At 59.9% G+C, this 55,549-nt stretch carries 58 protein-coding genes, 1 tRNA gene and 2 pseudogenes (1 of these 61 cut by a window edge); 11 read left to right on the top strand and 50 right to left on the bottom strand.

Going from position 1 to position 55,549, the window contains the following annotated elements; genetic code table 11:
• A protein-coding gene (locus EIY72_RS15645) for a GMC family oxidoreductase (protein ID WP_093219871.1) crosses the window boundary here: on the top strand, positions 1 to 1,179 show its 3' portion. Its footprint begins 468 nt before the window's first position; only the last 1,179 of its 1,647 coding nucleotides appear in the window; its start codon lies off the left edge, out of view; it ends in the stop codon at positions 1,177 to 1,179.
• Positions 1,180 to 1,193: 14 nt separating this feature from the next.
• Here EIY72_RS15645 and EIY72_RS30135 read toward each other — a convergent pair.
• A pseudogene (locus EIY72_RS30135) lies at positions 1,194 to 1,271 on the bottom strand (outer membrane lipoprotein carrier protein LolA); the annotation flags it as partial.
• 122 nt (positions 1,272 to 1,393) lie between these two features.
• Between EIY72_RS30135 and EIY72_RS15640 the strand changes: the two are divergent.
• The gene (locus EIY72_RS15640; RefSeq protein WP_093219866.1) at positions 1,394 to 3,016 is read left to right on the top strand and encodes an MFS transporter; all 1,623 of its coding nucleotides are present in this window, start codon (positions 1,394 to 1,396) and stop codon (positions 3,014 to 3,016) included.
• A 63-nt stretch (positions 3,017 to 3,079) separates the two neighbouring features.
• Here the strand turns inward: EIY72_RS15640 and EIY72_RS15635 are convergent, their stop codons facing one another.
• The 3 genes from EIY72_RS15635 to EIY72_RS15625 all read right to left on the bottom strand — a co-directional run bounded on the left by EIY72_RS15635 (position 3,080) and on the right by EIY72_RS15625 (position 7,140).
• The gene (locus tag EIY72_RS15635) at positions 3,080 to 5,560 is read right to left on the bottom strand and encodes a TonB-dependent siderophore receptor (protein WP_093219861.1); all 2,481 of its coding nucleotides are present in this window, start codon (positions 5,558 to 5,560) and stop codon (positions 3,080 to 3,082) included.
• Positions 5,561 to 5,674: 114 nt separating this feature from the next.
• Positions 5,675 to 6,622 (bottom strand): FecR domain-containing protein, encoded by a 948-nt coding sequence (locus EIY72_RS15630; RefSeq protein WP_093219858.1) that lies wholly within the window; start codon positions 6,620 to 6,622, stop codon positions 5,675 to 5,677.
• Complete coding sequence (locus EIY72_RS15625) at positions 6,619 to 7,140, bottom strand: sigma-70 family RNA polymerase sigma factor (protein ID WP_093219854.1); 522 nt, start codon at positions 7,138 to 7,140, stop codon at positions 6,619 to 6,621. The genes EIY72_RS15630 and EIY72_RS15625 overlap by 4 nt, the downstream gene beginning before the upstream one ends.
• Positions 7,141 to 7,293: 153 nt before the next feature.
• Between EIY72_RS15625 and EIY72_RS30130 the strand changes: the two are divergent.
• Positions 7,294 to 7,884, top strand: a pseudogene (locus EIY72_RS30130) (GMC oxidoreductase); the annotation flags it as partial.
• Positions 7,885 to 8,061: 177 nt separating this feature from the next.
• On the opposite strand, the gene EIY72_RS15615 reads toward EIY72_RS30130, so the two are convergent.
• The 12 genes from EIY72_RS15615 to EIY72_RS15555 all read right to left on the bottom strand — a co-directional run bounded on the left by EIY72_RS15615 (position 8,062) and on the right by EIY72_RS15555 (position 18,776).
• Positions 8,062 to 8,454 carry a hypothetical protein gene (locus EIY72_RS15615; protein WP_093219850.1) on the bottom strand — a complete coding sequence of 131 codons (393 nt, stop codon included), beginning with the start codon at positions 8,452 to 8,454 and terminating at the stop codon, positions 8,062 to 8,064.
• A 326-nt stretch (positions 8,455 to 8,780) separates the two neighbouring features.
• The gene (locus tag EIY72_RS15610) at positions 8,781 to 9,149 is read right to left on the bottom strand and encodes a DUF427 domain-containing protein (RefSeq protein WP_093219845.1); all 369 of its coding nucleotides are present in this window, start codon (positions 9,147 to 9,149) and stop codon (positions 8,781 to 8,783) included.
• 155 nt (positions 9,150 to 9,304) lie between these two features.
• Positions 9,305 to 9,583, bottom strand: a complete 279-nt coding sequence (locus EIY72_RS15605) for a DUF971 domain-containing protein (protein ID WP_093219841.1) — start codon at positions 9,581 to 9,583, stop codon at positions 9,305 to 9,307.
• Positions 9,580 to 10,542: a HEAT repeat domain-containing protein gene (locus EIY72_RS15600; protein ID WP_093219835.1), complete on the bottom strand. Its 963-nt coding sequence runs from the start codon at positions 10,540 to 10,542 to the stop codon at positions 9,580 to 9,582. The genes EIY72_RS15605 and EIY72_RS15600 overlap by 4 nt, the downstream gene beginning before the upstream one ends.
• Complete coding sequence (locus tag EIY72_RS15595) at positions 10,539 to 11,387, bottom strand: ABC transporter ATP-binding protein (RefSeq protein ID WP_093219830.1); 849 nt, start codon at positions 11,385 to 11,387, stop codon at positions 10,539 to 10,541. Before EIY72_RS15595 ends, EIY72_RS15600 begins: the two co-directional genes overlap by 4 nt.
• Positions 11,387 to 12,169 (bottom strand): ABC transporter permease, encoded by a 783-nt coding sequence (locus EIY72_RS15590; RefSeq protein WP_093219825.1) that lies wholly within the window; start codon positions 12,167 to 12,169, stop codon positions 11,387 to 11,389. The genes EIY72_RS15595 and EIY72_RS15590 overlap by 1 nt, the downstream gene beginning before the upstream one ends.
• 206 nt (positions 12,170 to 12,375) lie before the next feature.
• The gene (locus EIY72_RS15585; protein ID WP_093219819.1) at positions 12,376 to 13,779 is read right to left on the bottom strand and encodes an ABC transporter substrate-binding protein; all 1,404 of its coding nucleotides are present in this window, start codon (positions 13,777 to 13,779) and stop codon (positions 12,376 to 12,378) included.
• A 242-nt stretch (positions 13,780 to 14,021) separates the two neighbouring features.
• On the bottom strand, positions 14,022 to 14,267 hold the full coding sequence (locus EIY72_RS15575) for a 4Fe-4S dicluster domain-containing protein (protein WP_093219814.1): 246 nt from the start codon (positions 14,265 to 14,267) through the stop codon (positions 14,022 to 14,024).
• A 25-nt stretch (positions 14,268 to 14,292) separates the two neighbouring features.
• Positions 14,293 to 16,023, bottom strand: coding sequence for a fumarate reductase/succinate dehydrogenase flavoprotein subunit (locus EIY72_RS15570; protein WP_093219810.1), 1,731 nt, complete (start codon positions 16,021 to 16,023; stop codon positions 14,293 to 14,295).
• The gene (locus EIY72_RS15565; protein WP_093219807.1) at positions 16,020 to 16,772 is read right to left on the bottom strand and encodes a GntR family transcriptional regulator; all 753 of its coding nucleotides are present in this window, start codon (positions 16,770 to 16,772) and stop codon (positions 16,020 to 16,022) included. The genes EIY72_RS15570 and EIY72_RS15565 overlap by 4 nt, the downstream gene beginning before the upstream one ends.
• A 131-nt stretch (positions 16,773 to 16,903) precedes the next feature.
• Positions 16,904 to 17,872, bottom strand: coding sequence for a Gfo/Idh/MocA family protein (locus EIY72_RS15560; protein ID WP_093219803.1), 969 nt, complete (start codon positions 17,870 to 17,872; stop codon positions 16,904 to 16,906).
• Positions 17,873 to 17,888: 16 nt separating this feature from the next.
• Positions 17,889 to 18,776, bottom strand: a complete 888-nt coding sequence (locus EIY72_RS15555; protein WP_093219800.1) for a Dyp-type peroxidase — start codon at positions 18,774 to 18,776, stop codon at positions 17,889 to 17,891.
• 262 nt (positions 18,777 to 19,038) lie between these two features.
• Between EIY72_RS15555 and EIY72_RS15550 the strand changes: the two genes are divergently transcribed.
• Positions 19,039 to 20,664, top strand: a complete 1,626-nt coding sequence (locus EIY72_RS15550; protein WP_093219797.1) for an NADP-dependent glyceraldehyde-3-phosphate dehydrogenase — start codon at positions 19,039 to 19,041, stop codon at positions 20,662 to 20,664.
• 44 nt (positions 20,665 to 20,708) lie between these two features.
• Complete coding sequence (locus EIY72_RS15545) at positions 20,709 to 21,749, top strand: FUSC family protein (protein ID WP_093219794.1); 1,041 nt, start codon at positions 20,709 to 20,711, stop codon at positions 21,747 to 21,749.
• Between the two features lie 4 nt (positions 21,750 to 21,753).
• Here the strand turns inward: EIY72_RS15545 and EIY72_RS15540 are convergent, their stop codons facing one another.
• A complete protein-coding gene (locus EIY72_RS15540; protein WP_093219790.1) occupies positions 21,754 to 22,647 on the bottom strand; it encodes a DMT family transporter in 894 nt (297 codons plus the stop codon).
• 136 nt (positions 22,648 to 22,783) lie between these two features.
• On the opposite strand from EIY72_RS15540, the gene EIY72_RS15535 reads away from it, so the two are divergent.
• Complete coding sequence (locus tag EIY72_RS15535; RefSeq protein ID WP_093219786.1) at positions 22,784 to 23,221, top strand: Lrp/AsnC family transcriptional regulator; 438 nt, start codon at positions 22,784 to 22,786, stop codon at positions 23,219 to 23,221.
• Positions 23,222 to 23,287: 66 nt separating this feature from the next.
• Here EIY72_RS15535 and EIY72_RS15530 read toward each other — a convergent pair whose 3' ends face one another.
• The gene (locus EIY72_RS15530) at positions 23,288 to 23,959 is read right to left on the bottom strand and encodes a Bax inhibitor-1/YccA family protein (RefSeq protein ID WP_093219782.1); all 672 of its coding nucleotides are present in this window, start codon (positions 23,957 to 23,959) and stop codon (positions 23,288 to 23,290) included.
• A 123-nt stretch (positions 23,960 to 24,082) separates the two neighbouring features.
• Here EIY72_RS15530 and EIY72_RS15525 point away from each other — a divergent pair.
• From EIY72_RS15525 to EIY72_RS15515, 3 genes are all read left to right on the top strand, one after another.
• Positions 24,083 to 24,170: transfer RNA gene (locus tag EIY72_RS15525), tRNA-Ser, on the top strand.
• 215 nt (positions 24,171 to 24,385) lie between these two features.
• Positions 24,386 to 24,595, top strand: coding sequence for a hypothetical protein (locus EIY72_RS15520; protein ID WP_093219779.1), 210 nt, complete (start codon positions 24,386 to 24,388; stop codon positions 24,593 to 24,595).
• Between the two features lie 182 nt (positions 24,596 to 24,777).
• Entirely contained in the window at positions 24,778 to 25,629 is an 852-nt protein-coding gene (locus EIY72_RS15515; RefSeq protein WP_093219775.1) for a hypothetical protein, read from the top strand.
• A 751-nt stretch (positions 25,630 to 26,380) separates the two neighbouring features.
• Here EIY72_RS15515 and EIY72_RS15510 read toward each other — a convergent pair.
• Entirely contained in the window at positions 26,381 to 27,184 is an 804-nt protein-coding gene (locus EIY72_RS15510; protein ID WP_093230481.1) for a helix-turn-helix transcriptional regulator, read from the bottom strand.
• A gap of 191 nt (positions 27,185 to 27,375) precedes the next feature.
• Between EIY72_RS15510 and EIY72_RS15505 the strand changes: the two genes are divergently transcribed.
• Both EIY72_RS15505 and EIY72_RS15500 read left to right on the top strand, forming a co-directional pair.
• Entirely contained in the window at positions 27,376 to 28,740 is a 1,365-nt protein-coding gene (locus EIY72_RS15505; RefSeq protein WP_093219771.1) for an APC family permease, read from the top strand.
• A 15-nt stretch (positions 28,741 to 28,755) separates the two neighbouring features.
• Complete coding sequence (locus EIY72_RS15500) at positions 28,756 to 29,853, top strand: DmpA family aminopeptidase (RefSeq protein WP_093219767.1); 1,098 nt, start codon at positions 28,756 to 28,758, stop codon at positions 29,851 to 29,853.
• A gap of 233 nt (positions 29,854 to 30,086) precedes the next feature.
• Here EIY72_RS15500 and EIY72_RS15495 read toward each other — a convergent pair whose 3' ends face one another.
• The 31 genes from EIY72_RS15495 to EIY72_RS15340 form a co-directional block, all read right to left on the bottom strand.
• Positions 30,087 to 30,626, bottom strand: a complete 540-nt coding sequence (locus EIY72_RS15495; protein WP_093219764.1) for a lysis system i-spanin subunit Rz — start codon at positions 30,624 to 30,626, stop codon at positions 30,087 to 30,089.
• Positions 30,608 to 31,267: a glycoside hydrolase family 19 protein gene (locus EIY72_RS15490; protein ID WP_093219760.1), complete on the bottom strand. Its 660-nt coding sequence runs from the start codon at positions 31,265 to 31,267 to the stop codon at positions 30,608 to 30,610. The genes EIY72_RS15495 and EIY72_RS15490 overlap by 19 nt, the downstream gene beginning before the upstream one ends.
• A 58-nt stretch (positions 31,268 to 31,325) precedes the next feature.
• A complete protein-coding gene (locus tag EIY72_RS15485) occupies positions 31,326 to 32,369 on the bottom strand; it encodes a phage late control D family protein (RefSeq protein ID WP_093219757.1) in 1,044 nt (347 codons plus the stop codon).
• 67 nt (positions 32,370 to 32,436) lie between these two features.
• Entirely contained in the window at positions 32,437 to 32,643 is a 207-nt protein-coding gene (locus tag EIY72_RS15480; RefSeq protein ID WP_093219753.1) for a tail protein X, read from the bottom strand.
• Positions 32,618 to 33,463: a phage tail protein gene (locus EIY72_RS15475; protein ID WP_093219749.1), complete on the bottom strand. Its 846-nt coding sequence runs from the start codon at positions 33,461 to 33,463 to the stop codon at positions 32,618 to 32,620. Before EIY72_RS15475 ends, EIY72_RS15480 begins: the two co-directional genes overlap by 26 nt.
• A 12-nt stretch (positions 33,464 to 33,475) precedes the next feature.
• Positions 33,476 to 36,103, bottom strand: a complete 2,628-nt coding sequence (locus EIY72_RS15470) for a phage tail tape measure protein (RefSeq protein ID WP_093219742.1) — start codon at positions 36,101 to 36,103, stop codon at positions 33,476 to 33,478.
• 155 nt (positions 36,104 to 36,258) lie between these two features.
• The gene (locus tag EIY72_RS15465; protein WP_093219737.1) at positions 36,259 to 36,558 is read right to left on the bottom strand and encodes a phage tail assembly protein; all 300 of its coding nucleotides are present in this window, start codon (positions 36,556 to 36,558) and stop codon (positions 36,259 to 36,261) included.
• A gap of 13 nt (positions 36,559 to 36,571) precedes the next feature.
• Positions 36,572 to 37,075, bottom strand: coding sequence for a phage major tail tube protein (locus EIY72_RS15460; RefSeq protein WP_093219727.1), 504 nt, complete (start codon positions 37,073 to 37,075; stop codon positions 36,572 to 36,574).
• A gap of 12 nt (positions 37,076 to 37,087) precedes the next feature.
• Positions 37,088 to 38,251, bottom strand: coding sequence for a phage tail sheath subtilisin-like domain-containing protein (locus EIY72_RS15455; RefSeq protein ID WP_093219722.1), 1,164 nt, complete (start codon positions 38,249 to 38,251; stop codon positions 37,088 to 37,090).
• Between the two features lie 67 nt (positions 38,252 to 38,318).
• Positions 38,319 to 39,428 (bottom strand): hypothetical protein, encoded by a 1,110-nt coding sequence (locus EIY72_RS15450; RefSeq protein WP_093219718.1) that lies wholly within the window; start codon positions 39,426 to 39,428, stop codon positions 38,319 to 38,321.
• A 24-nt stretch (positions 39,429 to 39,452) separates the two neighbouring features.
• Positions 39,453 to 39,767 carry a hypothetical protein gene (locus EIY72_RS15445; protein WP_093219713.1) on the bottom strand — a complete coding sequence of 105 codons (315 nt, stop codon included), beginning with the start codon at positions 39,765 to 39,767 and terminating at the stop codon, positions 39,453 to 39,455.
• A gap of 14 nt (positions 39,768 to 39,781) precedes the next feature.
• The gene (locus EIY72_RS15440; protein WP_093219708.1) at positions 39,782 to 40,711 is read right to left on the bottom strand and encodes a hypothetical protein; all 930 of its coding nucleotides are present in this window, start codon (positions 40,709 to 40,711) and stop codon (positions 39,782 to 39,784) included.
• 17 nt (positions 40,712 to 40,728) lie between these two features.
• Entirely contained in the window at positions 40,729 to 41,088 is a 360-nt protein-coding gene (locus EIY72_RS15435) for a hypothetical protein (protein WP_093219704.1), read from the bottom strand.
• The gene (locus tag EIY72_RS15430) at positions 41,085 to 42,176 is read right to left on the bottom strand and encodes a phage tail protein I (protein ID WP_093219700.1); all 1,092 of its coding nucleotides are present in this window, start codon (positions 42,174 to 42,176) and stop codon (positions 41,085 to 41,087) included. The genes EIY72_RS15435 and EIY72_RS15430 overlap by 4 nt, the downstream gene beginning before the upstream one ends.
• Entirely contained in the window at positions 42,169 to 43,011 is an 843-nt protein-coding gene (locus EIY72_RS15425) for a baseplate assembly protein (protein WP_093219696.1), read from the bottom strand. Before EIY72_RS15425 ends, EIY72_RS15430 begins: the two co-directional genes overlap by 8 nt.
• Positions 43,008 to 43,334 carry a GPW/gp25 family protein gene (locus EIY72_RS15420; protein WP_093219693.1) on the bottom strand — a complete coding sequence of 109 codons (327 nt, stop codon included), beginning with the start codon at positions 43,332 to 43,334 and terminating at the stop codon, positions 43,008 to 43,010. Before EIY72_RS15420 ends, EIY72_RS15425 begins: the two co-directional genes overlap by 4 nt.
• A gap of 5 nt (positions 43,335 to 43,339) precedes the next feature.
• The gene (locus EIY72_RS15415) at positions 43,340 to 43,564 is read right to left on the bottom strand and encodes a hypothetical protein (protein ID WP_231985554.1); all 225 of its coding nucleotides are present in this window, start codon (positions 43,562 to 43,564) and stop codon (positions 43,340 to 43,342) included.
• Between the two features lie 55 nt (positions 43,565 to 43,619).
• On the bottom strand, positions 43,620 to 44,213 hold the full coding sequence (locus tag EIY72_RS15410) for a phage baseplate assembly protein V (RefSeq protein WP_093219690.1): 594 nt from the start codon (positions 44,211 to 44,213) through the stop codon (positions 43,620 to 43,622).
• Complete coding sequence (locus EIY72_RS15405; RefSeq protein ID WP_197678832.1) at positions 44,210 to 44,734, bottom strand: hypothetical protein; 525 nt, start codon at positions 44,732 to 44,734, stop codon at positions 44,210 to 44,212. The genes EIY72_RS15410 and EIY72_RS15405 overlap by 4 nt, the downstream gene beginning before the upstream one ends.
• Positions 44,709 to 45,092, bottom strand: coding sequence for a head-tail joining protein (locus EIY72_RS15400; protein ID WP_093219687.1), 384 nt, complete (start codon positions 45,090 to 45,092; stop codon positions 44,709 to 44,711). Before EIY72_RS15400 ends, EIY72_RS15405 begins: the two co-directional genes overlap by 26 nt.
• Positions 45,092 to 45,406 (bottom strand): DUF2190 family protein, encoded by a 315-nt coding sequence (locus tag EIY72_RS15395; protein ID WP_093219683.1) that lies wholly within the window; start codon positions 45,404 to 45,406, stop codon positions 45,092 to 45,094. The genes EIY72_RS15400 and EIY72_RS15395 overlap by 1 nt, the downstream gene beginning before the upstream one ends.
• 66 nt (positions 45,407 to 45,472) lie before the next feature.
• On the bottom strand, positions 45,473 to 47,542 hold the full coding sequence (locus tag EIY72_RS15390) for a ClpP-like prohead protease/major capsid protein fusion protein (RefSeq protein WP_093219681.1): 2,070 nt from the start codon (positions 47,540 to 47,542) through the stop codon (positions 45,473 to 45,475).
• Positions 47,481 to 49,013, bottom strand: a complete 1,533-nt coding sequence (locus EIY72_RS15385) for a phage portal protein (protein WP_093219678.1) — start codon at positions 49,011 to 49,013, stop codon at positions 47,481 to 47,483. Before EIY72_RS15385 ends, EIY72_RS15390 begins: the two co-directional genes overlap by 62 nt.
• A complete protein-coding gene (locus EIY72_RS15380; RefSeq protein ID WP_093219675.1) occupies positions 49,010 to 49,228 on the bottom strand; it encodes a primosomal replication protein PriB/PriC domain protein in 219 nt (72 codons plus the stop codon). Before EIY72_RS15380 ends, EIY72_RS15385 begins: the two co-directional genes overlap by 4 nt.
• Positions 49,216 to 51,264, bottom strand: a complete 2,049-nt coding sequence (locus EIY72_RS15375) for a phage terminase large subunit family protein (protein WP_093219670.1) — start codon at positions 51,262 to 51,264, stop codon at positions 49,216 to 49,218. Before EIY72_RS15375 ends, EIY72_RS15380 begins: the two co-directional genes overlap by 13 nt.
• A complete protein-coding gene (locus tag EIY72_RS15370; RefSeq protein WP_093219665.1) occupies positions 51,227 to 51,778 on the bottom strand; it encodes a terminase small subunit in 552 nt (183 codons plus the stop codon). Before EIY72_RS15370 ends, EIY72_RS15375 begins: the two co-directional genes overlap by 38 nt.
• A gap of 182 nt (positions 51,779 to 51,960) precedes the next feature.
• Positions 51,961 to 52,701 (bottom strand): hypothetical protein, encoded by a 741-nt coding sequence (locus EIY72_RS15365; protein ID WP_093219659.1) that lies wholly within the window; start codon positions 52,699 to 52,701, stop codon positions 51,961 to 51,963.
• A gap of 39 nt (positions 52,702 to 52,740) precedes the next feature.
• Positions 52,741 to 53,070 (bottom strand): phage holin family protein, encoded by a 330-nt coding sequence (locus EIY72_RS15360; protein ID WP_093219654.1) that lies wholly within the window; start codon positions 53,068 to 53,070, stop codon positions 52,741 to 52,743.
• Positions 53,071 to 53,356: 286 nt separating this feature from the next.
• Positions 53,357 to 54,253: a hypothetical protein gene (locus tag EIY72_RS15355; RefSeq protein ID WP_132680149.1), complete on the bottom strand. Its 897-nt coding sequence runs from the start codon at positions 54,251 to 54,253 to the stop codon at positions 53,357 to 53,359.
• A gap of 176 nt (positions 54,254 to 54,429) precedes the next feature.
• The gene (locus EIY72_RS15350) at positions 54,430 to 54,819 is read right to left on the bottom strand and encodes an antiterminator Q family protein (protein ID WP_197678831.1); all 390 of its coding nucleotides are present in this window, start codon (positions 54,817 to 54,819) and stop codon (positions 54,430 to 54,432) included.
• Between the two features lie 296 nt (positions 54,820 to 55,115).
• Positions 55,116 to 55,549 (bottom strand): tyrosine-type recombinase/integrase (locus tag EIY72_RS15340; protein ID WP_341800071.1); only part of this gene is annotated, 434 nt, incomplete at its 5' end.

The raw sequence follows: 55,549 nt of genomic DNA, 5'->3' as shown, positions 1-55,549 counted from the left end.
CCGATTCTCGACGCGTTCAGAAGCGCCGCCGAACAATCCGGCATCGCCAGCATTGATGACTTCAACCAGGGTGACAACGAAGGTTGCGGTTATTTCCAGGTCAATCAGAAGGCCGGCGTTCGCTGGAACGCGGCCAAGGCCTTTCTCAAACCCGTGCGCCAACGCGCCAATCTGACCGTGTTGACCGGCGTTGAGGTCGATCGCTTGTTGCTGGACAACGGCCGAGCGTCGTCGGTCCTGACGCGCTGGCAGAACCAGGCAAAAGCCTTCAGGGCGCGCAAGGAAATCATCCTCTGTGCCGGCTCCGTCGGCTCGCCGAGCATCCTGCAGCGCTCTGGCATCGGCCCGCGTCCGCTGCTGGAGCGGCTGGGCATCGGCGTGGCTCACGAACTGTCAGGCGTCGGCGCTAACTTGCAGGACCACCTGCAGTTGCGGCTGATCTACAAACTGCAAAACGCGCGGACCTTGAACCAGATTGCCGGCAGCCTGTGGGGCAAGATGGGCATGGGCCTGCGTTACCTGTATGACCGCAGTGGCCCGCTGTCCATGGCGCCAAGCCAGTTGGGCGCCTTTGCGCGATCAGGGCCGGAGCAGACTTCGGCGAACCTCGAATATCACGTTCAACCGCTGTCGCTGGAGCGTTTTGGCGAACCGCTGCATGCCTTCCCGGCGTTCACCGCGTCGGTCTGCGACCTGCGCCCGCAAAGTCGTGGCCGCATCGAAATCCGTTCCGCCGACCCGCAGCAAGCGCCGCTGATCCAACCCAATTACCTCAGCCACCCGGAAGATCTGCGGGTCGCCGCCGACGCCATTCGCCTGACCCGGCGCATCGTTGCCGCACCGGCGTTGCGTGCATTCAACCCGGTCGAATACCTGCCCGGCGACAGCCTGCAAAGCGAAGAGCAACTGCACGAAGCCGCGGCACGCATCGGTACCACCATTTTCCACCCGGTGGGTACCTGTCGCATGGGCAACGACGCCACAGCGGTGGTCGATGCACAACTGAAGGTCCATGGCATCGCCGGCCTGCGCATCGCCGATGCCTCGATCATGCCGCGCATCACCTCGGGCAATACCTGCTCGCCAACCCTGATGATCGCCGAGAAGGCGGCACAGATGATCCTCAATTCCGCCACAAGGAGCATCACTGAGACCAAGGAACTGGCCACACATCTCTAAACAAAGTGCAGATCTGTAGGAGCGAGCTCGCTCGCAATGAATCTGAGAGCACCACGGGGTGTCAGGATCCCCGCGTTATCGTTGACGACCATCGCGAGCGTGCTCGCTCCTACACTGAAAACGAGCAACCCGATACATCGCAGTAGCGGCGCCCGCCCACAAGGCCGGCGCCGACAGTGGAACAACAAAAACAATCACTGTGAGGGATACCGCTATGTCAGAACAGGTTCAGCCCCTGGAGGCCGTGCGCAGCGCCGGCACCAGCAAGGACACGCAGAAAGTCATCTTCGCCTCGTCACTCGGGACAGTCTTCGAGTGGTACGACTTCTTCCTCTACGGCGCCTTGGCGGCGGTGATCAGCAAGCAGTTCTTTGCCGGCGTCAACGACACCACCGCGTTCATTTTCGCGCTGATGGCGTTTGCCGCAGGTTTCATCGTCAGACCTTTCGGTGCGCTGGTGTTCGGTCGGTTGGGGGACATGATCGGGCGCAAGTACACCTTCCTCGCCACCATCATCCTGATGGGCCTGGCGACCTTCTGCGTCGGTTTGCTGCCGACCTATGCCAGCATCGGCATTGCCGCGCCGATCATCCTGGTTGTGCTGCGCATGCTCCAGGGCCTGGCCTTGGGCGGTGAATACGGCGGCGCTGCGACCTATGTCGCCGAGCACGCGCCAATTGGCAAACGCGGCTTCCATACCAGCTGGATTCAATCCACGGCGACCCTGGGATTGCTGCTGTCGCTGCTGGTGGTGCTGGGCTGCCGCTATTTCACCGGTGATCAGTTCGAAGTCTGGGGCTGGCGTATTCCGTTCCTGTTTTCCATCGTGCTGCTGGGCATTTCCACCTGGATTCGCATGAGCCTGCACGAGTCCCCTGCCTTCGTGAAAATGAAGGAGGAAGGCAAGCTGTGCAAACAGCCGATCCGCGATTCCTTCGGCAAATGGGAAAACCTCAAGGTGGTGCTGATCGCCCTGTTCAGCATCAACGCCGGGCAAGCGGTGACCTTCTACGCCGCGCAATTCTACGTGCTGTTCTTCCTCACCCAGTTCCTGAAAATGGACCCGGCCGTGGCCAACGGTTTGCTGATCGTCAGCGTGACCATTGGTGCGCCGTTCTTCATTTTCTTTGGCTGGCTGTCGGACAAGGTCGGGCGCAAACCGGTGCTGATGCTCGGCCTGCTGCTCGCCACTGCGCTGTACTTCCCGATCTTCAAATCCCTGGCGCACTACGCCAACCCGGCGATTGACCAGGCCAGTCGTCAGGCCCCGATCACCGTGCTCGCCGATCCGGCCACCTGTACCTTCCAGTTCGACCCGGTGGGCAAGGCCAAATTCGACAGCCCGTGCGACAAGGTCAAGACCTTCCTGGTCAAACAGGGCCTGCCGTACCACAGCGCCGAAGCGCCGGCCGGCAGCGCGGTACAGGTCAGTGTCGGTGACGTGAAGATCGACGGTTTCGACGAAGCGGCGCTGCGCGGCGCCATCACCCTGGCCGGCTATCCGTCACAGGCCGACATGCAGCAGATCAACAAACCGATGATCGTCGCCTTGATCGTCGCGCTGATCATCATTTCCGCCATGTGCTACGGCCCACTGGCAGCATTGATGGTCGAGTTGTTCCCGACCCGCATCCGCTACACCTCGATGTCCCTGCCCTACCACATCGGCAACGGCTGGTTCGGCGGCTTCCTGCCGACCGTGTCCTTTGCGCTGGTGGTGTACACCGGGGATATTTTCTACGGGCTGTGGTATCCGGTGCTGATCACCGGGGTGAGCCTGGTGGTGGGGATGTTGTGCCTGCGGGAGACGCGCAACGTGGATCTGGACAAGAACTGAAACCAGCCTGCAGGAGCGAGTCAACTCGCTCCTGCAGCGTTTGCGATCTCGGATCACTCGGGATCAAAAGCTCGCTTTGACAGAGACCATGAAGTTACGCGGATCGCCGTAATAGTTGCCGAAGGTCTCGGTGCCGATGGTCGCGTAGTAGCGCTTGTCGAACAGGTTGTTGCCATTGAGCGCCACCGACCAGGTGTCGTCGATGCGATAGCCGATGCGACCGTTCCAGACCGCATAACCGGACTGACTGATCTTCTCGCCACTGAGGGGAGACACGCGGAAGTTGTCGCTTTGCGCGTTCACACCGGCGCCGACCGTGAACCGCTCCAGCGCCCCGTCCAGTTGATAGTCGCCCCACAGGCGCAGCAGGTGCCGTGGCACATAACTGTTGAACGCCGCACCGTTGAGGGAGGTGTCCAGGTCGTCGAGCGTCTTGGTCTGGGTGTAGGTGTAGCCCGCCAGCAGTTGCAGGCGCTCGATCACCTCGCCACTGATTTCCGCTTCAAAACCCTGGGCGCGCACCTTGCCGGAGTTCACGTAGCAATAACCATCCGACGACGGGCAGGACGAGTTGTAGTCGGTTTGTGCCTGGTCTTTCTGGATAGTGCGGAACAGGTTGAACGAACTGTTCAGACGCCCGTTGAACCAGGCGCCCTTGATCCCCAGCTCGTAGCTCTGCCCCACCAGAGGCCTGAGGGCCGAACCGTCCTCAGATCGATAGTTGCCCTGGGGCGTGAAGATTTCCGAGTAGCTGGTGTAGGCCGTGAGGTTTTCATCAAGGTCCAGCAGCAGTCCGGCAAAGGGTGTGACCTGTCCGGTTTCCTTGGTACTGACGTGTTCCGAGGTACCCGAGTTGATGAAATCGTAGTCCGTGTCGGAGCTGTACCAGCTCACGCGGCTGCCAACCACGAAGGTCAAAGGATCCGCCAGTTTCAGGCGCAGGGTCGAATAGATCCCTTGCTGCTTGGTCACGCTGTCGACCGGGCCGCCACGGGACGAATTCTCGATGAAGTAACTGTCGTCCGGCTCCGGGATGTGCTTGTCGGGGTTGAACACATTCTGCCGTTGCGGCAGGAAGGCGACCGAGTAGAAGTCATTTTTGTTCGAGCGACTGGCATTGAAGCCCAGTACCAACTCATGTTGCTGACCGAAGGCGGCGAACTTGCCATCCACGTAGGCATCGAGGCCGTAATCGACCTGATCGTAGTCGTACAGGCTGCCAAGCACGCCCGTGGTGTCGATACCGGGTGTCACTGCCCCGGAGGCGAAGGCGTATTTGATGTCCTGGGTGTTTTTGGTGTAGACGCTGGCGACTTTCAAGGCCCAGTCATCGTTGAGCTGATGCTTGAGATCGGCAAACACCGTGGTGCGTTTGCTGCGCCAGGTATTCCACGACGGGTCGAGGCAGGTCGAGCGACCGAGTCGCAGGTCGCTGCCATCCCTGTAGCGCGGCATGCCGCCCCAGCATGGGTTGGCGTCGACGTCCTCATAGGCGACACCGAGGCCGAGGGTCGTGTCCGGGTTGAGGTCGACGTCGAGCGCACCGTAGTACACCTGATCCTTGCGATTGGCGTCATCGACGTAGTAGTGCCGGCTTTGCTCGGCGACCACGGCGCGTCCGCGTATCGTCCCCGAGTCATTCAACGGACCGCCCGTATCGACCTGCCCGCGATAGTTGTCCCAACTGCCACCTGACAACGTGACATCGGTTTGCGCGGTGGCCTGCCCGCGCTTGCGCACGAAGTTCACGCCGCCCGCGGTGCCTCCCGAGCCTTTCATCATGCCGGCCGCACCGCGCAGGACTTCAACCCGGTCGTAATACGCCATGTCGCTGCTGAAGCTGTCGGCCTGGACATAGAGGTTGCCCATGTCCAGCGGTACGCCGTCATATTGATATTGGCCCGACATGCGAAAACCCCTGGAGTAGAAGTATTTGCCACCCATGGTCGAGTCGTAGACGGTGATGCCCGGGGTCTTTTCCATCACCTGGTCGATGGTGTTGAGATTCTGGTCATCGAGCATCTTGCGGGTGATCACCGTCACCGACTGCGGGGTTTCCTTGAGCGAGTGCTCGCCCTTGCCGATGGTCACCGCGCCGGTGGTGTAGGAACCACTGTTCTCGGTGGTCGCACCCAATGCCTGCGCGTTGATGTTGGTGGCACCCAGCTCCAGTGCCGAACCAGCACCGGGTGCCGGCCGCAGCACGTAGGTGCCATTGGCCTGGGGTTGGGCCTGCAGGCCGCTGCCGCCGAGCACCCGCGCAAAACCTTCGCTGACGCCGAACGCGCCTTTGAGCCCCGGCGATTTGAAACCGTCGGTATGCCGCGCATCGAAGGAGATGGCCACGCCCGCCGCGCTGGCGAAACGGCTGAGGACTTCGGTCAGGCTGCCGGCGGCAATGTCGAACGACTGTACCGAGCTTTGTTGTGACGTGGCTGCGGTGGCGGCGAACGTTGCGCCCGACCATGCTGCAGTGGCAGTCGCCGCCAGCAATCCGAATTTTACTGCGGTTGCCAGACGACCAGGTTTGTAAAACCGAGACATGTTTACCCTCCCCCAAACGATCAATAAAAACTCATTGAGGGATGAGCCGAACGATACGAATGAAAAGTGCAAAGGAGCAGAAATTATTTTTGCGCTGCGCTCCGTCAGCGCATGTCACAGCTGTGAAACATTGACCCAGAAGCGGCTGTAACGCGTCACGCGCAAGGCAAAGCCGCTCTCCAGGGCAGCCAGTGCGCGATCGGTGTCATCAATCGGAAACGCACCGGAGACCTTCAGGTCGGCAATGCGCGAATCGCAACGCAACACGCCACTGCGATAGCGCGACAGGTCAGCCAGCAACTCACTTAACGGCCGGTTGATGGCAATGATGCTGCCCTGCTCCCACGCGGCGATCGATGCGTCATTCGGGCGTACCCGGCCCAGCAGCCCCGGGCTGAACAGCATGTGTTGGCCAGCCTCAAGTCGCACCCGTGCAGCCGTGCCCGACGTGCTGACTTCCACGGCTTTCTCCAGCACCGCCACTTCGCTGCCGCTCGCTTGCGAACGGACAACAAAGCGCGTCCCCAGCGCCAGCACCTCACCGTGGCGAGTGACGACCTTGAACGGACGCTGCTGTGCATCAACGGCTGTGGTTACGATGATTTCACCGGTCAACAACTCCACCACCCGCTGACGGTCATCGAAACGCAGGTTGACCGAAGTATCGGTATTGAGGAGCAAGCGGCTGCCGTCTGCCAGGCGGTATTCACGGCGCTCACCAACTGCCGTGCGGTAATCGGTGAACAGACTCTGTGCCGTCTCACTGCGCCAGCTCAACCAGCCCAATGAACCGGCGGAGGCCAACACCACTACGCTGCGCAGCACCTGACGCCGGGAGCGATCGACGCCCAGCAGTGCCGGTGCAGCCAGGGCACCCGGTACGCGGGCCATCTGCTCACCGACATCGGTCATGCGTTGCCACGCCCGATGGTGTGCAGGATCGGCCGTCAGCCAGGCATGCCACGCGGTGTGGTCGGCGTCCGTCGCGATACCGGAGTGCAGCCTGGCGTACCACTGCGCGGCGCTGCCAATCGCTTTGAGCTCAGCCGCTGACAGGCTCATGTCAGTTGCAACTTGATTTGCATCAGGCAGCAATGCTCCATGGCCTTGGCCATGTAGTTGTTCACGGTTCGCGCACTGATGCCCAGGCGCTCGGCAATCTGCGGATAGGTCAGGCCCTCGAACTGCGAGAGGATGAAGGCCTGCTTCACCCTGGGCCCGAGCCCTTGCAGCATGCGGTCGATCTCGATCAGGGCCTGCAACAGGATCGCCTGCTCTTCCAGCGACGGCTGCTCCCCTTCAGGGGTGGCAGCCAATGCTTCGAGGTAGGACTGCTCCAGCGAACGACGACGAAACAGGTCAATCAGCAGGCCCTTGGCGATCATTGAAAGATAGGGTCGGGGCTCGCGTATCTCCAGCGCGTTGCGCGCCTTGATCACCCGCACGAACGTATCCTGGGTCAAGTCCGCCGCATCGAAGGCATTGCCCAGGCGCTTGCGCAACCAGCGTTGCAGCCAGCTGTGATGGTCGCAATAGAGTTCATGGATGGCGCTGCGCAGGGATAAATCGTTGGCGGACATGATAGAAAACAATTCGCGAATGATAATAACTCGCATTGTCTTATCTAAAATGGCCGATTGGCAATAGCCGTGATGGCTGGATGAGATTGTGTTGATGCAAATTCAGAATGCCCTGCGCGTTGAAGGGCATTCCGGGAATGGTTTTTTTAAACCTCCGAATCCATTCGCCTGACCCGGCGCATCCTTGCCGCACCGGCGTTGCGTGCATTCAACCCGGTCGAATACCTGCCCGGCGATAGCCTGCAAAGCGAAGAACAGTTGCATGAAGCCGCGGCACGCATCGGCACCACCATTTTCCACCCGGTGGGCATCTGTCGCATGGGCAACGACGCCACAGCGGTGGTCGATGCACAACTGAAGGTCCATGGCATCGCCGGCCTGCGCATCGCCGATGCCTCGATCATGCCGCGCATTACCTCGGGCAATACCTGCTCGCCAACCCTGATGATCGCCGAGAAGGCGGCACAGATGATCCTCATTTCCGCCATGTGCTATGGCCCGCTGGCGGCGCTGATGGTCGAGCTGTTCCCGACCCGCATCCGCTACACCTCGATGTCCCTGCCCTACCACATCGGCAACGGCTGGTTCGGCGGCTTCCTGCCGACCGTGTCCTTTGCGCTGGTGGTGTACACCGGGGATATTTTCTAAGGGCTGTGGTACCCGGTGCTGATCACCGGGGTGAGCCTGGTGGTGGGGATGTTGTGCCTGCGGGAGACGCGCAACGTCGATCTGGACAAGAACTGATTGAGTAAGAACGAGTTTGCTGGCGAAAGAGCATCAATTGACATCGACAATGTCGTAGATAGAGCTTCGCTAGCAAACTCGGTTCCAAACGGGTGAAAGCAAGCATTATTAATCATGCATAAATGCACGAACATCATTATATAAGCACACCCCATCAACAATCATAAAAAACCAAAATCAGTTATTGTTTTTAGCCACCTTAGTAAAGGTAATATTTTTAAAACTGATTTGCTCCGGATTTACGCCTTGAATCAGCGTTAGTGCACAACCACTGCCCATCATCGCACCGTGCTCAGTGGGAAGGCCGAAAGTATATAGGGCAAACGACAGCACACCGAGATGATCTGTCATCGCTGTCAGACTCAGCAACTGAAGCCCCTCTTTACCTTCATTGGTAATATCACTCGCCTTGCCTTTCCCGGGGTAAGTATTTGCCCGCCAATGAAAGTCGATTGAAAACTCGCGACCAACTTGGTCGCTGGTAACCGTAAAACTAAGATCTTCGTTTTTTGCCTGACCTTTCGGATCATTGATATTTGTCTTAAACACATCACCTTTCTGAATCAGCATGTCTTATCTCCTTTAAATATCATTTATGCCGCAAAAAAATAGTAACTGGCATTCAGGTAATATATACCTATCAGATTTGATAGCTTTCAAGACACACTAGAGATAAAAACTGAAGGCACCTGCATTTTTCTCTTCTATACTGCCTCAATACAGAGCGCCCGCCTTCCTTCGAGTCAAATGATTCTTGGTCGAAGGATGGCGATTGTACCTAGCTGGAAAACACTTTTGGAACGAAGGTATTACGAACTCCAAAGTTCAAGAAGGCGAACAATGACCATGTAAAACGTTTACGCTGAGATGCACTAATTTTCATTTTCTTGGGCCCTTCAAACCTCCGAATCGAGCAATTCGAACTTCACCTGGTCCGGGTAGAAGGCCACATAGTTGCGGATCTGCTCGACCGAGACCTTGGGGTTTTCATAGCTCCACACCGCGTTGGTCCCTTCATGCCCCGGTACCTGCAAGCTGAAATAGCTGGCATCGCCCTTGTAGGGGCAATAGCTGGTGTGGTCAGTGCGGGCGTAGTACTTCTCGTCGATGTCTTCGCGCGGCACGTAATATACCGGCGGGTAATTGGCTTCCAGCAATACGAGTGCGCGTGCCGAGGCGGCGACTTGGATACCGTGAAACCTCACCAACAGGCAGCCGGGCTGCTCGGCGATGGTGATGACAGGGCTGGGACCGGAGCTTTTCATGGAACACTTTCCTCATGACGGTGACGGACCTGCAGGAGCAAGGTTTGCCCGCGACGGGGGATGCAGCGGCGCCGTTGTCCGGGACCGCTGACCTGTCAGGTATAACCCAAGATTGGCCATCGTGTCTGATTCACAGCCGAACGGAGACCCCTTGCTCAAGCGTCGAGCTGCGACAGATAAGCCCAGGGATAGATACCGCGCTCGTGCCCATCGCTGAACACCAGTTGCACGCCATAGCCCTGGGCATTGAGTTCGATCACCTGCACCCGCTCGTCGACCAGGGGGACAAGCCCGCGCAGGCGAAATGCCCGGCACTGCGAGCAAGGGCACTGTCGACGCAACTCGGCGTGATTCAAGCGTTGCACGCGGCCGTCCGGCCAGCTCAGGCGCAACTGCCGGGTACTTTGTGAATTACCCACCGATAACGGGCTCATTGCAGTTGGCTCAAGGCGATGCGCACGGCTTTGCGCACCTCCGGGTCGCCGTCGTCCTGCGCCGCCTGCAACGGTGCGATGGCCCGTGGATCATTCAGCTCACCCAGGGCCAACGCCGCTTCCTTGCGCAGGTTACTGATGCGATGACCAAGGGTGGCGATCAGCCCATCGAGGGCTGGTGCGTAGCGCAAGCGACCCAGGCTGCGGGTGGCGCGCAAACGCACTTGCCAGTAATCGTCGCTCAAGGCTTCGACCAGAGCCGGCCCGGCGTCGGGGTGACCGACTTTGCCCAAGGTGGTGGCGGCCTCTTCGCGTACCGACCAGGCCTCGTCCTGCAAGGCCTGACGCAGGGCCGGCAAGACTTGCGCGTCGGACGCCAGGCCCAGCGCTCCGGTGGCGGCGCGACGGACTCCGCTGTCCGGGTCGCAGCTGGCCAGTCGCGCCAATGCCGGCAAGGCCCCCAGTTGCTTGAGCCAGCCCAGCACACCCACCGCTTCACGGCGTACACCCGCGTCGGCATCGTCCAGCGCTAAGGCAGCCGCGCTCGCGGCCTCGGCAACACGTAATTCGCGCAGTGCCCGAATCGCGGCAACCCGTACGCGACTTTCCGCGTGCCCCGTCCACGGCAAAATCACCCGTCCCGCCTCTGCACTTTTCAACAGGCTGAGGCTTTGCGCCGCGGCGGCTTGCACGGACTCTGCCGGATCGATCAGCGCCTGGCACAGGGCGGCGACCACGGGCGCATCTTCCCATGCTTCCAGCAACCGCGCAGCTTCGGCGCGTACCTCGTCGGCGGGGTCCTGGCCAAGACGATCGACCAGCCACAACAGGCCATCGGGCTCCTCCAGGTCGGCCAGCTCAATCAGGGCAATGCGGCGCACAGCGGGGTCGTCATCGGTCAGGCGCGGTTGCAGGGCGAGAATCTCGTGGTGATCGGTTACATCGAATAGTGAGGTCATAGGGCAAATCGCGGCAGTTTGTTTTCGGGAGGCAATCCGAGCGGGTTCAGGCGAGGCAGTTGCCGGCCGTCTTCGTGACGCAGGAGTGCAAGGCAGTGACGTTTCAGGAGGGAGAATTCGTGGCTGGTCACCAGCTCATTGATGCGCGGCCGTGGGAAGTCCAGGCGCAGGTCCTCGATGATCCGCCCCGGTCGCGAGCTCATGACCAGCAAGCGGTCGGCGAGGAACAGCGCTTCGTCGATGTCATGGGTGACGAATACCACGGTGGTGCGGATCCGCGTCCAGATGTCCAGCAGCAGCTCCTGCATGTTCAACCGGGTCAGGGCATCAAGGGCGCCGAACGGCTCGTCCATCAGCAACAGCCGCGGGCGATTGACCAGCACCCGGGCGATCTCCACCCGTTGTTGCATGCCACCGGAGAGCTGATCGGGCCAGCGTTCGGCGAAGCCTTCGAGGCCAACCAGCGCGAGCATTTCTTCGGCAGCCTTGTGCCGCTCGACCTTGCCGATCCCGCGCATTTTCAAACCAAACGCCACGTTGTCGCGCACGTTGCGCCATGGGAACAAGGTGTGTTGCTGGAACACCATACCCCGTTGCGGCGACGGGCCATTGACCGGCGCGCCATCGACATTGAGGCTGCCGGTGCGCGGTTGCAGGTGACCGGCCAAGGCGCCGAGCAAGGTCGACTTGCCGCACCCGGAGGGCCCGAGAATGCACACGAACTGGCCGGGTTCGATCTGGCAGTCGAGGCCCTGCACCGCTTCAAATGCCGTACTGCCCTCTCCCAGGCTGATCGACAGGCCACGCATATCGATGCGTCCTTCGGGGTGTTGAAACACGCTCATCAGGCTTTTCCTCGTGGTCGATGCCAGGGCGTGAACAGACCGCCCAGGTGCTTGATCAACAGACTGCTACCCATCCCCAGGACACCGATCAGCAACATACCAACCACAATGTCGGCGTAGTTCTGGATGGTGTAGGACTCCCAGGTGTAATAGCCGATGCCGTACTGACCGGAGATCATTTCCGCGGTCACCAGGCAGAACCACGAAGTGCCCATGCCGATCGCCAGGCCAGTGATGATGCTCGGCGCCGCACCCGGCAGGATCACTTCCAGCAGGATCGCCCGGCGCCCTGCCCCGAGGCTCTTCGCCGAGGCGATCAAGCGCGGATCAACGCCTTCGACGCCGTGCACGGTGTTGAGCAGAATGGGGAACAACGCACCGGTGAAGGTGATGAACACCATCGACAGTTCCGACGAAGGAAACATCAGAATCGCCAAGGGAATCCACGCCACTGCGGGGATCGGGCGCAGCACTTCCAGCGGTGGCAGCAGTAAGTCTTCAGCACATTTCGAACGGCCGATGGCCAGGCCCAGGGCGATGCCGATAACCAACGCAGCGAGGAAACCGGCGAAGACTCGGCCGAGGCTGGCGGTCAGGTGCTGGATGAGTTTGCCGGAGTCGCCCAGGCCGAAGGCGGCTTCGATCACGGCCAACGGGGTTGGCACGTTGGCGAAGGTGACGAGGCCGAGGTTCCAGTGGTGGCTGGCGGCGAGTTGCCAGAAGAGCAGGCAACACAATAGGGAGGCGGCTCTGGGGAGCCCGCGGGCTTTCGGGATTTTCATGGTTCGCAATTCCGTGTGATGGCTGAGATCCCCCCTCACCCCAGCCCTCTCCCCCAGGGGGGCGAGGGGGAAAGGGAGCCGATCTTCAAGCCTTTCAAAATTTCAGTTCGACCCGATATATCGAGTCGGTGCATCTCTACCAAACACCGCAGTCAGTCCCCTCTCCCTCCGGGAGAGGGTTAGGGTGAGGGGCTTTTGATTTGCTCTTAGCATGTGGCCACGGCCTGGGTCGTCGCATCAGTGAAGTCGAAGACTTTCCCGCCCTGCGCCGAGGCAAATTGCTGGGCCTGGCCCTTGAGCAGAAATGCGCTCAACCGCCCTTTCGCATCACTGGCAAACCACGCTTGATCAGCAAGCAACTTGATCCCGCTGTCACTGGCCTGGGCGTACACCGCGCGGATGTTCTTGCCTTCCTGTTTGAGCGCGGCCAAGGCGGTAAATGCCGACTCGGCCGAGGCGTATTGACGAACTTTCGGTTCGCCGCGCACCCAGATCTCAGCAACATGGTTGAAATCGGTGATGGCTTTACCGGTCGATGCATCAACAGCCTTCAGCGACGTCTGGCCGTAGTTGGCCAGTTGCGCGCTGTAATCGAGCTTCGAAGCCTTGAATGCAGCACGAATGTACTGATCGTCAATGAAGGCGTTGAGGTCCAGACCGCGATCAGCCTTCTTCAGCAGCTTCAACGTGTCGATGGCGGTACCGACCGCTTGCCGGTATTCCGGCTTCCAGCTCAGGTCGCGGGTCTGCACGCCGAGTGGACCGTGGAACAAGTAATTGACCTCGGCATCGACACCCGTGACCTTGGCAATCAGCTCGCTGTACTTCTCCGGTTCTGCTGTCAGCAACTGATTGGCTTCGATACTGGCGCGCAGATAAGCCACGACAATTTCCGGGTACTTTTTCGCGTAGGCCTGATCGACCAGCGCGCCATGGAAGGTTGGCGAATCGGCTTGGGAGCCGTCATAAATCTTGCGGGCAAAACCACGGCTGGGGAACAACTCGGCGAACGGCACGAAGTCGGCGTGCGCATCGATCTTGCCGGCCTGCAACGCGGAACCGGCGACTTCCGGCGGCTGGGCGATGATGTTCACATCCTTGAGCGGGTCCCAGCCTTGCGCGGCCACGGCGCGCAGCAACATGCCATGGGCGGTGGAGGCGAACGGCACGGAGATGGTCTTGCCCTTGAGCTCGGCCAGCGACTGCACAGCCGACGCGCTCGGCACCACGATGCCGTTGCCACTGCCCTTGATGCTGCCCGACAGCACGCTGATGAACAGGCTGTGCTTGCCCGCCGTTTCGAAAGCGACGCCATTGAAGGCGCCGGGGAAATCGGCCATGGCGCCGAAGTCGAGCTTGCCGGCGACCATCTCGTTGGTCAGGGGTGCGCCGCTGGTGAAGTTTTTCCACTCCACCTGGTATTTGGCGTCCTTGTACTGGCCATCATGGGGCAGGTATTTGTCCAGCAGGCCGAGTTCACGAATCAGCAGACCGCCGGCGGCGCAGTTGATCGTGGTGTCCTGGGTGCCGATGGCAATGCGGATGGTCTCGGCTGACGCCGACAGGGTGAGTGAAGCCAGTACCAGACCGGCGATTGCTGCACGCAACATGGGTGTTTCCCCTCGAATCATTTATAGGAAATTCGTCTCCGCCACGATCAGGGCGTGGTGGGAAACGAGGGGTGTTTGAAGCTGGCGTCCGGGGGTGGCCGGATGGCGTTGAACGGTTTTTTTGAGCTTCCTCGATCCACTGTGGGAGTGAGCCTGCTCGCGATGGCATTCTTTCAGTCGGTGGAGATGTTGCCTGTGCTGGCGACATCGCGAGCAAGCTCGCTCCCACATTGATTTGTGTTTCAACGCAATAAATAGGGGATGTCCACTTTCACCGCCCCCGTCGGGCAGTCCTTTTCACAGGGCATGCAGTACCAGCATTCATCGAACGCCATATAGGCTTTCTGGGTTGCCGGGTTGATCGCCAGCAGGTCCATCGGGCAGACGTCGACACACACGGTGCAGCCCTTGTGGGCGATGCACAGGTCCTCGTCGACGGTCACCGGTGCGTTGGAGCGAAAGAAGATTTCCTGGGCTTGATAGGCCATTTCGCGGTCTCTCTTGTGGGTGTGCTCAGGCAGCGTCGGCGCCGACCCGCAGGCGATCGTAGGCCTGCATTTCTTCGGCATCGAGCGGGATGATGTAAGGCTCGACGGCTTTCTTGAAACTGCTCATCTCGCCGTTTTCGTCTTTCTTCAGGTGGCAATGGCAGAACCAGTCGCTGTCGTTACGTTGCGGGTGATCAACACGGTAGTGGTAAAGCCCCCAGCGGCTTTCGGCGCGAAACAGTGAAGCGCGGGCGGCCATTTCGGCGCAGTCGCGGATCATGCTGACTTCCATCGCGCGCATCAGTTCATGGGCGTTGTGGGCCTTGATCTGATCGAGATCGCGCTGGATATCGCTGAAGCGTTGCAGGCCGATCTGCATCTTCTTGGTCACTTTCGGCGGTTGCAGGTAGTCGTTGACGAAGCGCCGCAGCTTGTACTCGACCTGGGCCGGTGGCAGGCCGTGCTCACGGTCCAGAGGCGCGTAGACCCGTTGCTTCTCGACTTCGATTTGCTCGGCATCCAGCGCTGAAAACTCGCGGTCGGCAACGAAATCCGCCGCGTTCTGGCCGGCAAACCAACCATAGGTAAACGCACCAAGCATGTAGTTGTGCGGCACTGCCGCCATGTCGCCCGCCGAGTACAAGCCTTTTACCGAAGTCTCGGCCTTCTCGTTGACCCACACGCCGGACGCCGAATGCCCACTGCAGAAACCGATTTCGGAGATGTGCATTTCGACCATCTGCGTGCGGTAATCGGTGCCACGATTGGCGTGGAACTGGCCGCGGCTCGGACGCTCGTTGCTGTGCAGGATCTCCTCGATGTTCTGGATGGTTTCCTCGGCCAGGTGATCGAGTTTGAGAAACACCGGACCGTTACCGCTTTCCAGTTCCTGGTGGAATTCCCACATCATCTGACCGCTCCAGTAGTCGCACTCGATGAAGCGTTCACCCTTGTTGTTGGCGGTGTAACCACCCAGCGGACCGGTGACGTAGGCGCAAGCCGGACCGTTGTAATCCTTGATCAGCGGGTTGATCTGAAAGCATTCCAGGTTCGCCAACTCCGCACCGGCGTGATAGGCCATCGCATAGCCGTCGCCGGCGTTGGTCGGGTTCTCGTAGGTACCCATCAGGTAGCCCGAGGCCGGAAGACCCAGGCGTCCGGCAGCGCCGCAGGCTAGGATCACCGCCTTGGCCTTGATCACATGAAAGTCGGCGGTGCGGCAATCGAAGCCCATCACACCGTTGACCGTACCCTCCTCGTCTTTCAACAAGCGCGTGCACACCAGGCGATTGCTGATGCTGACCCGTGCCCGCTTCAACTGGCGATACAACACCTTCTTGATGTCGTGGCCTTCCGGCATCGGCAGCACGTACGCGCCCATGTGGTGGACCTTCTTCACCGCGTAGTCACCGGTCTCGTCCTTCTCGAACTTCACGCCCCAGCGATCCAGTTGCTCGATGGTTTCGAAACTGTGGGTTGCGTAGGCATACACCGCCGCCTGATTGACGATGCCGTCGTTGGCAATGGTGATTTCCTTGGTGTACTGCTCCGGTGTCGAATGGCCAGGGATGATCGCGTTGTTCAGGCCGTCCATGCCCATGCTGATCGCGCCGCTGCGCTTGACGTTGGCCTTGTCGATCAACAGCACGCGCAAATCGCGGTTACGCTCCTTGGCCTTGATCGCCGCCATGGGTCCTGCGGTGCCGCCGCCAATCACGACGATGTCGTATTCCTGTTCCAGTGTGTTGCGCGTCATGCCTGATCCCCTTTCTGGCGGTCGATCCGCAGGCGGTACTGGAAGGCATCACCGCGGTAGTAAAGGTGTTCGAAGTCCAACGGACGCCCTTGCGCATCGTGGGTCAGACGCTCGATGCGCATGATTGGCGAACCGGGCTCGACGTTCAGGGCCTGGGTCAGGTCGCTGTCGGCCAGCACCGCGTCAATGGCCAGATCGGCGTGACCGAGTGCCAGGCCACAGTCGTTTTCCAGGATCAGGAAGATGTCGCGGGTGACCAGATCGGCTTTCTCCAGGCGCTCGCCGACGGCTTTGGGCAAGTAGGTGATTTCCAGGGAGATCGGCTCACGATTGATCAGCCGCACCCGTTTGATCTGCGCGACGACCTCGCCTTCGGCGACCTGCAAACGCTCGGCGACCAGCTTGTCGGCGGCAATGAACCTGAAGCTGCGCAGGCGGTTGATGACCTCGTAGCCGCGCCCGGTCATGGACTCGGCGAGGCCTTGCAGGGTGCTGACGTTCTGGAAGGTTTTCGGCTTGGCAACGAAGGTGCCCTTGCCGTGGATCTTGAAGATCAGCCCTTCCTTTTGCAGATCACCCAAGGCCTGGCGCACGGTGATGCGGCTGACTTTGAACAGTGCACCCAGTTCACTTTCGGACGGCATCTGGCTGTCTTGCGGGTATTCGCCGTCGAGGATGCGTGCACGCAGCACATCGCGCAGTTGGGTGTGCAACGGAACGCTGCTGAGGGATAGAACGTTATCGGTCATGAAGATCACTTGTTATAACGAGTTATGACGTGATCTTAAAGACGTTATGACAAGCGTGGGAAATACCGAATGGGCATAAGGTTAGATGCGCAACGCAATCCAGAAAATGCAGGAGCCCGTGAACAGAAAAATCAGTGGCGCTTGAGAATCCGGTCCATCACGCTGTCGGTCTTCAGCGCCTGCTCAGCGACAGCAGGATGCTGAACCTCACCCCGAATATGCGCATTCATGCCCAGCACGTGGTGCCACTGAATGTGTTCGTGATGGGCGATCTCCAGACTGATTTGTTCGTCGCCGTGAAGCTGTACCGGGTACTCATCGAACACCGAAAAACTGATCCGCCCGGCACTGCCAATGATCTCGACTCGATCCTCGCGGCGGTCGGCCACGAAGTTCCAGCAACCCATGCCCAATGCCCCGCCAGCAAACCGCCAACTGGCGCTGACCGCATCTTCGGCTGCATACAACCCGGCCTGCCGCGCGGTGAAACCGGCGACTTCAACAATGTCGCCGAGCAGATACTGAAACAGATCGAGGCCATGGCTGGCCAGGTCGGCGAAGTAACCACCGCCGGCAATTGCCGGGTCGGTACGCCAATTGCTGCTGCCGTCCAGATCGGCCGGCGACGGCGCCTTGGTCAGGGTCCAGGTCAGGTGTCGGACCTCGCCGATGCGCCCCGCTTCCAGCCATTGCCGCACTTGCTGGAAGCGCGGCAGCGAACGCCGGTAATAGGATACGAACAAGTGCAGCCCGGCGTCGGCGAACACCTGCTGCATCTCACGACTTTGGCCGGCATTGAGCGCCATCGGTTTTTCCACGCAGCAGTGTTTGCCGGCGGCGGCGACCTTGAGCGCATAGGCGTGATGGCTGTCGGGAGGCGTGGCGATGTACACCGCGTCGACTTGCGGATCATTGATCAGCGAATCGACATCGGTATACACCCGGCCGATGCCGTGGCGCGTGGCGTAATCGGTCACGGCGTCCAGACGTCGTCCCATCACCGCCACCAGCGCCGAACCGGGTGCCTTGTAGAAGGCCGGCCCGCTCTTGCGCTCAGCAACGCTGCCACAGCCGATCATGCCCCAGCGCACCACGTTCATATTCGCTCCTTGATTGTTAGCCGATGTGCAACGCGCGCAAGTCCAAGCGGCCGTCCTTGAGCGGCGGGCACCAGTAGTAGCCGCCGGTAATCGGCCGGCTGATGCGGTACAGACCGTCGGTGATGCCGTCTTCCAGGCCGCTCATGCGCCGCAGCTGGGCTTCGAAAGCGTCGAGGGAGAAGCCGAAAGCGAGGAACATCAGGCCGGCGCGGTCGCCTTCGATCCACGGCATCGAACGGCGCACCACGAAGGCTTCCGGTGCAAAGCTTTCCTGGGCAGTGCGTTTGACATGGGCAGACACCGGCGCCTCGTCGATTTCTTCGTTGTCGCTCAAGCGGCGGCCCATGATGTTGTCCTTGTCTTCGGACGACAGGGCATGAAAACCCTTGAGGTCGTGCTGCCATTGCTGAATCGCGGCGAAGCTGCCGCCAACGGTGCCGTCTGCGCCCTCGCCGACCAGCGCAGCGGCCACGGCGGCTTCGTCGTGGGGGTTCTCGGTGCCGTCTTCGTAACCGGTCAGGTCATGGCCGGTCTGGTGGCGGAAGGTTTCGTTCATCTGTACCAGGCGCAGCGCCGGGGCCAGAGCGGCTTCGATGGCGTTGCTGCGGTTGAGCAGTTCGCCACGGTCTTCACCATGCAGCCAGCACCAGAAGGCATGTTGAGTCGATGGGTTATCGACACCCACACCGGTCAGGGCCGGAAATGCGCGCAAGCCTTCGATGCGGCCATCCAGGGCCTTGACCAGGGATTCGCCGAAACCGATGACCGCCGACTTGCCATCAACCAATCCTTGCAGTTTGTCGAGCGCGGCCGGCAATGCGGCGGCGGATTCGAGTGCGAAGAACAGGTGGCGAGCTTGTGACGGAACGGGGGTGGCGAGAATGCCCGGCTGGTAATGACTCATATGAACTCCTTGAAAAAGTGCAGGGAGTTTAACCGGGGAAGGCGTATTTGTGTGGGCGCACCTGCCCTTCCCCGCACGGGATAACGCAAAGACGCCCCCGCCACCGTCAAACAAGGGCTAGGCTTTTCAGTTGATCGGCGCGCCGGTCCATTCGCGATCCATCGTGCTTTACGGCACAAGGCTGAGATGAGTCATGACAAGTGAGGGTAATGCCTGCTAAAACGATTCATCCATGCATCACCCAAACCAGAGGGTTAGCGACATGAGCACAGCATCGATCCTTGGCAACCTGTTTCCCGACGCCGACAGCATCCCGGAAAAGTACCGTCTCGACGGCCAGACCGAACAGCGTGAGTACCTGGTCGATGGCGAACTGAAAACCTGGTCCGGTCCCCTAGCCCAAGTCCGCAGCCCGGTGTACCTGGCGGGCCCCAACGGTGATCAACAGGTGATTCTCGGCAGTACACCGCTGCTCGATGCCGACACCGCGCTGACCGCCCTCGACGCCGCCGTGCGTGCCTATGATCGTGGTCAGGGGCTGTGGCCGACAATGCGCGTGGCCGAACGCATCCAGCACGTCGAAACCTTCCTCGGGCGCATGCGTGAGCAACGCGAGGCTGTGGTCAGGTTGCTGATGTGGGAAATCGGCAAGAACCTCAAGGACTCGGAAAAGGAGTTCGACCGCACCTGTGACTACATCGTCGACACCATCAACGCCCTCAAGGAACTCGATCGCCGTTCCAGCCGCTTCGAACTGGAACAGGACACCCTCGGCCAGATCCGTCGCGTGCCCCTCGGTGTTGCCCTGTGCATGGGTCCATACAACTACCCGCTGAATGAAACCTTCACCACCTTGATCCCGGCCTTGATCATGGGCAATACCGTGGTGTTCAAACCGGCGAAACTCGGCGTGCTGCTGATCCGTCCGCTGCTCGAAGCCTTCCGCGACAGCTTCCCCGCCGGGGTGATCAACGTCATCTACGGCAGTGGCCGCGAAACCGTCAGCGCGCTGATGGCCAGTGGCAAGATCGATATTTTTGCCTTCATCGGCACCAACAAGGCCGCCAGTGATTTGAAGAAACTGCACCCCAAGCCTCACCGCTTGCGCGCAGCACTGGGCCTGGATGCGAAAAATCCCGGCATTGTCTTGCCGGAGGTCGATCTGGACAATGCGGTCAGCGAGGCGGTCACCGGTTCCCTGTCCTTCAACGGCCAGCGCTGCACGGCGCTGAAAATCCTCTTCGTGCACGAAGATGTGATCGATAACTTCATCGAGAAATTCAACGCCAAACTCGCCGCGCTGAAACCCGGCATGCCCTGGGAAAGCGGCGTGGCCCTGACGCCGCTGCCAGAGTCGGGCAAAGTCGACTACCTGCACTCACTGGTCGCGGACGCCGAAAGCAAAGGCGCGAAAGTGGTCAACCCCAACGGCGGTGAAGCCCGTGCGTCGTTCTTTTACCCGGCGGTGCTGTACCCGGTCACGCCGCAGATGCGCGTATACCAGGAAGAACAGTTCGGCCCGGTCATTCCCATCGTTCCCTATCGACACCTGGATACCGTGATCGACTACGTACTGGAGTCGGACTTCGGCCAACAACTGAGCATTTTCGGCACCAACCCGGTCGCGGTCGGCCGCCTTGTCGACACCTTTGCCAATCAGGTCGGGCGCATCAACCTCAATGCCCAGTGTCAGCGGGGACCGGACACCTACCCGTTCAACGGCCGCAAGAACTCTGCCGAGGGCACCTTGTCGGTGCATGACGCCTTGCGGGTATTCTCGATCCGCACGCTGGTGGCGACCAAGTTCCAGGAGACCAACAAGGACCTGATCAGCGAAATCATCAGCGGCCGCAGTTCGAGCTTCCTGACCACTGATTACATTTTCTGAGGGCACTCGATCTGAGCACATCCATCAGCCATCGTCTTCCGCCCTTGTTGCGCCGACTGCTGCGTCCGCTGCTGGACCCGTATCGGCGTTATCGCCATGCGCGGGTGATCCACGCGATACGGGTGTCGCTCGGCTTGCTGGCGACCATCCTGCTGACCACCGGCATTCACTTGCCTCACGGCGAGTGGGCCTCGGTGACCATGCTGGTGGTGATCGGTGGCCTGCAGCACCACGGCAACATCGGCAAGAAAGCCGCCGAGCGCGCTATCGGCACCCTGCTCGGTGCCGGCGTCGGTCTGGCGTTGGTCATGCAACAAGCGTGGCTCGGCATGCCGTGGCTGACCTACTTTCTGATGTCGTTGGTCTGCGGGTTCTTTTCGTATCACGCCATCGGCAAGGGTGGCTACACCGCGCTGCTGGCGGGGATCACCGTGTTCATCGTTGCCGGTCACGGCGACAACCCGGTGACCGATGGCTTGTGGCGCGGGGTCGACATCCTGATCGGCATCACCCTGGCCCTGGCGTTCTCCTTCGCCCTGCCGCTGTACGCGGTTTACTCCTGGCGCTACAACCTGGCCGATGCCTTGCGTGATTGTGCAAAGGTCTACGGGCGCATTATCGATGGGCAAGCGGTGACTGCCGACGAGCACCTCGAGGTGATGACGCGCCTGAACAAGGCGATGATCCAGTTGCGCTCGCTGATGCCGTCGGTGTCCAAGGAAGTGAAGATTTCCATGACCGAACTGGACGCCATCCAGCGCAACCTGCGCCTGTGCGTCAGCACCCTGGAACTGCTCGGCAACATCCGCCCGGATACCAGCGACCCTGAGGCCATGGCGCACCTGCAAACTGCATTGAAAGCTGAGCACCGGCAGATTCGGGTTCAACTGATCGGCATGGCCCGGGCGCTGAAATCCGGCGCGACGCTGCGCCTCAGTCGGCCCGTGGCGCTGGCGGAGGCGAGCCTCGATGCACCGATCTACAGCGCCCTGGACGGCTATCGCATGCTCACCCTGCAACTGGCAGCCAACGTCGCGCAGATGCGTGAACGACTGGCCCGGACCGCAACCCACTGGAACATCTGACGCGTTACTGTGTGACCGTCCTGCGCCACTTCAGGCTCCATCCCTGCTGCATGCCGGCGGCGGCCAGCAGAATCGCGGCAACCCCGATCCACTGCAGCGGCGCCAGTCGATGGCCGAAGGCGAACCAGTCGACAAAAATCGCCGCGATCGGGTAGATGAACGACAGTGCGCCGGTCAGCGCTGTGGGCAATTTCTGGATCGCGCCATACAGCAGCACGTACATCACCCCGGTGTGCACGATCCCCAATGTCACCAGGCTGGCCCAGGCACTCGGCGCTTGCGGCAACGCGGAGAAATGCGCGAACGGCGCCAGCAACAACACACCCGTACTGACCTGGATCAGCGCAATCAGATGCGGTGGCGTACCGGTCAGGCGCTTGATGATCAACGCCGCAATCGCATAGAGAAACGCCGCGCCCAACGCCAGGGCAATGCCCAGCAGATAGTCATTGCCACTCTCGCCCTGGCTGCTATGGGCGCTGACGATCGCCAGCATCCCGAGGAACGAAACGCCCAGCCAGGCGAGCTTCTGCGCAGTGATTTTCTCGTTGAGGAACAGGGCTGCCAGGCCCACCAGCATGAACGGCTGAACGTTGTAGACCGCCGTGCCGATGGCAATCGAGGCACGGGAATAGGACGCGAACAGCAACACCCAGTTGCCAACGATCGCCACACCGCTCACCACTGCCAGCAGGAAGGTGGTACGGGTGAGGATGCCGGGGCGTAAAAAACCGAAGGCGGCGCAAATCAGTAACAAGGTGCCGGCGCCGAACAGGCAACGCCAGAACACCACATCCAGCACCGGTTGCCCGGAGACCAGCACGAACCAACCGATGGTGCCGGAGATCAGCATGGCGGCAGTCATCTCGAACGAGCCGCGGCGTATTGTCTTGTCCATCATCAAGCTCCTGTGTTTATGGACAAAGTATGCCAATCGACCCTGCTGGCGCTCCAGAGCAAAAATCAGGCTAAACTCGAGATCTGCCTTTTTTATCAAGGCGAATCTGACCGATTGCCTAAAAGAGGGTTTTGCCATGACCGACCACATCGACCAGCTACTGATCAGCGCCCTGATGGAGGACTCGCGACGCTCGCTCAAGGCCCTGGCGCAGATCAGTGGGCTTTCCTCCCCCAGCGTTGCCGAACGCCTGCGCCGCCTGGAAGAGCGTGGCGTGCTCAAGGGCTATACCGTTGAAATCGACCCGAAAAGTTTCGGTTATCAGCTTCAGGCCATCGTGCGGATTCGCCCGCTGCCGGGGCAATTGCAGGAAGTGGAACGGCAGATCATGGCCATCCCCGAGTTCACCGAGTGCGACAAAGTCACCGGTGACGACTGCTTCATCGCCCGCCTGAATGTGCGCTCGATGGAACAACTGGACACCCTGCTCGACCGCCTCAACACCCACGCCGAAACCAACACGGCCATCGTCAAGAAAACCCCGGTGAAACGTCGTCTGCCACCGATGGCGTGACTCGCCTCTCAAATTGCAGACAAGAAAAAACCCGCCGAAGCGGGTTTTTTCATTCAAGGCTGACGATCAATCGTCACGGCCCATGATGCCGAAGATCTGCAACAAGCTGATGAACAGGTTGTAGATCGACACATACAGGCTGATGGTCGCCATGATGTAGTTGCGTTCGCCGCCATGGATGATGGCGCTTGTCTGGAACAGAATGCAGACCGAGGAGAACAGCACGAAACCAGCACTGATCGCCAGCTGCAGGCCGCTGATCTGGAAGAACATGCTCGCCAGCGTCGCACCCAGCAGCACGAAGAAGCCTGCAGTGATGAAACCGCCGAGGAAGCTCATGTCCTTGCGGGTGATCAGCACGTAGGCCGACAGGCCACCGAACACCAGCGCGGTCATCGCGAACGCCGAGCTGACCACTTCAGCGCCGCCCTGCATACCCAGGTAACGGTTGAGGATCGGGCCGAGCAGGAAACCCATGAAACCGGTCAAGGCAAACGCCGACACCAGGCCCCAGGCCGAATCACGGAGTTTGTTGGTGAGGAAGAAAAGACCGTAGAAGCCGATCAGCACCACGAAAATGTTCGGGTAACCGACACGCATCTGCTGGGCAACGAAAGCCATTACACCGCTGAATGCGAGGGTCAGGGCGAGCAAGCCGTATGTGTTGCGCAGGACGCGGCTAACCTCTAGCTGCTCAGCCTGCACGCTGTTATTAACTGCGTAATCCTGTTCGCGCATGGCGACACTCCTGTTGGTTTGAAACGTTCAGTCGCAAAGATCATAACAGACGCTCTGTAACTAGCTATGCAGAGAGTTTGACAGTGTGTTTCATTCAGGTATTATGGCGCCCGCAACGCAAACGGAGGTGTGGCCGAGTGGTTTAAGGCAACGGTCTTGAAAACCGTCGACTGTAACAGGTCCATGAGTTCGAATCCCATCGCCTCCGCCATCTTTATACGACAAAGCCCTGATTTTTCAGGGCTTTGTCGTTTCTGGGGTTTGGTGACTAGATGTGATGGGAGCACCATCGTTTCCGCATCTTTTCAGCTATTTCCACAACCCTCCCTCAGAAATGACCTGAATCATCTGCCTCCCGCGCCTTCTCTGGCGTCCTGCCGACCTAATACGCTCCTGCTACGCTGACCTCAAAACCGAGGATTCGCGATGCCAAACTCAGACCTGCTCCCTTCCCTGCTCTTCAAAATCAATGAAAACCAACTCGCCCTGGAAGCCGCCATCATGGAGCTTTCCAACTGGGTCGAGGCCCGTGGGTCCGCAGATGTTGCGGACAACGTGCGCGGCGCCCTGGAAGCCATCGACAAAAATGAAGAGTTCATCAAGATGACGCTCGCTGTGATGATGGCGCCGGACTGACTACATCACGCTTGTAAATTGATACCAAACTACCTTGAGTTACCACTGTGCGCTCTCGGACAAGGGGAAGAAATAACAGAAATCGCCAATTGTTCTAGACGCCAGAATTACTGGATCCGTACCACGCATCTTGCCCGGACTAGACTTGCACAGCATCACGCGCGATGTGAGGTAATTAGAGAATGAGGGGCGCATGGATAATCGGGCTCGTGCTGCTCGGCGGCTCTGCCCAGGCGACTGATGCACGCAAAGAGAACTCATTCGTGTGCAAATTACCGGCCATACCCGGAACGGTTTATTTCAAGAATGTGATTGGCAAGCAGTACAACTTCAATCAAGACGGATCGGCAGGCGGCGACCGTGTGAGGTTGCTTGGCACACCAGGCAATGGCTCAGTGACTTTTTCAGGCATCCCTTACAATGGCAAATCCGTGCGGGTCACTATTCTGCCCGACGGCTCAGCAACCACCAGCCTGGATGCCATTGATGACCCGAGTGCACCAGGCATCTATGGGGACGCGTCCAAGAAGCTGGCCCACCACTGGGGTAAGTGCACGATCAAAGCTTTACCCAATCCAGAGCTAATGTCAGCCAAATGGGAGAAAGCTCACCCCCCTCAGGCGGCCAAGATTAAATCCGTCAGCGCTTCATCCACAATTCGCAGCTCCACACCAACGACTTCGAAATCTGAGCCCTCAACGAACGCCCAATCCAAGGAGCACCAGAAGCAGTTTGGTCGGGCAGACGGCTGTCTGATCGATGCTGGCATCCAAGACACCGTGAATTGGCAGAACCACTGTAACTTCCTCGTGTATGCCGTAGCTGTCAGCTACAGAGCCGAAGGCCCGATAGGCTCTCCTGAAGTTCACGAAGTGCCCCCTAGCGGCTACATGGGGGCACCGGCCGGCAATGATAGCTCCTACCGTTCAGAGGTTTTTGCATGCAAAGCGCCGTACATGCCGGCCATGCCTGTAGACGAACGCTATTTCAACAAGGCTCCAACCAACCTGCCACCGTGCGAGCTTCGCCCCTAATCTGTCAGAGGCAGTCGTATGGCAATTCGGAGTCCCCCGCCAGCACGACCTGGAACTCGCCATCATGGAGCTCTCCAACTGGGGGAAACTGTGGCTCTGCCAATGTTGCGAAAAATGTACACGGCGCCCTAGAAGCCATCGGTAAGCGGTAAGAATGAAGATTTCATCAAGCCGACGCTCGCTGTGATGATGGCGCCGGAATGACAGCTGCCGGGCAATCCGTGTTTTTTTGATAACGACGCTGATTCACTACCCGTGCTCAGGTCGTTGCGACTTTTTGGGCCCGGTCACTTGTAAGGTCGTGTTTGCGCATATCGCAGAAAAAGGTATTCCAGCTCCTGCTGATATTCCTCACCTGCGAACCTGAATCTAATGTTTCTGATTTCATCAGTCACATCAGTGACAGCTTACGCGTTGTCTTGACAGTCTTTTTCCGCAAGCTCTCTTGCGGCCTTTATCACAGCCACTTCGGTTATGTTCATGGCTGCCTCCAGCATGATTTTACTTTTGACGCCGCTTACCGGGAGACAGTTCAATCAAGTCCTCTATGGGGCGGTTGCTGCCCTCAGCGACAGGCAGAAATCGGCCAAAAGCAGTCACACAATGAGAGTCGAAAATCAATGAATCTGAGCCAGGCCGACTGTCAGCTTTGGTCGATTCCTGCCCTTTGCAAGAGGCAGTGATCAACCAACTACTGCCATGCAAAGCAGATTCGGCACCAGAGGTTCTGTTTATTGCAGCCACAAGGCGATCATGGGCTCTTGGGATCGTGACCTAAAGCCTGTATGAACAGCGCGAACAGCTCAGGCTGAGAGGATATATCGAGCTTTGCGTAAAGGTGCCGGCGGTGCACCTTCACGGTATCCGGTGAAATCGCCAAGCGCTCGGCAATGGCCTTGGACGAATGGCCACGCAGCACTAGCTGAGCAATTTCCAACTCCCGTTCCGACAATACGCCGGAACCAAATTGGGTCATCGCATCACGGATTTGCATGGGAATTTCAGTATTGCGTGCAATAGCAAGGCTTGAGCTGCAGAGTTGCCAATGCTGCTGCATAAGCGCCAGCACCCAGGCACTTATCAGTTGAAGCAGGCCGTACTCTTCGGCGCTGAACGCACGGTGCATGCCCAGTGATAATGAAAGTGTGCCCTCACCCGGCAGTTGGAGGATGAATTGAACCTCGTCTTCCTGCACGTGTTTGTGGAAGTAGCTGAGGAAGTATTCGCTTTGGCGAAACTGATCGGGAGCCACTTCCTCGAGCCGATGCAACCCGCTGGGCAGTCCTTCGCAGCACGATTGGTGGAACGGGTCGAGCAGGTAAAGCCCACCCAGGTAATCGACCATTGGCGTCAACCCGATATCGGGTGTGCCATCAAAGAGTTCCAGTGGCAGCGGCGTGCCCTGGGGGGGAATGTGGGTGGCCAGAGCATTGTCAAATGGCAGCCATTGGCGCAACAGCAGGATCATCTGCCTCCAAAAACGTTCCCCGCCAAGTTGCTCGACGATTCGGGCCAGCCCGACGTGCATGCCGGCCTCCCGGAATAAAGTTTCCATGTACATCTCCGCGCTCGCAGGGGTGAGGTGGCTAGTGTGGCTGATCAGCCCCATCCCGGGTCAAGGGGAGTACTCCCATCAGGTTATTGTCGTGTGTACCCGGTGCTGCGCAGAATCGGCGCAGCGCAGGTCGTGCATCGCTGCGTCTCAATTCGCTTTGCCTTAATCCAATAACAATACAAGGAAACGATATGAGCACTTCCACCCCGCAAGGGAGCGGCCTGAAGCCCAGCCTCGGTGTGTTTGACGTGGTCGCCATTACGGTATCGGCGGTCACTCCCGCAAGTTCGGTATTTGTTATCGCGCCCTTCGCCATCCAGCAAGCGGGCAGCGGCGCGTTTCTGGCTTTCATCATCGCCGCCTTTCTGGCTCTGATGTTTGCCTGGTGCTACGCCGAACTGGGTCGCGCGCACAGTTCCGCCGGCGGCGAATATGTCTACGCCAAACGTGTATTCGGCGGCATGGCGGGTTACGCCACTTTCCTCACCGTGATGGTGGCGCTGCTGTTCATTCCGCCGGTACTGGCCACGGGCGCGGCAACCTATTTGAACGGTGCACTGGGCACGCAGTTCGACACCCAAATGGTGGCCTTGATTATTGTGGCCACCAGCTATCTGCTGGGTATTCTCAATATCAAGCTGAACGCCTGGATCACGGGTTCCTGTCTGTTGCTGGAAGTCGCTGCGCTGCTGGTGATTGTCGTGCTGGGTTTTGGCCACGCGACGCAGCCGCTCAGCATTCTGGTGCAGCCACAATTTGTTGATCATGGTGTGATGTCGGTCGCGCCCTGGGTCCTGGTGATCGGCGCGGTCGGCACCGCATTGTTCTCCTACAACGGTTTCGGTAGCGCCGTGCTCCTTGCCGAAGACATGCACGACAGAGGTCGCAGTGTGCACCGTGCCGTGCTCTGGTCACTGGCGTTGGTCGTCGTGATTGAACTGGTGCCGCTCACTGCGCTGCTGATAGGTGCGCCGTCCCTGCAAGATATGTTGGCTAGCCCGGACCCCATCGGCTATCTGCTCAGCGCCCACGGCAACCCGACACTGTCGCGGTTAGTCAGTGCCGGGATTTTCCTTTCGGTATTCAACGCCATCGTTGCCATCGTCATCCAGGTTGGCCGGGTCGTCTACAGCAGTGGTCGTGACGAACTCTGGACACCATCGTTGAACCGCGCCCTCACACGTATCCATCCACGCTGGGAATCGCCTTGGCTGGCGACCCTGTTCCTGGCTGTGCCTTCGGCAGCGCTGAGCTTCAGCTCGAACCTCGCCGAGCTCACCTCATTCTCCGTACTGTTGCTGATCCTGATTTACCTGGTGGTGGCGCTTTGTGCACTGTTCAGCCGCGTGCTGCGCAAGGAACGCGAACACCCGTACCGCATGCCGTTGTGGCCGCTGCCGGCGATGCTGGCGGTACTGGGCGCCGGTTACCTGCTGGTCAACCTTTTGCTCGGCGCCTCGCATCGCGACCTTCTCATCATCGTCGGGATATTTGCCATAGCGGTCATTTTCTACAGAACCAACGGCAGGCTCAGCCCGGCCTTCCAGAAACTTTGAATTTCAGGAGCAGTTATGCGAGCACGTGAACTTGGAATCAGCATTGGGCTCGGCACTCCGGGCCAATTCAACGCCATTACGGATGTACCGGGAGTACGGGTCGGGCACAGCACGATCTGTGAGGAACGTAACGGCAAGCAGGTACGTACCGGCGTGACAATCGTCCAGCCGCGCAGCGGATCCCCTCGCATGCAACCCTGCTTTGCCGGATGCCACGTCCTCAATGGCAACGGTGATGCCACCGGGCTGGAGTGGATACGTGAGGCCGGCCTGCTGACCACACCGGTAGCGATCACCAACACCCACAGCGTTGGTGCAGTGCGTGACGCATTGATCAACTGCGAGCGCGGCCAGGGCGGCGACGCGATCTATTGGTGCATGCCGGTGGTCATGGAGACCTTCGATGGTCTGCTTAACGATATCTGGGGTCAGCATGTCGGACCCGAGCAGGTCAACGAGGCCTTGGCTTTAGCTCGCGGCGGAGTCGTCGTCGAAGGGGCTGTCGGGGGGGGTACCGGAATGATCTGCCATGAATTCAAGGGTGGCATCGGCACAGCCTCGCGTCGGCTGCCAGCGGACCAGGGTAGCTGGACGGTAGGGGCTCTGGTGCAAGCCAATCATGGCATGCGCCGCGAGTTGCGGGTTGATGGCTACCCGGTCGGGCGCTTGCTGGGTGAAATCGAGTCGCCGTTCGCCGATAGCGGTACGCCCGGAATGGGCTCCATCGTGGTTGTCATCGCAACCGATGCACCGCTATTGCCCCACCAGTGCCAGCGCCTGGCTCAGCGTGCCTCCATCGGTATCGCCCGCACCGGCGGTGGCACGGAAGACTCCAGCGGCGACATTTTCCTCGCCTTCGCGACCGGAAATCATGACATACCGCCAGCTGACTATGCGCGTAAAGGCCTGCCCCTGAGCACTACGGTGGACATGGTCAACAACGATCACATCTCACCACTTTTTGCTGCTGCGGCCGAGGCCGTAGAAGAGGCCATTATCAACGCATTGTTGGCTGGGCGTGAGATGGTCAGCGAGGACGGTCGCCGGGCGCCGAGTCTGGATGGCCAGACCTTGCTGGGTGCGCTGCGTACGCTGGGTTGGGGAAAACTGTAGGTCGTATAGGCTAACCAACAGCTGATGGAGCAGCGCCGTTCGTTGTAGGTCCCAAAGCCCGCCCATGCGGGCTTTTTCATTTCGGCCAAGACATCTAGGCGAAATAGCTGTTTGTGGGCAATTTTGCCTCTCGCCACCGTCAGCTTTGGGTCGGTTTCAGCCGGTCGCGACAGGCAGCGAAGGGTCGATAGTTGCCACGCAATAAAATAATGCAGAACGTCCCTACTTCTCTTTCAGCGAGATAGCTCCCGAACGTAGCCTTGGCACGCGGCCAACGCGATCAATCCGCGATCGCCGGCGTCGGTGATGCCGATAATTCGTTGAGCATGCGCTGGCTCAAGTTCGGCTCTTGTGCCTCCATGAACCACGCCGCCGGCGCTGGCAGTGGCTGACAGCCCGTTACCGCCGACGCTGCCGAATCCGGCGGCGAGAATGACTGACAGCCGGACATGAGCAGTGGCAAGGTCATCAGACACGCGTTGCTGAGCCGTCTTTGCATCAGAGAGTTCCTTGTGGTGGGTTTCATCATTGGTCTTTAGCCGGGCCTCCAGGGCCAGCCGCTTGGCCTGCTCGATCGCCAGCTTGGCCATGGCATCCTCAGCACGCTTTAGCGCCGCCTGATCGGCCTGGCCTGCCTTCTCGGCGAGCTGCTGGCCATAGCGCCAGTCTTGGACCTTCCAGGCTCCGGCAGCGGACGCGCCGGCGATCGCCATCAGCACCAGGGCAACCGCCCAGGGGCGCACCGGCGGCGGGATCAGATCGAGGACGGACATAGCACCCCCTTGGCCGTTGCCCACAACGCCAGGCGCTCGGCGCGGCCGTTGTCGCCGCCGTTGACCACGCGCGTGATCCGATCGAACTGGCCAACGTCCGCCAACTCGTTCAAGCCTCGATCCCACCAGTACCAGGCCGCCGACATGGCCGCATGCTCCGGCTGTTCCAGCAACTCGGGGCGATCCAGCAACGGCAGCCCCAGGGCCTTGCCGCACAGCCGATAGTTATCGCTGAAGGTGATCCCGATCAGGCCACGCCCTCGGTACTTGTAGCCATCACCGGACGCCTCGGGGCCGTTACCGTAACGGCCGCCATAAACACGGTTAGCCAGCTTTTCCGAATTGCGTAGATAGCCCTTGGCAAACTCCACCTCGGCCGGATCGACCCGGCCGTTTTTGTTCAGGTCAAAGCCGTACTTGAACAACAGCGCGACCCGCTCGGGGTCTTTGTAATAGAGGCTTTCCGACAACTTCGTCAGGCTGACCGACTCGTGCCCGACTTGCGCCAGAAAGGCCGCCTGGCGCACCGGCGACGTGATGTCGAACCGCGCCATGGCCAGATTAAGCGCGGACACAAAAACGCCCGCGACTGGGCGGGCGTTGGGGAGGATTCGCAGCAATTGCTGCTCAGTGATGGGCATGCACAAACTCCAGGCATAAAAAAACCGCACAAGGCGGCGGGGTTGCGCCTCAGCGGCGTTATTGCAGGTTCACGACCTTGACCGGTTTCGCGGCGGTCTTCTTGGCTTTGGCCTTGGCTTTGCCCTTCTTGCCGCCGTTACATTCGGCGGTAGTGGTCCAGCCCGATTGGGTAAACACCTGCTCCACCGAATCCACCAGGTACTCGCCATCGAGGCCGACTTTGAAGCCCTGGGCGTTTATCGAGACTTCGGCAAACAGGTCGGTACGCCCTACCATTTCCAGGCGCACAGCGGCGGTCGAGCGATTGAAGGCGGCCAGGCGCGCCTTGGCGGCAGCCTCGGCGGCGGACTTGTTGGGGTGAATATGGCGGTCAGTGTGCACCGCCGGCAGGCCGGCCGGGGCGTCGTCGTTGTCCAAGTTGACCACCTTCACCTCGCCGGTCTTCTTGTCCTGATGCTTGGTCGCTACGGCCTTGTGCGTATTGCGATCGCCCAAGCGGAATTGCCAGCGGCTGACGTCCGCCCGGGTGATGGTGATGGTGGCCAGCGGCTTGCCGCTCGCGCTTTCGCCACCCTGGCGCGGCATGACCAACAACTTGCCGTCGCCGACCTTGGCGGTGCAGTCGTATTGCTTGGCCAGGCGCGTGATGAAGTTAAAGTCGGACTCGTTGAGCTGATCCGCCCGGGGCACTTTGGTGGCCACAGCACACTCCGGCGACCAGCCGTTGCGCTTGGCCACGTCAGCGACGATCGTCGACAGCGGGACATTTTCCCAGCTACCGCTGCGCGTGGTCTTGCCACTGCCGCGCATGTCGCTGGCCTTGCCCCGGATCACGATCGTATCCGGCGGGCCGGTCACCTCGATTTCATCGACCACGTAACGCCCGAGGCGCGCCAGCGCCGCGCCGGCATAACCCATAAAAATCTCAATGCCGGCACCACGCGACGGCAGCGCCACCGCACCGTCTCGGTCATCAATGCGCAACTCAAACTCGTCGGACTCCATCCCGGGCTTATCCGAGGTGCGCAGCAACAACAGCCGATCATTGATCAGCTTCGTGATGTCGGCACCGTCAGCGACGATGCGAAAGCTGGGGGTCATGGAATTTTTCCAAAAGAAAGCCCGCACAGGGCGGGCAAGGTTGAGCGTCGTTACGCGTAACGCGGGATCAGTCCCACAACATCACGATTTCCTCAGTGGCCGCCGGCAGATCCGGCAACACGATCAGCACGCCGTCGCGAAACGGTTGCGCCTCATCGGCCAGCCCCGGGTTGGCATCCAACACCAGCTCGACGCTGCGACTGAGGTGGCCATAGAAGTTATGGCAAATGGTGTCGAGCAGATCCCCGTCAGACGTTCTGCAGGTCGTCGCCATAGCGCACAAACTCCAAGGTAAAGGCCTGTTTGCGAGGAATGCCGCCCTGTAACAGCGCGCTCTGTTCCTCTTCGATGTTTTTCAGGCACCAGTTCCCCAGCACGTCGCCATAGCCCGTGGTCAAGCCCAGGGGCATCAACTGCGCACCCAGCCGGCGCAGCGTGTCGAGCTGCTTCAGGCCACCCTTGAAGCCCGGGAAAATCGCCCCCTTAAGCGTGATCTTTTCGTCACCCATGCCGACCGCCTGCTGGGCCGGGCGGCGCGTCAGGCGCTCCTGAGAGGCCCAGCGGAATTCAGTCGAGCGGCGCAGCTCATCAAAGGCCGCCGTGTCCAGATTGAAGAAATACGGCTGCGCCTTGGGGTCGCGTGGTTGCACGATCAACAGATGCGGGAATGGCTTCACCGCCTCCGGCGCCGGCGTGGCGTTGCCGCCAAAGGCGCCGGTCGGAATGATGTTGGCCAGCGACGGGCTAATTTGCCCGGCGATCTTGTTGGCCGCCGACATAGCCCGCCCGGTCTGCTCTTTCAGCACCCCCATACGTTCGTCAATCTGCGACACCGCGCGGGTGGCCTTGCCGTACACGGCCACCACCTGGCCTACTTTCGACTGTGCCGCATTGACCCCGCGCAGAACCCGCTGGAGCTTTTCACCGAGCGCCGGCCCAATGACCGGCAAGCTCTCCAGCTCGGACGCGGCGCCGGTGATTTCACCAATGGCGCCATTGACCGGCCCCATCATGCCGTCAAGGCTGCGCCGCCCCGCTTCGCCAGCCGTGGCCAAGTACTTCAGGCCCGCCTGTAGTTGCTCCATGTAGGGCATAACCCCTCCTAATCAAAGATGCGCTTGGTCATACAGCGTGCGGCCCGACAACTGCTGCGCCACGTCGCGCAACTTCAGCTCAATTTGCGGCATCAGTTTGCGCAAGAGTTCGTCCGGATCTTTCACGTCGCCTTGCACCGTCAGGGTCAGCGGCGCATTGATTTCGATTTTCTGTTCAAACTTCGGCGGCTGCGTGGGCTCGATCGCTGCCGCCAACGGCGCGGCGACCTGGGCGGCGCTGGGCGCCTTCGGCACGACCATGGCACGCGCCACGTCGCCCGAGCGCGTTTCCGCCTCCGGCAGCATGGCCTTGCCCGGATCGGCCAACACAGGGCCTGCTGGGGCCTTCACAGCGCCTGCTGGAACAGTGGCCGGCAGCGGAACAACCAGCGGCGCCGGTGGCAGCTTGGCCGGTAAAACCGGCGCAGGCAGTACCGACAGCGACGGCAGGCCGCCGGGGGCCGGAACACTCGGCGCCGGCAGCGCCATCATCAGCGGCGCCGGTCGGGTCTTGAATGAGGCCGCGATATCGCCCATCACCGGCGGAATGTTCTTGCCGGCATCGGTCATCATCAGCGGCCCGGCGATCGGCATCGAGCGCGCCGGCGCGTCACCACCAAACAGCGACTTGCCGGCGTACCCGCCCAGCGCATCACCGCCCAGGCTGCCCAGGTACGCACCGACCAGGCCACCGACCACCGTACCAATCAACGGCACCGCCGAGCCAATTGCCGCGCCGGCAGCGGCACCGGCGATCGATCCCGCCAGGCCGCCCATGGCTTCACCGTAACCCTCGGCTTTTTCATCGCGGGTCGTGGCGTTGTCGTAGGTGTCTTTTGCCTTGAACCCGGCATCAATGGCGGCAAACAAGGCCGCGCCCTTGATAGCGGTACCGACCTGGATGCCACGCCCAGTGCGCCCGCCCTTGCTGCCTTTCTTGCCTTCACCCTCAGCGCCGGCAGCGGCGCCGGCATCGAGCCCGCTCCCGCCGGCCGGCAGGTTGGTGACGATCACCTTTTGCGGGATGTTCGGGTTACCCATCAGCGAGCCGCGGCCGAGGTTGATCAGGCCCTTACCGATCTTCACGCCGTTGACGACGGTACGCACGGCAATGAACCCGGCGGCCACTGCCGCCACGGCCTGGACCAGTCGCGGCGATTCATCAGACACCGAGCTAAGGCCCCGCCCGACAACCGCCAAACCATCGGCCACCCCGTCCGTTACCGGGCGCAGCGCGTCACCGATGGCGCGCATTGAGTCATCCATGGCCTGGGCCATTTCCGCCCATTTCTGCGACGACGTTTGTCGGCGCTCTTCCAGGTTCTTATCCAGAATGCCCGAGGCGCTGGCCGACTCTTTCTTCAGCCGGCTGTAAAGCTCCTTGTTCTGCATGTACGCGGTCAGCGCGCCCTTAACCTGCATGTCGGCGAACAGGTCGCCGGTGCGCAGGGCTTGCTCCAGGGAGGCAATCATTGCCTTGGCTTTTTCCGGGTCCGTTTCCTTGCTGATTTTCGCCGTGGCTTCCGCCATGGCGGCGGCTTTCTTCGGATCGGTGGCCGCGATGTAGCGTTGCGCCAGTTCAAAGCTGGATTCCAGGGTCGACTTACCGTTTTGCAGCCCGGTATTCATCGACGCCTGATAATCAATGCCGACGTCTTTGTAAGCCTTGATGGTGTCGCCGGAGCCGATTTTCTCCATCCAGTTTTTCAGGTTGTTGGCCGCCTCATCGGCGCCGCCGGCGGTTTTCATTTGCACCTGAAGCATGGCGCCCAGTTGCGTCACCGAGTCCATGCCAGTGATGCCCAGCTTGCCCATGCCCGCCAGCAATTCAGGGAACCAACGCGCCATGTCGGCCGCTTCAAAGCTACCGGCCTGGCCTTGGTAGGCGATCGCCTCCAGGGCCTTTTGCATAACGGCCGGGTCGGTGATCCTGGCGTTCTGCCCCAGGGCGTTGATCATCTTCGCCGTTTCGCCACCATCGGAGCCCTGGCCAATCACGAACTTGGCCGCCGTGGGGGCATAGTCCAGGGCCTTGCTCAGATCCATGCCGGCGCCGACCAGGGCGTTCACCACCTCGGCCACTTGGTTGCGCGCCATGCCCGAGTCTTTCGCCGTATCGACGATCGTCTTGGACATTTGCGTCTCTTCAGACGTGCCGGCAATCCCGGCCTTGATCGAGATGTCACGAATGATCGCGCCAAAGTCCGCGCTGACCTTGGTCGGAATCGCCATCACAGCGGTGCCGGCCACGGCCTGGCCGAGCGTGCTTTTCATGCCCTCCGCGCCTTCGCCAAGCTGCTGACGACCCAGCGCTTTCAGCTCGGCCTTGCGCGCGGTACGCCCCAGGGCGTCATAGGCCTTTTCCAGCCGGCCGACCTCGATGCCTTGCTTTTTCAGGCTCGACAGGTTCGCTTCCAGCTTGCGATACAAGCCCGAAGCCCCGGCCGATCCGCTGTCATGGGCCTTTTTCCATTCGTCCCGCAGACGCATGGTGTCGCCGATGGTGTTTTGCAACACCTTGGCATTCGCCCCGGCGACCTCCAAGCTTTTGATCTTGTTCTTGACGTCCTTGACCGCCGCGCCCAGGGAAGCATTGACCGCCCCACCAATCACCAGGCCAAGCGCTAATTTGTTCGACATGTCCGCGCCCTATAGGTCAGTTGGGTACAACGGCGGCTCAATCCGTGAGCCACCAGACCATTTCGGAAAAGGGCATGGCCATAATCTCAGCGGCCGAGAAATTGAACTCGGCCGCCAGGCGCTTGGCCAGGCCCTTCATTTCGCTGGGCTTGAAGTTATTCGTCATTGACCAGGCGAAAATAGCCCGCCTGCAAACGCGCATGGTCGGTCAACTTGAGCCCCAACAGGTCGGCCTCACCGACTTGCGTCAGCGAGGAAAACATGGCCATTTCGCGCTTGTCGTCGTCACCGTTGGCCGCCGCGTTGGCCACGCGCAGATCCCGCACGCACGGGGCGCGCATAAACAGCGTGTCGTTTTTGATGCCGTCGACTTCGATCGGGTACTTGAGCGTTACGGCAACGCCGTCGGCAGTCACGGCCAGCCACTTCGGCAGCTCTTTGTTTGCTTGAGTCATGTTCGGTTACTCCTTACAGGCCCAGGGCGGCGCGGACGTCGGCCAGTTGGTCGACGCCATCGATCACCAGCACGGCGCCTACCATGTCGATTTCATAGATAACGCGGCCGTCTACTTCCAGCTTGTAGTAGGTCAGCGTCATCGCGTGTTTGATTTCGGCCTTCTCGCCGGCCTTCCAGTCGCCGGAGTCGACTTCTTTGAGCATGCCGCGCACGGTGGCAATGACCGGCTTGATACGGCCTTTCTCGCCCTTGAAGGCGCCACGGAACACCGCGTTGCAGGCGGTCTGATCGGCCAGGCCGAAGAAGCGCAGCGACTCGCGGCGCATGCCGGTGGTGACAAACGAGGCCTCGAGCTTTTCTACGCCCATGGCCATGTCAATCGAGCCGGCCATACCGCCACCGCGAAACTCTTCGGTTTTGATAGTGACCTTCGGCGGGGTGAAGCTCGGCACGTCGCCGGCAAAGCTGGTGCCGTCAACGAACAGGTTGGTGTTGATCAATACTTCAGGAATCATCGAGCAGCCCCCTTAGGCGGTTTCAAGAACTTCAGTCAGCCACTGGTTGGTGACCTCGACGCGGAAATTCGGGTTTTCCGCCGGTGGCACGTCGGTGAAACGAATGTTCCAGTAGACCTTGCCCTGTTCCAGCTGACTGGCGGTGTTCAGCTCGCCGTCCGCGTAGACCTCAAAGTTGATCACCGCACCCTGATTTTTCAGGTCGCGCATGAAGTTGGTCAGGCCGTCCGTAACGTCCTTGACGTAGGTCTTGGTGATCGAGCGATCGACCGCCCACTTGTGGCCGTACAGGATCGCGTCCATCACCATGTCTTGCGTGCGCACACGGGTAACGAACGCCCATTTCGGATCAGAAGAACAAGTGCGGTTGCCCCACAGACGGAACCCGTCATCACGAATGATGGTCGTGATCCCGGCGTTGTTGAGCAGGTTCGCCCGGCAGGTTTCGTCACCGTCGAGGAATTCGATCGGCCGACCGGTGCCGGTGATGCCAACAAATTCCTTGTTCGACGGCGATGCCCAGAAGCCGTACTCCGCATCGGTCCAGGCGAACAAGCCGGCGACCCAGGCCGAGGCCGGCGCGTCGATGGTGGCACTGGTGTCGGTGTCCCAATACTTAACCCCGGGATCAACGAAAAAGGCGCGCTTGCTGCCGAAGCTCTTGCGGTACGCCAGCGCCGCCTCGTCGGTGGTGTTGGGGCCGTCGATGATCCCGATCGCGCGCAGCTTTTCCGCCAGCCCCACCAGGGCTGTACCGACTGCCAGGGTCGCGGTGTGCTTGGGCGCGATCAGCAAGCGCGGTTGGGCGTTGAAACGGCTCTTACCATCCAGCAGCGCTTGCATGCCGGTACGGGTGCCATCAGCCAGCACGCCGCCGATGATCGCCGATGTCAGCAGCGCGCCGTCTGCGATCTTGGCCACACCAACACCGACAATCACCGCCTTGGCCCGGGCAAAGATCGCCTTGGCCGCTTTGGTGATCGCCGAGTTAGGCCCCCAGGCGGCTATCGCTTCGCTTTCGCGGGTGATCAAGCGCAGTTCGTTGGGCTTGGCTTCGGCCGCCGGCAACACGTCGAAGGTGTCGCACAGGCCGATAATCGACGACGACGGCAGCGCGATCGGCCGCGCGCCGGTGTCGACGTTCGTTACGGTAACGCCGTGAAAAAAACCAGGCATAAGGTCAATCTCCAGAAACGAAAAAGCCCCGCATAAGCGAGGCTGTGAGAGGTGAAGCGGTCAGGCGTTACAGCACGAAAGCCGGACGGGCACCGAAACTGCCACCCGCGTAAGCACGAGGGTTCTGCAGGGTCACGGAACGGAGCCCAGCAGCTGAGCCAGAGCCGAAACCACCACCGCGAAACAGTAAGCGTTCACCATAGTTGCGCAGGTAGATAAGGTCGCTATCTGCCACGTCTTTATGCCGGAACAGTCCCAGCGCCAACAGTATTGCCGGCGCAGTGACACCGGCGGCGGTGGTCATCCCGTTAAAGGGCGCTGTCATCACACCGAACGTGCCGTTATCTCCAATGGGGCCATTACGGTTAATGATGGTCGAGCTGAGAACAGGTGAACCGCCATTACCCACGGTAGTATCGGTCGGCGAATCAAACTTGGCCGTGCCCGCCGTGCCGGGCGCCACCAATGCACCATCCGTCAGGCGGATCGCTTTCCAGGCCGCGGACGTAGAAGACAGGTCGGCAGAAGCCGCGTCGTTGTTAGGGATGATTTGGATTTCCCCATCCATCAGGCGCATGCCGCCTTGCCACTCCCAGAGGTTGGCATTCAGATCGGAAATGCCATTGGGCGTATTGTCATGCCGCCAACTGGCCGGACCCGAGCCAGTCAAGACGACCGGGTCACCGGTGACCAAACCAGGAGCCCCGCCATCGACACGGCGCCCAGTTTCAAAGGCCGCGTCAGAGCTGCCGCCGTAGTTGCTATTACCGCGCGGAACAAAACCATTTTTGTGACACCACAACATCAGGGCCGCCCATTCGGCGTTGGTGCCCATGTGCCAACCAGCGCCAGAGGCCCGCGCCGCAGTGCTGAAGGTGTCAAACCCGGAACTGCGAGCCGGGTTAACGTTCGGCAGACTCAGCAACTCGCCATTCTTGATGACACCGGCATAGGCCCCATAGAAAAATTCGGTTTTTTCAATACCGTTGACGATGAACGCCGGGTGCACACCGGTGCCCAGGCTGCCCGGCGCGTCGGCAACGTCCTCCAGCATGAACTTGGGAACCACGTTCATGTAGGAAGGCTGTCCCTTGGCGGTATACAGCACCGTTTGCCGGCCACCGCTGGCCGCCTCAACCGCAGCGCGCAAATCGTCTTTGATAAAAATCGTTGGCATTTTGCTAGTCCTTAAGTTGCGCGATTACGCTGTTGGCCAGAGGGTGATAACGAGGGTGTTGGGGTCCAGCGGCAGACGTTGCGCCGGGGTATCTGGCTCACCTTCACCGCCATAGACGGCATCGCTGTACTGCGCCGGTGGGATTTCAATGATCGCCAGATAGGCGCCATCGCCACCCACCTGGGCGGTCGCACCGTTGTGGCGAATTTCAACAATTTGACCCGAGTCAGATTGGTGATCAGCCGCGTCGACCATGGCGCCGGCGACAGTGATTTTCGTACCAATGACGCCGAAGTCGGCCACCGGCTGGCCTGGCTGCATCAAGATAATTTGAGGCATTTGGGGCTCTCCTGTTAGTTGTTCAATTTGCTGACGCGGTAGCGGACCAGCACGTTGTCGGCGGCCGAAGCCAGCTCAAGGGTGAAACCGTTGGTAGCCCGACTGGGGACGCTCAGCGACTTGCGCTCACAAGGCGCGCCCTCAGCGCTGACCACTTCAAAATCCAGCCGAAAGTCATTCGCCGACAGGTTGTTGATGGCGACAAACTGGCTAACCGGCGTGTCCAGGTACTGCGGAAAGCCCACCTCTACCCGGCGCACGCTGGTCAACGTGACGTTGGCCAGGGTCGGGTCGGTGGCGTCGGTGCTGTTCGGCGGAATGGTTACGTTGTAGAGGCGGATGGCCCCAGCGGGCACAGCCTCGCCGATGGCGGTCACGGCCATTTTCCAGCCGTTGCCCGAGCGGTACAGGTACACCACCGCACTGGCATTGCCGGCAGAAATGTTGCTCGGCACCGAGGCCATGTTGTTGCCGCTGTCGACCGAATACGCCCGGCCATTGGCGAAGCACACACCGGCCGCCAGGTTCAAGTTGCGCGCCGCCGTGGTCGACTTGGTGGCCGTACAGCCGGAAACAATGCCCCGGTTTTCAATCAGCAATTCGCCTTCCTGCTGGAGCTGAGACTTGAGCGCGCGGATCGAGCGGTTAGCAACGCCGGCCTGATCCAGCGCGTACTTAACCGCCGCTGTCAGTTCGTCGATGTATTCCGGCGACAGGGAGGCTTGCGTCTGTTCAATCGCCACCAGGCGATCCTTGAGACTGGGCTGGCTGCCCCGCGCGGTCGACACCTCATCGGCGAACGCCTTGAGGAACACGTCGTTGTCGATCAGGGTTTGGTAGTTGGGGTTCCACGTATCCGGGTGTTTCGGGTCGGTGGTTTCCAGCTTGCGCAGGAAGGCTTTAAAGATCGCTGCGACGCCAGTGGCGCCGTTAAGGTTGGCCATGCGTTCAGGCTCCCGGGTCAGTATTGAAAGGTCAGTTCAAAGTCCATTTCTGTCTCGGGCTCGAACTCTTTGGGGGTGATCACACGGCGCCCGATCAAGGTGCCGTCAGCGGCCAGCGCCGCCACTTCGCGCAGCACCCGCGTGCCGACGATCGCCCCCGGCAACGTGGCCACCGCTTTCACGGTGACCCCGCTCACCGTGACCGCCGCTGCAATGCGGGTGAATTCGGCCTGTAGCGCCGTATCGTCCAGGGTGTAAGGCCGATCGCCGACGCCAAACGCCAGGTGGGAAATGCGCGGCAGCGCCGTACCGTTGGCGGCCGCCAGGGCGACCTTGCGCCGATAGGCATTGCTGGCCGCGATCGCGGTGGTACTCATAAAGCCTCCTGAATAACGGTTGAGCCGCGACGAATGCGCACCAGGCCGGTGAACCACAACTGATCAAGGCCTTGCACTTCGCCGAGGTTGCTGGAGCCATCAAGGGTGTCCTCGGCATCGGCCAGCGTTGGGTAGTAGAGGTTTCCGCTCTCGATGCGGCCGAAGCCGTCGAGGGTTTCGCCGGCGATCGTGTAAGCGCCATCGAGCAAGTCGGTGCTGTCGAGGGTTTCCACTGGCTCCAGGCGATTGCCGCCCAGGGCAGTGCCGCACAACTTGATGCGGCTGCGACTGGTGATGCCGAGTTGGCCACCGTCCAGCGGCTCGCCGGTGTAGCGCTCCGGCAGCAAGTTGCTGGAGCCGTCCAGGGTGCCAATGCCGTCGAGCAGATCCGGCAGGGTTTCGCCACCGAGCAGGTCGCAACCGTCCAGGGTGTCGAAGCTCGGCACCGAGATACGCCGGCAATCCTTGAGGACCATTCGCCCGCGCGCCTTGAAGCCAGTCATCTTGGCTTTCGCCTCAAACTCAGCCGCCGCAAACATGATGATCGCGGCCAGGCGCGAGCGAGCCGGTGCGTAGGCCTCGCACACAACGGCGATTTTCTTGAGCATGTCCGAGGTCGAAACACCCTCGGCGATGTTCAGGCGCAGCGCGTATTCCGCCCAGTGGTTGGTCGCGAAGCGGAAACTACCGGCCAGGGCCGACAAGTTGCTGGAGCCATCCAGGGTGTTGCTGCCATCGAGCAGTTCGCCGCCGGCGTCCAGCCACTCTTGCTGTAACTGGCGATGTTCCACCAGCTCGCAGCCCGGGTACCCGATCGCCGTCAGCGCCTGCTTAATCGCCCAGGGCGTACCCCGCTTGCGGTGCCAGGCCAGCGCACCCCGGATCATGTTGCGCCGCTGTTCGTCGCTGGTGGCCAGCTCCCAAAAGTCCACCGATAAGGTCCAGGCCAGATACGGCAGGAACAGTTCCGGACACTCGTCGACGTTCCACAATTTGCGAATGTCGATCGGCAACTGGCCCAGGGCGAAGGCGTCGACCAGCGAGCGCTCCAGCAGCGTGCTATTGAGCGGCAACAGACGGCTAGTCATAGTTGGTCACCACTTCCAGCTCGATGCCGGTGCACAGCGCCGCTGTTTGCGCCTGGGCCGCAATTCCGTTGACCGGACTCAGCAGATCCGCCCGGGAAGCCCCGGGCTGGTGTAGCGCCGCATACAAGCCCGAAGGCGTGACCGCCTCGCCGATGGCAAATTGCTGATCCGTGTAGAGTTTCGTCGCCGCCTTGGCTGCTTCCAGCAACGGCTCCGGCGCCGCACCGCTGGCCACGTAAATGCGCCCCTTGACCACGTAACGCACCACCGTGGCCGCCACCACTAGCAGCGTGTCAGTGAGCGGCCGGATGTCGTCTGCGGATAACGCGGTACGCACCGCCGCCAGCACCGCCTCAGACGGCACACCGCCAGGACTGCGCGACAGCACCGTGATACGCACCACACCCGGCTCCGGGCGGTCGACCTTGGCGTCCAGCACGTCGCTGTGAGCGCTTTTCGCGTGATACTTGTACGCAGCCAAGGGTCCGGCCGTGCTGAAGCCATACGGCGCCTGACGGCCGCGCTCGCGATAGTCATCATCGCGCTCAGCGGTCAGGCGCTTGGCATCCATGAAGGCCAGCACGTTGTCCAGATCCGCGCCCCGGGCGCTGGCCAGCAACACCGAGCGCGCCGCGTCGTTGATCCGGGCCCGCGTGATTACGCGTTCATAGGCCATTTCTTCCATCAGTTTGACCACCGGGTCGGATTCCAGCACCGCCGACCACTGATCGCCCATCGCCAAACGGAAGCGGCCCAGGACGCCCTGATATTCCTCTTCAAAGTCGAGGGTTTCGACCAGATCCGGCACCGGCAACAACGACAGGTCGACGTTCATGCCTTCACCTCCAAAATCACTTGGCTGCCTTCAAAGTCACCGTGCAACACCAGATTGATTTGCCCATCCAGCACCGACTCCACGCGGACCCGATCCAGTTTTAGGCGTCGCTCCCAGCGCTCCAGCGCCCTGGCGACTTCGGCTGACACCAGGCTTTTCCAACCGGCATTGACCGGTAAGTCGACGTAACGGCGTAACTTGCTGCCGTACTCGGGGCGCATCCGCCGGCTGCCCAGGGGCGTGCTGAGGATGTCTTCAACCGACTGACGCAGATGCTCGATGCCGGAAATGGGGCGGCCGGTGTGGCGATCCATTCCGATCATCGACGTCACTCCTTGATCAGTTCGTGTTCCGCGCTGGCATCCAGAAAGGCCAGGGCCTCGGTGTCGGTGGCCAGCACTTCGACCCGTGCCGCGACGACCGGCAAAGTGCGGTCGTCCTTAAGAATCAGCGTGCGCGAGGTGAAGAGCTTGTCGCGGTAGGCCACCGACGCCACAGCGGCCGGGGCCGCGCCCAGTTCAGTAGTTCCGGTTTCGTCTTTGGTCTTGGCCACAGTTATCTCCAGGCATGAAAAAGCCCGCACGCGGCGGGCCTTGAGGGAAAAAGGATCAGTGTTTGTGATTGGCCGAGTTTCCGCCGGCGTCCATGATCTTGCCGCCGCCGTTGATGTCCTTGGCCACGTTCAGCCCGCCGTCAATCTTGACGTCTTTCGTTACGCGTAATGCGCCGGTGATTTCCACGTCGGCAATAAGCTTGATGTTTTGCGTGGTCACCGTGACATCGTTGTCGGTGGTGACCGACTCGGTGGCCCCGACTTTGGTAATCACCCGGCCAGTCGGCAGGGTGATGGTGTAGCTATTGGCCTCCCAGTCGTAGACCAGCGAACCGCCGTCCGGAAAGCGCCACACCTCTACATGGTCGCGATTATCCGGCGGCGCGCCGGCGTTCCCATACAGCCCAGGAATGAACGTGCCCATGCCGGCCTGACCGCTGGGGTTAAACAACACCCCCTGCTCGCCCATGCTCGGCACCCGCCAGTGCCGCGCCTTACCCGCCGCCAGGCTATGCCAGCGCACCCAGGCGCTGACCCACTCGCCGGACTGGACCCGCACCGCCGGCGCGACCAGATCCACACCGACCACTACGCAAGGCGTAATCATGGCAGCAATCATGCGATCGTGTTCGGCCTCGACGTAGCTCATCCCAACGCCTCCGGGGCCGTGTATTGGTGTTCGTTGCCCGGCCCGGTGTCAGGGCTGAAACCGAACACCAACGAGCCCGGCGGCTCATCTGGCCACGGCCATTCAAGCTCGCCGACCTCAAAGGTTTGCGTCCATTGCACCGACCACATAACGAACTGTTCAAGCTCCAGGGTCGGGGCTTCAGGCTGGGCGTGGATGTTCTCCGGCGCGCCGGTGACAAACTCCAAATCCCAATATTGGTTATGCAGGATCACCGCCACCTGAGAGGCCAGAATGGCCGCCTGCAGCGATGCCTTGTCGCGATCGGCCTCGACCAGAATGCAGCCCTGAAAACGGCCGACCAGTGCCGTCTTGCCTTCGCCGCGATCTTCGCCCAGGGCAAGATCCGTCAACCCGTACAACAGCGCCGGCGTCTTGACCTCAGAGCCCAGCTCGGGGAATTCCTCGACGTGCAGCACCTTGGGCAAGCGCGCTTTCAGCGTTTGGGTGATCGTTTTATGTAATGTCGTCAGCTCGCTCATTGTTCACGCTCAACACTACGTCAACCATTCCGGCGCCGTCCGGCTTGAAGCGCACGACCTTGTAACGGCCGCCGCCCAGCTCGATCGGCAGTTCGATGGTAAGAAAGTCGCCCTTTTTCACGCCGATCAGGTCAACCACTCGCGCGCTAAAGGTTGGCTCTAACACCGCGTCGGCATTGATCGCCCCGCCCAAGCGCGCCGCCCCGCTCTTACTGCCGCCGATTTCGGCGCCGACAAAAGGCGAGGCGAAGGCACCCGACACCGGACGGCCATCGGCCAACGTCGCCGGATCACCCAGGCGCCTCACCAGCACGGCGTCCATACGCTCGGTCACCGCCCGAAAGCGCCCGGGCTCCATTACTGCACCAACAGCGCTTCAGCGACGCCGCCCGACTCATCCGATAGCAACTTGCCGAACGGCACCGAATCCGGCGTGCCGTCAGCGACCAGGGCACCGGCCAGCACGCTGACCTTGGCGCCTTGCTTCAAACCAGGGGCAACAGGCACGTTCCAGGCGCCATTAGTGACACCCACCAGCGGCGTGCCCTTGAGACCACTGCCCAGCGGCATCACCACCATTTGCCCCAGCACACAGGGCTGGCCCGCGACGGCGCCACCGGTAGGCGCGACAAAATTCACCGTACTGCCATCACTCGAGTAATTCTTGGCCATGGCCATTTCTCCTATACAGAAACAAAAAACCCCGCACTGGGCGGGGCTTCGGGGGTGATCGGCGAATTAAGCGCCGGCGGACTTGTTCAGGCCGCGCGAGTCGAGCGGAGCAACGCCGGCGTCAATGCGCACTTTGGAGATAACGCCGTCATTGGTGAAGCCTTGTTGCTGCTCCAGATACGGCAGCTCGACGCCATCCAGATACGCGACTTCGATGGTGTCGCTGCCCTGCTTGGCCGCCAGATACCAGGCCGTCGCAGAAGCATCGTCCAGCCGCGGCTCGGCGATCACCTCGGCAAAGTTGCGAATCGGGTTGTCGATGCCGGCATTGGAGTCGGCACCCGGCACCGAGGCCGAACGGATCAGTTGCTTGGCCTTGTCTTCCAGGGCCACCGGCACCAGTACAAAGCCTGGGCGAATGTTCAAGGTGCGCGCCTTGCCGCCCTCGGTCTGGTTCTTTTGCAGCGCCATCGCCGTCTTAGCCTTGCTCAGCGCGTCGATCGACAGGGCCGAGCCGGCACCGGTGAACAGGTTCTTCCGGCTCGCGTCAAACAACCCTTTGGTATCACTCAGTTTCGGGTTGTTGATCAAGGTGTCATACACCAGATCACCGATGGTGCCGCGTGCCGCCTCACCCATGCGTCTAGGGATGGTGGTCAGCTGATCGAGGTCATCGTTGAGGATGGCCTGGCGAGTGATAGAAAACAGTTCGCCGTAGGTGGCCAGGCGGATGGTTTCGCCACGGTCGCCGGTGGTGATGTACTTGTATTCAGCACCCGGGCGCACTTCGCGCAGGCTTGGGAACTCGCCCATGCCGACCCGCTTGGCGGTTTTGAAGTCGCTCAAGCGGCCGCGCTTGGTCCACAGATGGAAGGTTTCCGCCGCCTCTTCCCAGCCTTGCAGCACCGACTTGGCGGCAATGTCGACCAGGATGTTGCCGAAGTCGCTGGAATCGTGCGTAAACGCCATGCCGACCATCTGCATCGGCGCAAGGGTCGCCACCAGAATGCCGCGATCATGCAGCGAGGCGCGGGCCAGCTCGCGCAGGCTCATGTAATTATAAGCGTTGTCCGCTTGGGCCTCAGCGTGGCCGACACGACTGGAAAGCGAGGCACGCACCGAATCACCGACCAGATTGCCGTTGGAGATATGGCCGTGGATGATTTGCGAGCCGGTCGGGGTGGTAGTACCGCCCAGGGCGGCCAACAGCTTCACGTTAGCCGTTTCGATGGTGCAATCCACGTCATTCAGGCATTCAGTCAGCAATGCCGCGTGAGGCGCTGCAAACGGCGCACTGAAAGCGGCCGTGATCGCCGTACGACGCGCGTTATCCGCTGCCAGGACCTGGGCGCGCATTTGGTCGGCCGTCAGGTTGGCCGGCGCAGGGGCTGGTGCCGGAGCAGGCGCGGGAGTCGGTGCCGGAGCCGGTGCCGGTGCAGGGGTCGGGATAGAGCCGCGCGGGCTCAGCAGTTGTTTGAAAGCTTCTGGCATGTTGGTGAACTCCTGCATGCGTTGCGATTTGATGTGACCAAAAGCCTTTAGCGGCTCAAGGATTTTGTCTGCGAAACCGGCCTCAACCGCCTCGCCGCCGAACATCCACGTTTCCGCATCGAGCAACGCGTGGATTTCCTCGGCGGTCTTGCCTGTCTTGGCGACATACGCCTGGACCAGCGAACCCTCGACCTGATCGAGCAATTCGGCGTAACGCCGCATGTCCTCGGCATCACCGCCCTGAATCCCCCAGGGCTTGTGGATCATGATCGCGGCGTTTTCGGGAATGTTGACCGTGTTGGCCGACATCAAAATCACGCTGCCCATGGACGCCGCGAGCGCCCCCACAGTCCCGTCAATGCGGGCCGGGTGATGTTTGAGCATGTTGTAAATGGCGATCCCCTCGAACACTTCACCGCCCGGGGAGTTCACGTACATGTTGATTTGTGACACGTCACCGAGCGCTTTCAGGTCCTTGGCGAACTGCTTGGCAGTGATGCCCCAGGCGCCGATTTCACCCTCAATGCGCAGCTCACCGATGCTCGCCGACAGCGCGCGCATCGAGTACCAGCTTTCGCCGGCCTCATTCGTCGAGGTGATCGACGCCCTTGGCCGCATCAGCGGTTTGTTTTTTCGTTTTCTCATCGGTCTGATTTTTCCCGTAGAACTGGTGATAGGCGTCGGAGCTGAAAACCAGCCCTTTCTCCCGGTTGGTTTGAATCTCCGCTTCACGCGATCGCTTGAGTTCTTGCGGGTTGCGTTGCCGCGCCCGAGCCACTTCGGCCTCATCGGCAAAGCCCGCTTTCGTCAAGATTTCCCAGGCATTGGCCTCATGAACCGGGTTGATCCAAGGCATCACCGGCCCCTGATAAATCGCGCCGTAAACGGTGCGCGGGTCGACATCACCCGGAACCTTGATCACGCCGCTGAGAATCGCCAGGCGCAACCAGTCGCGATAAACGCGGCGGCACCAGTAGTCGATAAAGTCGTGTTGCAATTGGTCGTAACCCAACTGCGCCTCGACCAGCTCCTGGCGCTGTGACGAATAACTACCGTCGTAGCTGCGCGCCAGGCTGGAATAGCCCACACGCGTGCCCGAGGCGACCGCCTTCAGTTGCCCGTTGCGAAAGCCCTCAAGGAAGGGGTTAGGCCGATCGCTCTTGATCATGCCGACCTCTTCACCAGGCAACAGGGTGTCGATTACCATGCCCGGCGCCATCTGGAAGGTCCGCGCGGCGGCGTCCGCCTTGGGCGCTACGTAGTCATCCGGCGAGCCCTTTTTGATGTACATGGCCAGCGCCGCACTGATGCGCGCCGCGACCCGCTCGCTTTCCTCGTAATCCTTGATGTCAGCCAGGCGGGTGATCACCGCATGCAGCAGCGGCTGACCCCGGTTTTGCCCGATGCGCTTGCGATAGGCGACGTGAATCATTTGCTCAACCGGCACGCGTTTGGTGTCGAGCGTCAGGCCGATGCCCATTGACTCGCCGGGGTGCCGCTTCAGCAGGTGATAGGCCCGAACGCGGCGCCAGGCGTTGCGCTCGATGCCCTGGACAATGCCCTGGGCTTCGTCGGTTTTCTCCCAGGGCAAATAATCCGGCTCCAGCAACTCCAGCGAATACGGCACCGCGTGCAAGTGCTGATAACCGGCCACATTGCCCATCACTTCCTGAGCCAGCGCCTCACCATCGCGCAGCCAGGTGCGGCACACCAGACGCTCCATTTGCGGCCTGGACAACTCGCCGGACGTTTCCGGGGCCAGTGACCACTCCGACCACTGCGCCTTGATCGCGGCGGCAAACTCCAGATGCACCGCGCCGCTGTAGTCCAACGGAGTCGGCTCGACTGAAATACCAGGGCCACCCACCACCCGTTCTTCCAGGCGATCAAACAAGCCCGTGACGATATCGTGGTTTGCATCCAGCGCCCGGCACTGGTCACGCATGGACTTGGCGGCATGCTGCAGCGACCTGTTCGCGCCCCGAGTTTCCCGCTTGGCCTTGTGTGTGCGACTGGGCTCGGCCGCTTCAAACGCCTGGATCACATGCCGCGCCTTCAGGCGCTCCATGACCATATGCGGGAAAAACGGCTCCAGGGCCTTATCCAGCAGGTTCACGGAAACACCGCCAGAGAATGCCCCGGGCGCCCCGTTGCGGCCGCTGCCTGGGCGGCCACGCGGCGCTCCCAAAACAGCCGCCCTTTTTGGATGTCGGCCAGGTCCGACATCACCATTTTGCGACCCTGGAACATCGTTTCCTTGCCATCAAGGACGGCAATCTCGGCCGCCATATAGCGGTCGACCATTTCCTGGGCGGTAATTACGACAGCCATGCGCCTTGTCCTGTAGTGATCCACGCGCCGGCCTCGTCAGGCAACGATGCAGGCGGTGGGGGTGGTGGTTCAGCCGTTACGGGTAACGGCTCAGATTCAACGGGTAACGGTTCGGCGACCGGCTCCGGCCGCTCTTCAGCGATCGGGACATGCCATTCACCGCTCGGCAACTGCTGCGCGAGTAGGTCCAGATCCAGGCCAAATTTCTCCTGACTGATACGCAGCGCCGCCAAGGCATACACCAGGCAATCAAGCGCCTCGTTGCGCTTCTTGCTGGCATCCCAACGCAGCACCCGTCGCCCCTTCGCCAGAATCCATTTTTTGGTTTCGCTCGTGAGTTGCTTAAGCTCGTCGTCGTCGCAAATGGAGTCGTCGGCCGGGAAGTGAATCAGGCCCGGCACCGGGCGATTGCCGTCCGGCTGGATCTTGAGGCGGTTGTAAATGACCTCTTTGGCGTTGTCGGTACCGACTTCGGTCAAGTAGGTCTTGGACTTCTTCTCTTTCTTGCGCGGGAAGCTAGCAATCGGCTTGCCGTAGGTGCTGGCACCGAAAATCGGGATCACCCAATGCAGGCCATGCTTGCGACTCTGCGCCCTTACCGTTTCCGAATGGTGGCCGCCGGAGTCCCAGCACCACCGCATCACGCCCATTTTTGTGCCGTCAACACGGGTGAATTGCCGGTGCAGCTCAAGCCCGACCTGGCGCAACAATTCTGTGCTGTCTGGATCACCGGTCAAAACTCGGCGATAGACCAGCCAGGCCTCTTCATTGGCGCCAAAGCCCCACACCCGCAGCTCGTAGCGGTCGTCTTGGGTGTCGATGCCACCCATCAGCACGACGCAACGCGCCGGCACTTGAGCCGCGTACACCTCGCGGCGATCGCGTAACTGTTCCCAGTCGACTTTCTCGGTAAGGTCTTCCTCCCAGGGCTCACCCAGCGTCGTATTGACGAAGGTTTTCAGCTTGCCCCGATCCTTGCCGGCCTTGACGCGCTCGTCGGCAATTTTCACCCAAGTGGTGAAGGTCGAATAAATGGTCCAGATATGGAACGTCAGACGGCGCGGCGTGCGAATCGGCGCATCGTCCGCCCCGAACCACTCCATGCTGTCGCGCGTCCAGACGCCGGTTTTTTCGCAGATGTAACGGCCGGCACGGGACGCCTCGACCATTTCGTAATGTTCAAAGGTGCAACCGTGGCCGGACTCGCACAGATACCAAGCCTTATCGACTTCGCCGAGCGCATCCTTGGACCACTTAAGCCCAAACGGCTCATCCGGCCCGCCCCACTTCAACGTCTGCTCGGTATGACAGTGCGGACAGCGAATATGGAAGCGCAGCAAGTAGGCCGACTCTTCGGCCGCCCGGGTAATCTGGCAGCTACCCGCCAGTTTGGGGGTCGATCCGCGAATCGACTTCGGGAAGGTCGCCCCCTCCAGGCGCTTGTCGCCCAGGAAGGTAGGCGACCCTTCGCCCTGGATATCCGCATCGAAGCTCGACAGCTCGTCATAGCCCACTTCATCCGGGCTCTTTTCACGATAGTTGCCCGCCGCCTTGCCGCCCAGCCACCACAGAACCTTGCGGTTCTCGAAGGTCTTTTGATCCTCGGTGTTGTCCTTGTGCTTTTTGCCGAACCAAGGCGCCATAGCCTTGATCACTGGCACGTCGCGAATCATCGGGTCGACGTGCTTTTTCATGATGCCCTTGGCATCGTCATCCGTTGGGCTCCACATGCACACGCTGCGCTTTTTGTGCTTGAGCTTGTAGGCGATGTTCGCCAACAACATCTTGGTGTAGCCAATACGCGCCGACTTCGGCAGGTTCAGCTCATGCACCAGGTCGTTGCCCATAGCGTTCAACAGCGCGACTTGAAACGACTCGGTGGTCCACTTGCCTTCCCCATAGGAGGACTCAGACGACATGTAGAAATATTCGTCGGCCCATTCCACGGCTGTCATGGGCGGATCTACTTCAAGGCTTTTGAGCCCGCGCCGAACAGCCTCAACCAGACTCGTGATCCAGGGAGGCGATGTATTCATCCAAAAGCTCCGGTATGCGATCAGCCAATCCAGCGGCCGTGTTACGCGTAACGGCAATCTCGCTTTCGACGGCTTCAAGGTGGCGCACGCCGATATCTGGGTGCTTGCGCTTCACGTTTTTGTGAACGGTATTGAGGGTTGAGGCCAATTGCGCGGACAAGCTGGCCAGCGCAAAAATCATGAATCCGACCGGGACAAGCTCCTTGTCACCAATCTTGTTTTTGCGCGCTTGGGCGTCGGCCTGTTCTTTGGTCAGACGCAGACGCTCAACGTCGATCTTGTAGCTAATGAGTGGATCTACCTGTTCGGCGCCAAGTTGTTGTTTGCCGGTTTGGTGCTGGAGTCGGTTATCCATCACCGAACGAACGTCATAGAACGACTCGCGGCCAATCTTCGCGATTGCCGTGACGTCCCATTTATCAAAGGCCTGGACGGAAATTCCGAGGCTATCGGCCATGTTCTTCTTGTTCAGCCAGCCAGGCTGCCGTGTGATCGTGGTGATCTTGGAAGACATAACAACAACCAACCTCTGAAAAAGGGTCACACGTAGCGAATGGGCGGGGCCCGTATTACCCCCTATGGGGTGGGGACCAGAGGGACCCGTGACTTTTTGGCCAAAACCCCATCCGTCAAGCGAAAGCCGCACGAAAACGAGCCTTTTTGCAATGCTCTCGGCATTTTTCGGCCTCCGACCGGTTAGGGCTTTGCGGTGGCCATGGCATGAGCGAACGCATCAGCGAACTCGACCGCATAATTGGCTTTGACGATGTTTTCGCCGATCTTGAAGAAGGGAAAAATGGTGCGGTAACCCGGAGCGCCGTCACTGAAGACAAACACCGGCCGCACGCCTTCCGCCCTACCTATCGTCTTGCGCTCCCATATGCCTTGCTGCCCGTCGACCGCTCCACTGAAGAAGCGGTGCGCGTTGCCCTTGCGCTTGCTGCGCTTGCTGATTGAAGCGTTGGCCTGATAGCCACTGCGCAGCTCGGCTGCACCCAAGCCCGACAGGATCTTGAGCATAGTGCCGCGCGATACGTTGCCGTACTGATTCAAAAGCGAAGCGTTGGGCAAGGCATATTGGCTCGACTTCATCAGTCCGCGCGCAATCAACGCTTTCTCGAAACGCTTGTGAGGCCGTAGCCCACCGACAACGGTTTGCTGTAGGTAGGTGTCCGCCGGCACGCCTGACGTCCATTCATCCTTGAAATAGACCTGGGCGGGCTTGCCCTTGCTGGCCATCTTCACAAACAGGCTATTGAGCGTGGTCGGGGTCGGCCGATCAAGGCGTTTGCCCATCACGGTGATGGTGCCCTTCTTTACTCGCTGCGCCAGTCGGGTTGCGGTCAGCATCAGCACAAACGGCAGATGTTTTTTCTCCAACTCTTGCAGCGCTGCCGAGATGGGCGCCGAGTCTAATGACAGATCGAGCTTGAACACGTCCCCTCCTTTAAGTCAGCGTTTTACTGGTCGCTCGAATTACGCCCTGTCGATGGGATCGCTAACACCTGCCTTTCTCGCCAGGAACTGCGTATAAAGCCCACCCGCAACATCGGCACCTATAACTGCGATAACGATGCCTAGTCCGGCTGCCAGATACAGGTTGCTCCATAGGGCCATTGCGAGCAGCAAAGTGGCCATGCCCAACAGACCAGATGCAAGAAATCGCAAAGCTACGCGCTGCAGGATCTGCCGAAGACCAAGGTCGCTGCCCGATGCCCTGAGCATTTCTCCAGACAATCCCGCCATACTCAACAATATCAACAGCCAAAGTGGTACATCGGCGAGAGCTTGATGCTCTGTATTCATCTGTTGACCTCAAATAGGTTCGGCCTCCAAGTCACTGTCATCCGCGTGGCGCAAAGAGTCAGGCATGGGGCCGAAAACGAAAAAGCCCCGCGCAGTGGCAGGGCTAGAAAGTAGGAAAAAACCCGATTAAATGGTCGGATTCTTAAAGCATCTTGCTGCATTCACAGCAATTCACGCTGCTATAAAAACAGATCTATTCCGTGCGGAAAAGCTTTTTTAACTAGAGTATCTAGAAACCTCTGCTTGGAAACACTCACCACTTACTGGTAGTGAGTTTTCCTAAAAATCAGGCTTCTTCCGAAACAGCTTCAGTCAAAGGAATTTTAGCAAGTGCAATTTTTAACTTCGCCGTTGTTGCCGGGTCTTGTGTACCCGCGAATTCCAAATCATCCAAAACAATCTTCAGTACTTTCTCCTTAATAGTCTCTTCTTCCTTGAGAATATTGTTTTCCACTACTCCTAACATTTTCTTCAGAATGCGACTAATTCCTGGTTTGTTGTCGCACTCCTTTGCCGCACGAAGAGCTTGCCCAAGCGATATCAACATATTGATTGGAATACCTTGCAGCTCCCAGACCTCCATTTCAACTTCTCGAAGCTCAGCTTCAAGATTAGCCAACAGCTTATTGAATATTTGCACACTTCCATTAAGATTGCCAACCCGAGTTTCAACGGATTTAATTTCCCCTGCCAACTCCAAACGAAAATTTTCAACAGTGGATCTAACTTCAGACAACTGCAAAATAGTTCTATCCTGAACAATCTGATTATTATTCTGAACGATTTTATCCGTTTCGCGCTTAGACTCTTCCAGTTGCAAATTCATATCAGCACGATATGATTTTAACTGACTTTCAAAATCAGCCTTTATGCGTTCCTTGTCCTGCTCATAGAACTTAAAATTAGTAAAGTAACTCAACCCCATAAGTACAACCACAAAGCCTAAGATACCACTCAAAGCCCAATAAACGGTTGCCTGCTGTGCTGACTGGAATTCTTTTATTAACTTATTTTGCTCTTTAAGCAACAGCAGCTCATTACTCCCCGCTTCCATCCTTACTGGCTCAACCACCTTTACCGCAACTGGTCCATTTCCAGCCGGTGCTGCTGGTTTTGGTTCTGCTATTGCACCGACTGAGAATAGAAAAATGGCAAAAGCTATGACACGCGTAATTCCTTTCATTAATCCGCATCCTCAAAAAACCAATAACTGCACCATAACCGCCCTTAGTCGAAGACGGCCTGCACTTCAAATTCTGCGACAAGCCTCAATCAAAAATCAAAATTTTGATCTTTAAAGGCTAGCAAATTTACTACATTCTCCTTTCACGAGCGAAATATTTTCATGCTTGTCAGAGGTCAAGCCACTGCTCGAATGCCATCTATAGCACAATCAATCCAAGCAGCGCCTGCTCTAACCAATTCCCGCGCCTTTCCTTCACTGAGGCCGTAGTGTTTCCCTACCCTCACCATCGGCCACTTTACTCCGTAGTACAACCAAAGTACGTCGCCCATCTGCTGATCCCGGTGCGCAAGCCTGGCTACTGCATTGTCAATGGCCATAGCCCAATCATCGGTAATGCAATAGTGTTTGCTGGTTACTGGCTGCGTCACCGCTTGGCGCATCAGTGCTAAGGTCGGGGATGTGTATCCAGGCACTCCCATTCCATCCATCCGCCACCAACCCCATTGTTCGAGCAGGTATTCGGTGTCACCCAACGGACGTCCTGCTGGCTTACGAATCATCATGTTCTCAATCCCCTGTGTAGTTTGTTCCGCCCGCCCCTAGGCGATTCGCATTATTGTTTTGGCTTTGTAACCCGCCCATGTGATTCGTACTTTTCAGAGCCAAAATTTCACGCTGAGCGTGCTGCAATTTGAAACTCAATTGGATCACCATCTCGTCGGAAGAAAGCACCAACTTGCTGCCCCTAACAACCCAACCTGACCCGTTGCAATCAACGCAAACCAACTCGTAAAACAGTCCGTTCACTAGTGCATTCCCCTCACAAATCGAGCAAGGTTCAAGCTCAATCCGTACCCTTTTAAAGCCACGCCCCTGCCCTTTCTGCATGTTTTGAAACCTCGCCCTTAACAAATTGCGGAAGTGACTCGCAGGCCGCGCTGCTCAAGGCGTCTACGAGGTTTTGCGATTCTTCATATCTAGCGCCTGTCTGCTGATGAATCGCCATGAAGCCGCGTTCATCTAACCAGTTGTGCCACTTCACCAAAGCCAGCCGACGCTGCTCCTTGGCCTGGGTGTTGATGTAGGTCGAAGCGATCTTTCCCAACGAGTGGTTCAGCAACATCTCGCCGATGTGGCCGTCGACGCCGAGGTCAGTCCAGGCGGTTCGCGCCACTTTGCGCAGGTCGTGACTGGTCCAGGCGCCCTGCCCCAATCGGGTGAACACGGCACTGGCCTGGTTATCGCTCAATGCTTTCCCTCGGCGTGACGGGAACAGAAATGCACCTTCGTAAC

This window comes from Pseudomonas vancouverensis, assembly GCF_004348895.1.
Taxonomy (GTDB): domain Bacteria; phylum Pseudomonadota; class Gammaproteobacteria; order Pseudomonadales; family Pseudomonadaceae; genus Aquipseudomonas; species Aquipseudomonas vancouverensis.
This window is presented reverse-complemented; position numbering and strand designations above follow the sequence as displayed.

Bases quoted from the DNA above. Each gene is read 5' to 3' on its own strand.
- EIY72_RS15640 (WP_093219866.1), top strand. From the start codon at position 1,394: ATGTCAGAACAGGTTCAGCCCCTGGAGGCCGTGCGCAGCGCCGGCACC.
- EIY72_RS15635 (WP_093219861.1), bottom strand. From the start codon at position 5,560: ATGTCTCGGTTTTACAAACCTGGTCGTCTGGCAACCGCAGTAAAATTC.
- EIY72_RS15630 (WP_093219858.1), bottom strand. From the start codon at position 6,622: ATGAGCCTGTCAGCGGCTGAGCTCAAAGCGATTGGCAGCGCCGCGCAG.
- EIY72_RS15625 (WP_093219854.1), bottom strand. From the start codon at position 7,140: ATGTCCGCCAACGATTTATCCCTGCGCAGCGCCATCCATGAACTCTAT.
- EIY72_RS15615 (WP_093219850.1), bottom strand. From the start codon at position 8,454: ATGCTGATTCAGAAAGGTGATGTGTTTAAGACAAATATCAATGATCCG.
- EIY72_RS15610 (WP_093219845.1), bottom strand. From the start codon at position 9,149: ATGAAAAGCTCCGGTCCCAGCCCTGTCATCACCATCGCCGAGCAGCCC.
- EIY72_RS15605 (WP_093219841.1), bottom strand. From the start codon at position 9,583: ATGAGCCCGTTATCGGTGGGTAATTCACAAAGTACCCGGCAGTTGCGC.
- EIY72_RS15600 (WP_093219835.1), bottom strand. From the start codon at position 10,542: ATGACCTCACTATTCGATGTAACCGATCACCACGAGATTCTCGCCCTG.
- EIY72_RS15595 (WP_093219830.1), bottom strand. From the start codon at position 11,387: ATGAGCGTGTTTCAACACCCCGAAGGACGCATCGATATGCGTGGCCTG.
- EIY72_RS15590 (WP_093219825.1), bottom strand. From the start codon at position 12,169: ATGAAAATCCCGAAAGCCCGCGGGCTCCCCAGAGCCGCCTCCCTATTG.
- EIY72_RS15585 (WP_093219819.1), bottom strand. From the start codon at position 13,779: ATGTTGCGTGCAGCAATCGCCGGTCTGGTACTGGCTTCACTCACCCTG.
- EIY72_RS15575 (WP_093219814.1), bottom strand. From the start codon at position 14,267: ATGGCCTATCAAGCCCAGGAAATCTTCTTTCGCTCCAACGCACCGGTG.
- EIY72_RS15570 (WP_093219810.1), bottom strand. From the start codon at position 16,023: ATGACGCGCAACACACTGGAACAGGAATACGACATCGTCGTGATTGGC.
- EIY72_RS15565 (WP_093219807.1), bottom strand. From the start codon at position 16,772: ATGACCGATAACGTTCTATCCCTCAGCAGCGTTCCGTTGCACACCCAA.
- EIY72_RS15560 (WP_093219803.1), bottom strand. From the start codon at position 17,872: ATGAACGTGGTGCGCTGGGGCATGATCGGCTGTGGCAGCGTTGCTGAG.
- EIY72_RS15555 (WP_093219800.1), bottom strand. From the start codon at position 18,776: ATGAGTCATTACCAGCCGGGCATTCTCGCCACCCCCGTTCCGTCACAA.
- EIY72_RS15550 (WP_093219797.1), top strand. From the start codon at position 19,039: ATGAGCACAGCATCGATCCTTGGCAACCTGTTTCCCGACGCCGACAGC.
- EIY72_RS15540 (WP_093219790.1), bottom strand. From the start codon at position 22,647: ATGGACAAGACAATACGCCGCGGCTCGTTCGAGATGACTGCCGCCATG.
- EIY72_RS15535 (WP_093219786.1), top strand. From the start codon at position 22,784: ATGACCGACCACATCGACCAGCTACTGATCAGCGCCCTGATGGAGGAC.
- EIY72_RS15530 (WP_093219782.1), bottom strand. From the start codon at position 23,959: ATGCGCGAACAGGATTACGCAGTTAATAACAGCGTGCAGGCTGAGCAG.
- EIY72_RS15520 (WP_093219779.1), top strand. From the start codon at position 24,386: ATGCCAAACTCAGACCTGCTCCCTTCCCTGCTCTTCAAAATCAATGAA.
- EIY72_RS15515 (WP_093219775.1), top strand. From the start codon at position 24,778: ATGAGGGGCGCATGGATAATCGGGCTCGTGCTGCTCGGCGGCTCTGCC.
- EIY72_RS15510 (WP_093230481.1), bottom strand. From the start codon at position 27,184: ATGGAAACTTTATTCCGGGAGGCCGGCATGCACGTCGGGCTGGCCCGA.
- EIY72_RS15505 (WP_093219771.1), top strand. From the start codon at position 27,376: ATGAGCACTTCCACCCCGCAAGGGAGCGGCCTGAAGCCCAGCCTCGGT.
- EIY72_RS15500 (WP_093219767.1), top strand. From the start codon at position 28,756: ATGCGAGCACGTGAACTTGGAATCAGCATTGGGCTCGGCACTCCGGGC.
- EIY72_RS15495 (WP_093219764.1), bottom strand. From the start codon at position 30,626: ATGTCCGTCCTCGATCTGATCCCGCCGCCGGTGCGCCCCTGGGCGGTT.
- EIY72_RS15490 (WP_093219760.1), bottom strand. From the start codon at position 31,267: ATGCCCATCACTGAGCAGCAATTGCTGCGAATCCTCCCCAACGCCCGC.
- EIY72_RS15485 (WP_093219757.1), bottom strand. From the start codon at position 32,369: ATGACCCCCAGCTTTCGCATCGTCGCTGACGGTGCCGACATCACGAAG.
- EIY72_RS15480 (WP_093219753.1), bottom strand. From the start codon at position 32,643: ATGGCGACGACCTGCAGAACGTCTGACGGGGATCTGCTCGACACCATT.
- EIY72_RS15475 (WP_093219749.1), bottom strand. From the start codon at position 33,463: ATGCCCTACATGGAGCAACTACAGGCGGGCCTGAAGTACTTGGCCACG.
- EIY72_RS15470 (WP_093219742.1), bottom strand. From the start codon at position 36,103: ATGTCGAACAAATTAGCGCTTGGCCTGGTGATTGGTGGGGCGGTCAAT.
- EIY72_RS15465 (WP_093219737.1), bottom strand. From the start codon at position 36,558: ATGACTCAAGCAAACAAAGAGCTGCCGAAGTGGCTGGCCGTGACTGCC.
- EIY72_RS15460 (WP_093219727.1), bottom strand. From the start codon at position 37,075: ATGATTCCTGAAGTATTGATCAACACCAACCTGTTCGTTGACGGCACC.
- EIY72_RS15455 (WP_093219722.1), bottom strand. From the start codon at position 38,251: ATGCCTGGTTTTTTTCACGGCGTTACCGTAACGAACGTCGACACCGGC.
- EIY72_RS15450 (WP_093219718.1), bottom strand. From the start codon at position 39,428: ATGCCAACGATTTTTATCAAAGACGATTTGCGCGCTGCGGTTGAGGCG.
- EIY72_RS15445 (WP_093219713.1), bottom strand. From the start codon at position 39,767: ATGCCTCAAATTATCTTGATGCAGCCAGGCCAGCCGGTGGCCGACTTC.
- EIY72_RS15440 (WP_093219708.1), bottom strand. From the start codon at position 40,711: ATGGCCAACCTTAACGGCGCCACTGGCGTCGCAGCGATCTTTAAAGCC.
- EIY72_RS15435 (WP_093219704.1), bottom strand. From the start codon at position 41,088: ATGAGTACCACCGCGATCGCGGCCAGCAATGCCTATCGGCGCAAGGTC.
- EIY72_RS15430 (WP_093219700.1), bottom strand. From the start codon at position 42,176: ATGACTAGCCGTCTGTTGCCGCTCAATAGCACGCTGCTGGAGCGCTCG.
- EIY72_RS15425 (WP_093219696.1), bottom strand. From the start codon at position 43,011: ATGAACGTCGACCTGTCGTTGTTGCCGGTGCCGGATCTGGTCGAAACC.
- EIY72_RS15420 (WP_093219693.1), bottom strand. From the start codon at position 43,334: ATGATCGGAATGGATCGCCACACCGGCCGCCCCATTTCCGGCATCGAG.
- EIY72_RS15410 (WP_093219690.1), bottom strand. From the start codon at position 44,213: ATGAGCTACGTCGAGGCCGAACACGATCGCATGATTGCTGCCATGATT.
- EIY72_RS15405 (WP_197678832.1), bottom strand. From the start codon at position 44,734: ATGAGCGAGCTGACGACATTACATAAAACGATCACCCAAACGCTGAAA.
- EIY72_RS15400 (WP_093219687.1), bottom strand. From the start codon at position 45,092: ATGGAGCCCGGGCGCTTTCGGGCGGTGACCGAGCGTATGGACGCCGTG.
- EIY72_RS15395 (WP_093219683.1), bottom strand. From the start codon at position 45,406: ATGGCCAAGAATTACTCGAGTGATGGCAGTACGGTGAATTTTGTCGCG.
- EIY72_RS15390 (WP_093219681.1), bottom strand. From the start codon at position 47,542: ATGAGAAAACGAAAAAACAAACCGCTGATGCGGCCAAGGGCGTCGATC.
- EIY72_RS15380 (WP_093219675.1), bottom strand. From the start codon at position 49,228: ATGGCTGTCGTAATTACCGCCCAGGAAATGGTCGACCGCTATATGGCG.
- EIY72_RS15375 (WP_093219670.1), bottom strand. From the start codon at position 51,264: ATGAATACATCGCCTCCCTGGATCACGAGTCTGGTTGAGGCTGTTCGG.
- EIY72_RS15370 (WP_093219665.1), bottom strand. From the start codon at position 51,778: ATGTCTTCCAAGATCACCACGATCACACGGCAGCCTGGCTGGCTGAAC.
- EIY72_RS15360 (WP_093219654.1), bottom strand. From the start codon at position 53,070: ATGAATACAGAGCATCAAGCTCTCGCCGATGTACCACTTTGGCTGTTG.
- EIY72_RS15355 (WP_132680149.1), bottom strand. From the start codon at position 54,253: ATGAAAGGAATTACGCGTGTCATAGCTTTTGCCATTTTTCTATTCTCA.
- EIY72_RS15350 (WP_197678831.1), bottom strand. From the start codon at position 54,819: ATGATGATTCGTAAGCCAGCAGGACGTCCGTTGGGTGACACCGAATAC.